Here is a 56,377-nt window from a genome sequence, read left to right as displayed (position 1 = left end):
GGAGCGGATTCCGGCTATGTGAATGCCGAAGATTTGGAAGAACTGTTCCCAACCGCCCAGCTAGAATACTTGGCTGACGCAGGGCATTGGCTACACGTCCAACAACCCGCCGCTTTTTACCAGCGGGTGATGGGGTTTTTGCTGGGGTAATGGATTATTAACCTCATCAATCCTGTTAGTTTTGCCCATAAGCTTAATAGTTTGGTTGGTAGCATTTGCTCCCCATACATCACGATCACCCTAATTTTTTGGGCGTGAATGGTTTTTTCTATAAATATTTTTCCAGCACCGCCTGTTTTTTTGCGGCGGTTTTTATGGAAATTTCTTGTAAAAATCTTCCCGCCGTCCAACTCTGAGAAATTGCATAACGTCATTCTCAACATAAACGCCAATACGGTAGCGATAATCAAACTTTATTCGATAAAACCCTGGATAACCCGCCATCGCTTCCAGTTCTGGAATTTCGGTTAAAACGCTTACCGTTTGCGCTTGCTCCAGAGCACTTCTGATTTTCGCCAAAATGCGGGAGTCATGAATGCTGGCAACATCCTTACTAAATCGTTTACTGATTTGGACATTCATTGTGGCAGGCTATTAATAAATGCTTGGGTTTCTGCTTCGGATAAAAACTCATTTTCGTCTTTGGCGGCTTTGCAAGCCAAATAAAAAGCCAAATCTTCCAGTTGCTTGGGTTGCTTTTGCAGAAGCTCAGTTAAAAACGCTTGCTGAGTGTCGGTTGGCAAGGTTTCGTAAAGCGCGTAAAAATGTTGTGCGGTTTCGGTGGGGTTGGTTTGCATGGCGTTCTCCTATAGATACTTTTTTAGCACCGCCTGTTTTTTGGCGGCGGCTTCGGTGATGAGGGTTTTGTGGTGGTGACGGTTCGATTGAATTGTGAACAAAAGAGCATTACCGAGCCTTAAATACAAATAATCGGATTTAACGATATAAATCCAATTCTTGGCCTTCCAGAATAGTTCCTTTAAGGTTGGCGCCTGTAAAGTTAGTTCCTCCACGGTTTACCCCTTCAAGATTTGCATTTTCAAGATTTGCCCATTTAAGGTTTGCATTTTCAAGGCTTGCCCCTGCAAGGTTCGCACCCGTAAGAATTGCTCTTTCTAGGTTTGCCTTTTCCAGGTCCGCCTCTATAAGATTTGCCTCTGTAAGGTTTGCCCTTTCAAGATTTACTCCACGAAGAATAGCCCTTTCAAGGTTTGCTCTTTGTAAGTTAGCGTCTTCAAGAATTGAAAAACCCAAACCTGCACCTTCGGCATCGATATTCTCGAGTATAGCCTCTGTAAGAACAATTCTGAATGCGTCTATTTGTTTTAACCTCGCATAAGATAAATCGGCACCAAATAAATCTTGCCAACCTATATAGTTATACGATAAATCAAGAAAAGCTAAATATTCTGATGGTGCTCCATTTTCGCTACTACGCAGACGATGCATACAATTACTGAAAGAGTATTCACCAGGCCATTCAATTTCTAAAACTGTTTGGCTGTTTTTAGCACAAGCAGAGTGCATCGCAAACAAAGCATTTTCTGCGTTGCAGGATTGCCTAAACATTTCCTGAAAGCTGTACAAATTCAATTTTTCCATTGGCAAACCATGAGCCATTGCCGATTCGATCAGCCGACATAACAAGTGTTGCCATTGGATAGTTTTTTCTGGTTTTGCTAAAGCTACTTGGTTTTGAAGAAATGGGTAAAGATAATGATCTATTGTGGTTGGCCCAAATATCTCCGCCCAATGAATTAATATCTTGCGTAAATCCATCCCTAAATCTGGATCGTCTTCATGGCGTTGCCATTCAGATTGAACCACATCCAACATACGCACCAAACGGCAGGCGATGAGATATTCGCCAAAACTTTTATGCGTAAATTCAAAGGTTTTGTCGCCTTTCACTTCGCCACTTTGCCGAAAATAAAAAGCCGTCAATAAACGCGTCACGCCTTTTTCTGCGCCTTCCTGAAACTCATCCAGATAACGGTGTAAGCTGCTTTTTTCACATCGGGATTGGATATATTCGACGGTGGTTGTGCGCCCATCGCCATGCCATACCGCCAAGGCTATTTCTTCCAGAATGCGGCAAAAGTCTTTAAACGCTAAATTGCCTGCACCCTGATGTTTGCGGTTTTTACCTTCGTATTGGCGTTCATACACAGCTTCCAACAAGTCGCTATACACTTGGTTTAGTGTCGTTGCCGCATCAAAATCCAGTTGTTGGCGATCAAAACTTAAGGCCACCAAATAATTCAACAAAGGCCAACGGGTAATCTCGGTAAGGTTTTCACTAGCTAAAGCAGCTGGCATCTCAGTGTAAATTTTACCACTGGCCTTACCGTAGTTATGCCACCATTGTTGGCGTTGGTCTTCATCAAGCAGCTTTTGCTGGTCTTGGTAGCTTTTCCTTTCATGCCTATCAACAAAATACGGCAAGATATGCAGTATTTGTTTCGGATTACGGAATTTATTGGCATTGGCTTGCACCACCAAATCCCGACCGCTGATGATAAATTGGCGTTGCAAAGATGGTCTGTTGAGTACAGGCAGTCTACGTAAAACTTCATCAATAAAATCCTGTGCGACTTGGGCGGCGGCTTTGCCTTGCATAGAAATTTCATCTAAACCATCAAAAATAACCAATAAACGCGCTTCCCCATCTTTGGCATCTAAGGGGCTACCTACCAAAAAAGGGTCCTGGGCTATAAAGCGTTCTACTGAGTTGATTAAATCCGCTGATAAATCAAACAAATGCAAAGGCACAAACAGCACTTTAACAGCGGAATGTTCGGCAATGTGTGCAGCAAACATTTTGCAGAAGGAAGATTTACCGCAACCTGGGCCGCCGCTTAGCAAACGGATGGCATCATCGGGATTGAATCGGTTTACCCAATCTGCCAATTCCGTCTGTAAATTCACCACATTTTTTTTAGCCTCATGATCGGTATCGGCTACTGAACGGTTTTGCGGTTCTTTGGTTTTTTCTTCGTAATAAGCCCGTAGCGGCACATAAACGCTTTGCAAGCTGAACGCTTCGGCAAACATACGTTGATTGACTTGTTCGCGTAACCATGCATGGTATTGCAGCCAGCGGCGTTGCTGTTGGGCGGCTTGGGTAAACGGGGTTTCCACTGCGGCGGTAATGCTTTCATAGCGGACTGGTTCTTTGAGCCATTCGCTATGCAATTCCAGTGCAAACCTATCCGGTAAACGTTGGGCGAGAGCTTGCGCTTGGCTGGTAGTTAACCCTAAACCAATCAGCCATTGTTGTAAGGATTTGCCAAATTCCTGCAATAACGGCAGTTGTTGAGGGCGTTGGAAAAACCCGGCAGTAATACCCACTTCAAGCTTATCAAAATGATCGGTCAGTATTGCGCTTAATTCATGTTGTTTGGATTCATCAGGCGTATCAACTAGCTCGAATATGTCCTGACAATCCAACAACACCCCGGAAAGGGCGTTGGTTAAGGCGTTGTAGATCAGCAACCAAGCGATTTGTCCGGCTTTATCCTCAGATGAAAGATCTACAAAGGCATCAGCGAGATTTTCTGTCGCATCTTCAAATTCACCCTGCGTACCTTTAAAAACAGCTTTGGCTAAATTAAGGAAAAAGTTCTTCGGTTCAATTTTTAGCGGTTTATTCCAAACCGAAACGGGTTTGGTTATGGACAAATCGTATTGTGATTTCATGTGAAGCTGCACCGGACATACTATTGGATAGGAAATATGTGGGTTAGATTCTACTTTGTCCTTGGTTTGCCAGCCTAGAACTCATTGAAGCATTTTGCTTTTTTGGGACAATAAAAAACCCGCTAAGCCAAGTCAGCTTGCGGGTTTCTGTACTTCATCGGATGCTATTGCATCGGTGTTTGGCGTCCCAAGGCGGATTCGAACCGCCGGCCTGTCCCTTAGGAGGGGACCGCTCTATCCTGCTGAGCTATCGGGACTTGTTTCTGTGAATTTTATCACACCGTTGGCGCTTAGGCTTGGGCGTGATGTGTTTTGTTAAGGGTAGATGACTTTAGGTTGGTAGTACGCAGCTGGGTATTTGGGGTCGGTTTCGTCTTTGCTGGCTTCGGCTGCGCTGCTGGTTTCAGTGGCTGTGGTTTCTGCGCCTTGCTCTGGGTAGATGACTTTGGGTTGGAAGCTGGCGGCGGGGTATTTGGCGTCGAATTCGCTTTGTGGTTCGGCGGCGCTGGGGCTGGCTTCTTTGTCTACGTAGATCACGCTAGGTTCGAAGTTGGCTGCGGGGTATTTGGCGTCAACGGCGGCAAGTGCGTTAAAGCTGATGGCGGTTGTGGCAATAGCCAGTCCGATAAGCAGCGTTTTTTTCATAATGGTGTTCTCCTGTTGTTATGGGTCGGCCTTTTGGGTGCAGGCCTAAGAGGCAAAGTATCGAATATTTTGCCTGATTTAGCAATCGCCTTGATTGCCCAATCAGGGGCTTTTTGGGCTTAGAGCAGGCTTTTTATGGCGGTGTGCTGGGTCAGCAGTTGTTGCCGGAATTGTTCAATTTTTTCATCGAGATGGCGTTGTTCCCTGGGTAAGGTGACGGCGATGTCGGCGGCAATTTGCATGGGTTTGGCGGATAAGAAGATGAGCCGGTCGGCGAGGGCGATGGCTTCGCGCAGGTCGTGGGTGACAAACAGGACGGTGTGTGGACGTTGTTGCCACAGGCTTAGCAGCAGTTCGCGGACTTGGCGGGCGGTGGGCGCGTCCAGCGATACGAACGGTTCGTCCATCAGCAGCAAGTCGGGGTTGATGGCGAAGGCGCGGATGATGGCGACGCGGCGGCTCATGCCGAGCGACAGGCGTTCGGGGTAGCTGTGTTGCGCGTCGGTCAGCTGCATGGCGGCAAGCAGGTGGTCGATGCTTTGCGGGTCGGGTGCGGGCAAGGCCAGTTCGATGTTTTCCCGCACGGTGCGCCAAGGCAGTAGCCGTGGGTTTTGGAAGACGTAGCCGGTGTTGCCCAGTGCGTGTTGTTTGCCGATGCGGATTTGCCCTTGGTAAGCGCGGTCCAGCCCCGCCAAGATGTTCAGCAAAGTGGTTTTGCCGCAGCCGGATGGGCCGACCAAGCAGACGAATTCGCCAGGGTTTAACTGCAAGTCCAGATTGCTGATGATGCCTTGCGGGTTGTTTTTGCCGCCGGTGGCATAGCTTTTGTGGTCGATGCGGATGTGGATGCCGTTCATCGCCGCCACCGTTGTGCTTGTTTGTCCAAGGGTTTCAGCACCAACCATTCAATCAGCTGGATGACCAGTACGAAGGCAATGGTGTAGGCGAGGATGCTGGCGACGTCAAACAGCTGGAAATACAAGTGCAGTTGGTAGCCCATGCCGTTGCTGCGGCCTAGCAGTTCGACGACGAGGATGATTTTCCAGATTAATGCCAGCCCTGAACGGGTTGCGCCCATCACAAACGGATGCAGTTGCGGCCAGATGACGTGCCGCACGGTTTTGCGCAGGCCAAACCGATAGCAGCGGGCCATTTCCAGCAAGTCTTTGTCGAGCGCGCGGGTGCCTTCGCGGATGCTGACGATCACATTGGGCAGTTTGTTGATAACCACGGCAAGAATCGCCGCCCATTCAACCAAACCAAACCAAACATAGCAAAGAATGATGGTGACCAAGGCAGGGATGTTGAGGAAGATGACCAGCCAGTTGTCAAAAAAAGCATCCAATTGAGGGTTGCGCCCAAGGGCGATGCCAAGGGTGCAGCCGAGCAGCATGGCAATGCTAAAGCTGGATGCCAGGCGCAGCAGGGTCACGCCTAAATGATAGGGTAGCTGACCGGATTGCAATTCACGCCAAAGAACTATGGCGACTTGTAGCGGGCCGGGCAGGTTGGGGCTGACCAATAGTTGCGCCAACACATGCCATAAGCCCAGCAAGGCCAAGAGGGATAGGGCGGGTAAATGTTGTTTTAAGCGTTCCACTACAACAGGTCAATCATTGGGCTGGTACGGGAAGTGGCAGGTTTTGTCCAAGTTAGCTTGGACAAGGTTTGTCTGGCTATGTTGGCGATAGGGCATGGCTTATGGGTTTGTCCAAACTAAGTCGGTGGGCAAGTGGCTGGCAGTGCCGGTCAGTTGTTGTTGGCTAAGCTGTCCAAGCAGTTGGTAAAGCTGGCTGGCGGCCTGTTGTTCATTGGCACCCCAAGTGCCGGTTCGGCCTTCGCAATAGCGAATCTGTAAGGTTTTGACAATTGCCGGATCGGTTTCTTGGTGGGCAGCTTGGGTCTGTTGCCAGGCGGCAGCATCGTTGCACAGGTGGTCTTTGGTGTTTTTGCTGGTCAGGAAGAATTTGTTGAGAGCGGCTTGGTGCGCGCTTGCCCAGCTTTTTCTAAACACAAACCCCAGTGTGGGCAGGTTTTCTGGGATGCCGATGGCTTTTAACAGGTCTTTGCCGCCGAGGATCTGGCGATAGCCCTGGGCTTCAAGTTTGGCGGCAAAATGCCAATAGTTGAGTGCCGCGTCGACACGGCCTTGTTTGAGCTGCTCATTGATTAATGGCGGTGCGCCAAAGGTTTTTTCATTGCCTGATAAATCAATATGTTGCTGTTGCGCGGCTGCTTTTAGTAGAAGCCAGTTTTTGTCCAGCTCACCACCGGCAATGCCTAAACGTTTGCCTTGTAAATCGGCAATGCTGTGGATAGGGCTATCGCCAGCCACCATTAATGCACCAGAGGTGCTTGAGTAAGGATAAAACACATAATCCGTACCTTTGTCGCGCATCGCGGCAACCCATAGCCAATCGGCAATAATCATATCGACTGCGCCCGATTGCAGGGCTATTTTGCCGGCTTCGGCATTCGCTAGCGTTTGTGCTTGTATTTGAAACGTATCGTTGTCGGCTGGAAAGTTGGACAGCTCCCACGCCAATGTGCCAGAGGCTTGTGCGCCTATCCGCAGGGTGGTTTTTTCGCCAGCCCAATTATTCGTGGCGGTTAGCGATAAGGCTATGAAAAAAAACAAGATACGCGTCATTTGTTATCCAAGCGGTTGCAGGTGGGGAGGTATTCTATCTGTACAAGCCTAGGCAGTGGAAGTGTTTCCGGTTTTTCGTCGGAAAAGGCAGTGCTTGCCGGACGGTTTTGTTGGTTTAAAGCCAGTAAATACTGGGCTTGCGATGATTTATTAGTAGAAAAGTTCAGGTAGTATTTTTATATTTCTGAGTGTTGATGTACACTTTGTTCAGGTTTTGTATAGTTATACCTTGACACCATTGATGTCGATTGTTACACTGAACCGAAATAATGAATACATAGATTATTGATAAAAGATAAATGGTGTTTAGTAAAAACTATTTATATTCAGTTTTGTCTCACTGCTTTGATGATGTGTTGCATAAAGCTAAATAATGTTTTGTGTAAGGAAGTGAAGGCTTAACGTTTTGGGTGCTTTCTAGCTGCGAGGAGATGGTCATGGCTTATCTAACAGAATTTTTTACAAAACAAGATGTTGGTGTCGTTGAAGCGGGTTCGTTAGGCGAGGTATTGGTAACGGAAGACGTGATTGAACCGCTGCCAAGCAAAGTTGATGCGGCTGAAAGCCCCGAACACAGTAACTTCCAGATAGCAAGGCAATTAAAAGAAGAAAAAACCAAGCTTGTTCATGGTTTGTGCCAATTCCCGATGACGGCTTTATGGCTGCTGAGCCAATATGACAAAAGCAATGCCGCCACTGATGGTGACGAAGATTTGGAGTTGACATCCGAGCAAGCCGCCATCATGGGCAATATCAAAAGAAGCTATTTGTTGGCAAGCCAAGAATTGGCAAACAACGCCGCCAATGACCCTGCTTATTTGGCGGCAAAGCATAATTTGAGCATTGCCTTGCAACAATTTGCCTTTAGCTTTGATGATTTGACCCGATTAGTGGGTGTGATGGTTTATGCCTATAAATACAGAGGCTTGTCACTTCAAGTCGCTCAGTTGGGGTCCTTAAAACAACGCGATTTAATCATGCGTCGATTGGAAGGTTTAGACAGGCGCAACCGTGTGGCAGGCACCAATATTTCTGAATTGTTCAAGTCTTTGGAAATTGACAGCTATGACGAACAGTTTTTGTTTTTGTCGGGCTTAGAAATGCAAAAACTTTTTACCGATATGGTGTTAGCTGAACACGGCTGGTTGCAGTTGCGCCAAGAATTGGCTGCCGCCAACTCACGATTGGTCTTGTTTATTGCAAACCAATATAAAGCGGGTTTTTTGGATTTTGAAGATTTGGTGCAAGAAGGCCAAACCGGTTTGTTAAAAGCCGTTGACCGTTTTGACTACCGATTGGGTTTCCAATTCTCAACCTATGCAGGCTATTGGATTAGGCAAGCGATTTCCAGAGCGTTGTCGCGTTGCGAACGGGTTGTACGCGTTCCTTGCGGTCAAGTCGCCAATATTAATAAGTTGTATCGCTTAAGGGATCAGTTCATTACTGAAAAAGGTACGGAGCCTAATATTAAAGAGTTGGCTGAATATGCAAGCTTAAGCAGCGCCGAAGTAGATACGATCCTGTCAATTTCACAATCGTCATTGTCGATGGATGGTGCGGACGAAGATGGCGAAAATGCCTTTGCACCGATTGATTTTTTGGAGCAGCAAACCTTTACGCATGCCCTTCAGTCCATGGCGCAAACCGATTTGCACCGGTTGCTCGGTGATGCTATCGAGACACTAAACCTACGCGAGGCTCGAGTGATCTGTTGCCATTTTGGTATGGCTAACGAGAATGAAATGACCTTGCAGGAGATTGGTTCGGAACTGAATTTAACCAGAGAGCGGGTTAGACAAATACAAGTAATGGCTCTCAATAAAATAAAGCAAAACTTCGGTCAACAACTAGCCAGCTTTTTATGAACACATTATAAATATTAAAGCAGTATTAAGATGTTGTTGTGATTAACTAAATATCTGCTATTTTGGACAATAGTTACCATGACATCATTAAAGGCGGTGGAGGCGTCAATTGGCTAGCAAAAATCGTTCTAAAAAAACCGCAACGCTTAACAGATGACCGTGAAAAGAGGTCAGGAGATAAAACCATGAAAAAATTTATATTAAACACATTGCTTTGGAGCGTTGTGTTGACGGGGGCGTTCTTGATTTACAACAGGGTGAATATGGCTCCGCCTATGCAGGACTCGTTAGCCTACTCTGATTTTATTGCCAAAGTTAAAACCGGTCAGATTTCTCGTGTGGAAATGACAGGTCAACTTATCAAAATCCGAACCACAGAAGGCTTGAATTACGAAACATTCAACCCTGGCGACCCGCATTTGATTGATGATTTGTTAAGCGCAAACGTGCAGATCAGAACGGTTCCGCCGATGCAGCAATCGTTATTCATGCAGGTGTTTATCTCTTGGTTCCCCATGTTGCTGATGATTGCTGTTTGGATTATCTACATGCGCCGTATGCAACAAAATGGCGGGGCGGGCGGTAACAATTTTGGCAAAAGCAAAGCCAAGATGTTGGAAGAAGACAAAATGACCGTCAAGTTCGCCGACGTTGCGGGCTGTGAAGAAGCTAAGGAAGAGGTTGAAGAGCTGGTCGACTTTTTGTCTGATCCGCAAAAATTCCAACGCTTGGGCGGCAAAATCCCACGTGGCATTTTAATGGTAGGCCCTCCTGGAACCGGTAAAACCTTGTTGGCAAGAGCCATTGCCGGTGAAGCGGGTGTCAAGTTCTTCACTATCTCAGGTTCCGATTTTGTTGAAATGTTCGTCGGTGTCGGTGCTTCTAGGGTGCGCGATATGTTTACCCAAGCCAAGGAGCATGCGCCTTGCATCATCTTTATTGATGAGATCGACGCAGTCGGTCGCCAACGTGGTGGCCCAAACTTTGGTGGCGGCAACGACGAACGTGAACAAACCTTAAACCAATTATTGGTTGAAATGGATGGCTTTAACGGTAACGAAGGCGTGATTGTGATTGCGGCAACCAACCGTGCTGATGTCTTGGATAAAGCGTTGTTAAGACCTGGTCGTTTTGACCGTCAAGTGAATGTCGGCTTGCCTGATGTTCGTGGTCGCGAGCAAATCCTTAACGTTCATATCAAAAAAGTACCCGTTGCTGCTGATGTGGAATTGAAATATATCGCTAGAGGTACACCGGGTTTCTCAGGTGCGGAATTGGCCAATGTTATCAACGAAGCAGCTTTGTTTGCTGCCCGTGCTAACAAAAAAGAAGTGACCATGAGAGACCTTGAAAAAGCCAAGGACAAAATCTTGATGGGTGCTGAAAAACACACCATGGTCATGAGCGAAGACGACAAATTGTTGACGGCTTATCACGAAGCGGGCCACTGCATTGTCGGTCAGTTATCGCCAGACCATGATCCTGTCTACAAAGTCAGCATTATGCCAAGGGGCCGTGCATTAGGTATCACCATGTTCTTGCCAGAGCAAGACCAGTACAGCGCCAGCAAACGCAAATTAGAAAGCCAAATTGCCAGCTTATTTGGCGGACGTATCGCCGAATTGATGATTTACGGTGGCGATATGGTGACAACCGGTGCATCCAATGACATTGAGCGTGCTACCGAATTGGCCCGCAAAATGGTTACCCGCTGGGGTTTTTCAGACAAGCTGGGTCCATTGGTTTACGGTGAGGAAGGTGGTCAACCGATGATGGGTTATCCAGGTTCACAAGGTGCGAAAGTATCAAGCAATGTGGCTCATCTGATTGATGAAGAAATCCGTTCGGTGATTGACCGTAACTATCAACGTGCAGAAAACTTGTTGCAAGAAAATATCAGTATCTTGCACAAAATGGCGGATGCCTTGATGAAATGGGAAACCATCGACAAAGACCAGATTGACGATTTAATGGCGGGACGCGATCCAAAACCGCCAAAAGATGACAGCGGTTTGCCAGCCAAGCCGGTGTATGCAAAGCAGGAAAAAGTTGAGACTAAAGAAATCCAAACTAACATCAACAAAAATAGACCTGCCGGACAAGTTTGAGGTGCGCTCATTCAGGGGGGAAGCACGGGAAACCGTGCTTCCCCTTTTTTTTATCTGAAGATTTGCGGAATTGCTGAAAGCGAATTAACGGATGTCTTCATTTAATTGCTTTTTGAGGATTGGTTTTGGCGCTGCCCGTGTAAGGGCAAAGCCTTCTGGATTTTTAGAATAGGCTGATATTTATGATAACAGCCTGTGTTTTTTAAAGGGTCAGATGCTCCCTTTAAATTAATAGTTGAACTGTAGTTGGGTGCGGATCATATCCCCACTTGCTTGTTTGAGATAATCCGATTTTGTTGTATCGGCAATGTTCGTACGGTTCATGGTTGCGTAGGCCAAGACGATTTCTAGGGCTTTGTTGATTTGATATTCAATGCCCGCTTCGACTTCTTCTACGCTAACCAATGGTGAGTTTGCAGCCCCTTTCCAAGCGCCATTGTAGGTTTGCCACTTGGCATAAGGGAAGATGGTGCCATTGGTGCCGAAAACGTTATCGATTTTATACATGGCTTGTACATAACCGCCATTCAAAGACTTTCTTTCAATCGCATTCGTTGTTGTGTTGAGGGTGGGGCCCTTACCCCAGTTCCATTCTGCCTGTAAGCCCAAAGGCTGTGGGAACAGGATGGCATGTACAGCGACACGGTCTTCACTGTTTCCGTCAATCGAAGCCGTTGGGATTGATTTTGACACCCCATTCAAAAGATAAGACGAGGTGGTGGTGTTAAATTGTCCTGAAATAGCATCTGCGCCCACTTCTAAAATTTGTCCCCGCAGCCCCATAAAGGCCAAGTCAAAAGGATAGGTGGTATGCGCCACTATGTACATGTCGTCATTTCTTTCCACTTTGTTGGTGCCTTGCCCGTTGTAAACCCCTACGCCCACAATGCCGTAGTCGCCGGAGGTTTTTAAGCCTTTTTTGGACATGCTTTTCCAAAGTTTTTGTACATCAGTGGGGGTCCAATAAGCAAAAAGACCTAAATCGCGCTCGCTGGGTACGGCGCTATTGAGTGCATCATCGCGATCTAGTGCGATGCGGTTTTGTGAAGATTGTAGATTTTCCCAACCAAAAGGTACTTTTGATTGGCCTGCCCGTATGCGGTACTCATGCGGTTTGTCGAAAGCAAGGTCTGCGTAAGCGTCACGTAATTGAGCAAAGTTCAGGTCGCCGGATGTGGAGGCGAAATCAGGCTGGAGGTAAATGTAAACATAATCGGTGACATCCCCTGAAAACACTAAACGAACTCGGCGGAAGGTAAAGTTACTGTTATCTTTAATGCCGCTGTCGCCAGGGGATCTTAGTTCTGGGTCGCCTGCCACCCGGTCGCCGGTGAGGCTTTGGTTGTAGCGCATCTGGGTATAGCCGCGCACATTGATTTTGTTAAACCATTTCTCATCATTTTTTGCTTTATCTTCACGATTGGCAACAATGTGTTCCTCAATCGCTTTCAGTTCATTGGTTTTTAATTCCAAATCTTGTTTGATGGAGTCTAGTTCGGCAGTGCTGGCAGGCGTTACCGTGGCTGCTTGCGGCGTGCTTTTGCTGTCATCGACTTGTTCAAAAGTACCTAGTTTTTGCCGGCCTTTTCCTGGTTCTGCAAAAATTTGTTTGGTTTTGGTGTCAACATAAAGGTCAATAGCAAAAGCACCTGAAGAGGCTCCTACGCTCAAAAGGGTGGCGATTGCCAAGGTAAGTTTAGAGAATTTCATGGACTACTCTTGATTGTGATTAAAACAGCGTGCAGAGTAGGGGAGAAATGTTACCGTTTTATGACAAAATTATTACTTTAATGTGACATTGTAAAAACGCCCGATAATATTTTTATGGCTTAGGGTTGGGTGGCTAACTGTATTCAAAAATTGAATAATGCTGTGCATTTACGGGTTAATTTTTCTAAAAAGCGCAGTCGGAAATCGGGATGGTAGAAAAATGAATAAAGAGTTGTGGTTACTTAGGCATGGCAAGGCATGGGCCGATGCGGACAATGATTTTGCAAGGGGATTGGAAAGGCAGGGTCAAGAAGAGAATCGATTGATTGGGGAGTGGATGCTGAAAGAGGGGTTGATGCCCGATCGGGTAATAAGTTCGCCTGCAAATAGGGCGATTTCGACAGCAGTAATGGTTTGTGATGTTTTAGGTATTGGTCAGGATTCTATTGTTCAAGACGGACGCCTTTATTTTCAAGGAATTGGAATCCTAAAGCAGGTTGTGTCAGAAAATCTTCGGTCGTTTGAGCAGCTTATGTTGGTCGGACACAACCCTGACTTTGAGGATTTGTTGGCAGATCTATTGGGGGCCAATGGGCATCATTTGTCGTTATCGATGCCGACATCTGCTTTGGCAAGGATTGATTTACAGCGCCTAGATTTTGGTTTAGATGCAGGATGCGGTGATTTGATTGGTCTGACCTATTTTTCGTGGCATCCAAAAGACGCGAATGGCATCTATTTATAGCGTGGTTAATGTGCTTGAGAGGTAAATGTTTTGATATTTGTATGTATCTGTGTGGCAAAATAATCGGTTGTCACAATTCTGTCATATAAAATTAATAAGCTTGTTATTTGTTTTGTGTACAGTATTGAAAAATAAATTTGAGGATTGATGATGAAATTAACTTTTAAGGTAAAGAAGCTGGCGGCTGCGACGGCTTTGTTGGCTGCAGGCTTGGTAAGTGGAACGGCTGCGGCGGCGGTTGTGCAAAGCGTTGAAGCAGGTGTGCCTGACTATCAAAAGGCCAGTGGCATTTCCGGCAACCTGTCCAGCGTAGGATCTGATACCTTGGCCAACTTAATGACGTTGTGGGCAGAGGAATTTAACCGGCTCTATCCAAATGTCAATATCCAGATTCAAGCAGCGGGTTCATCCACTGCGCCACCTGCTTTGACTGAAGGCACATCAAACCTTGGTCCGATGAGCCGAGAAATGAAAGATGATGAACTCGAGGCTTTTGAAGATAAATACGGTTATAAGCCTACCGCCATTCCTGTTGCCATTGACGCTTTGGCAGTAATGGTCAATAAAGACAATCCAGTCAAAGGGTTATCGTTGCCACAAGTTGATGCGATCTTCTCTTCCACGCTTAAATGTGGCGGCAATGCCGACATCACCACTTGGGGTGAGGCCGGAGTTGCTGCGTGGGGATCAAAAAGCATCCAGTTGTACGGACGTAACTCGGTTTCTGGCACCTACGGTTATTTTAAAGAGCATGGGCTTTGCAAAGGCGACTTTAAAAATAATGTGAATGAGCAACCCGGTTCGGCTTCAGTAGTTCAGTCGGTCACCACTTCTGTCAATGGTATTGGCTATTCGGGCATGGGCTACAGCACTTCTGGCGTCAGAATGGTGCCATTGTCTAAAAAAGATGGAGAAGCGTTTGTTGATGCAACACCAGAAAACGCCATTAACGGTTCTTACCCGTTAAGCCGTTATTTGTTTGTCTATGTCAACAAAAAACCAAACCAACCTTTGCCCCCGTTAGAACTTGAATTTATTAAGATGGTGCTGTCAAAAACAGGCCAGCAAGTTGTGATTAAAGACGGATACATCCCATTGCCGGCAAAAGTCGTTGAGAAAATTTACTCAAGACTGAAATAACCGTCCGAAGGACAGTGGTCAACAAGGATGTTATAAAAAAGTTTTTGAAAGCGTAATTTTATAAAAAACATAAGCTTTTACTTCTAAATCAAAAATGGCTGGGGCTTTGGTAGAAAGCCCCGGTTATTTTTGTCAATTTGTACTTCAACTAAAACCTCTTACATGCCAGAAATAAGCGCCCAATCAAAGAAAACCTTATCTGCTTATGAGCTTCATCAAAAATGGCGGATGTTAAAGGATAAAATAGCGGGTTATGCGGTAGTTGCCGGCGGCCTAGCTGTGATTGTTGCTGTGGTAATGATCTTTTTTTATCTGCTTTATGTCGTTTTTCCGTTATTTGTGCCGGCGGAATCAAAATTGGTCAGCCAATATTCAACGCCAGAAAGCCAGCTTGGCAAAACATTGCTGTTAGAAGTTGAAGAGCAGAACGAAGTAGGGGCAAGATTTACCTCAACAGGCCAGATTGTATTTTTTCAGGTGGCAAGCGGCAAAGCCGTATTAACTAAAACGGTTCCTGTGCCTGCGAATGTGCAGATCACCAGTTTTGCCCAAGGCAGCCCAATTAACGAAGGCGTGGTTGTTTATGGGCTTTCCAATGGCACGGCCTTGGTCGTCCGCCATCAGTATAAAGTTTCTTATCCCAATAATAAGCGCGAAATAAAACCCTCTATCGAATACCCGCTCGGTGAACAAGCTTTGGTGTTGGATGATTCGGGCGCGGCTATCGAAAAAATCGCGATTAAATACGCAGAGAACGGCACTACTATTGCATCTCTGTCAGCAGGTAAGATACGCGTGGCTAGCTTTGAGAAGGAGCAATCTTTATTTGCGGATGAGGCATCTTTAACCCGCTCCGACGGCCTGCTCAAGTTGTCTGCAATCGAAATTGACCAATTGCTGATAGACAGTGAAGCTCGTAATTTGTATGTGGTGAGTCAGGATGAGCGGCTAAGCCTCTTTGATATTAGCGATAAAACCAATCCCATGTTGATGCATGCCCAAAGTGTGGTGCAGGCAGGTCAAAAAATAAGCAGTGTTACCTTTTTAAACGGTGATTTGTCGATAATCATTGGCGACACTTCTGGCGAAGTTTCCCAGTGGACAAAAGTTAAAGGGGCTGGAAACCGGCCTTTCATGACGAAAATCAGGTCTTTTGATGTTTCGGATAAGGCTATTGTTAAGATTACTGCCGAACAACGGCGCAAAGGTTTTGCCACCATAGATGCTGATGGTGTGCTGGGTATCTATAACTCCACCTCAGAAAGGGAGTTGATAAAGAAACCATTGGACTTAGTTTCGGGTATTGCCAATATTGCTTTGTCGCCAAGAGCCAATGCTTTTATCGCGGAATCGGCTGATGGCAAGATGGAGTTTTTGACCATCGATAATGAACATCCCGAAGTGTCGATGAGTTCGCTTTGGCAACAAGTTTGGTACGAAAGCTATCCGAAACCCGATTTTATTTGGCAGTCTTCTTCTGCTAGCAATGATTTTGAACCTAAATACAGTCTGGTGCCTTTGGTGTTTGGCACCTTGAAAGCGGCTTTTTACGCCATGTTGGTGGGAATGCCGTTGGCCTTAATGGGGGCAATATACACTGCCTACTTTATGGCGCCTTCTATGCGCCAATACGTGAAACCAACCGTTGAATTAATGGGGGCGTTGCCTACCGTTATTTTAGGTTTTTTGGCGGGCTTATGGTTGGCACCCTTTGTTGAAGAACGTTTGGCGGGTCTGTTTTTGATGATGCTGATGATGCCCTTAAGCGTCGTAGGTTTCGCTTTTGCTTGGCAGTTCGTACCCAAAAATATTTTGCAGAAAATACCCGATGGTTCCGACGCCGCCCTTTTGATCCCTATTATGTTGTTTACTGGTTGGTTGGCATTAACCATCAGTTTGCCGTTGGAAAGTTGGTTGTTCCATGGCAGCTTGCGTGATTGGTTCAAAAATGAGTTTGGTATCGGCTATGACCAGCGCAACTCGTTAGTTGTCGGTTTGGCAATGGGCTTTGCGGTGATACCGACCATCTTCTCCATTGCCGAAGACGCCATCTTTAGCGTACCCAAGCATTTGACGGTGGGTTCATTAGCTTTAGGTGCGACACCTTGGCAGACCATGACAAGGGTGGTATTGCTGACTGCCAGCCCCGGTATTTTTTCAGCCGTGATGATCGGTTTGGGTCGTGCGGTCGGTGAAACCATGATTGTGTTGATGGCAACAGGCAACACGCCGGTTATGGACATCAGTATATTCCAAGGCTTAAGAACGCTTGCCGCCAATATTGCCGTAGAAATGCCAGAGTCTGAAGTCGATAGCAGCCATTATCGGGTGCTATTCTTGGCTGCACTGGTGTTGTTTATGTTTACTTTTATTTTCAATACGTTGGCTGAGATTATTAGGCAGCGTTTACGCGAGAGATATAGCTCACTATGATTAAGCTATGGTTTAAAAGCGGTTCGCCTTGGATATGGCTAAATGCCGCAGCGGTTAGTGCCTCACTTATTATGGTGATTGGCGTGCTGGCCTTGATTACCTTGCGTGGGCTTGGGCATTTTTGGCCTTCCGATGTGGCGCAGTTCAGTTATCAGGAAGAAGGTCGTCCTGTGCAGACCATTATTGGCGAAATTGTCGATAAAAGTACCACGCTTGCCGCGATGGCAAAGTCTACGGGTATCAAAATGGCTGGTAATGAAAGCGTTTTGGTGCAATATCAATTAAAAACCGGAAACCGTGACCTTTCCGGCGCTGATTTCCGTTGGATACAAGAGCGCAACATTAAACAACAGTCGCTCCCTGACGAGTTGATTGTTGTCGAGCGTCGTGAGTGGGGTAACTTCTACGGCAGATTGGTTGGGGTTAAGGAAAACGGCAGCTTGATTGCCAGTGGTGGCAACGTATGGACTACGGTCAATACAAAGCTTGAAGATGCCTTGGAAGTCTATAAAGAGATCAATCATCTCGAAAAAAAGGATATTGGTGCCATCAACTACGGATTGGAACGTTTACGGTTAAAAGAGAAAAAACTTCAGCTATCCAATAGCTTAGATGCTGAAGCCAAAAAAGAAATTCAGGCAAGCAAGGCCGAGTTTGATGCGCAATACAAAAGCTACCAAAGCCAATTGACGGGACTGTATCAAAAAATTAGGGCGAATAGTTTGCGGGTGAAAACGGAAAGCGGGGTTGAGTTGGATATTCCCTTAGCAAAAGTTGTGCGCGTCTTCCAGCCCAATGCCATGAATGTTTTTGACAAAATCAAACATTATTTCATTAAGTTGGGTGAGTTTTTAAGTGATGATCCAAGGGAAGCCAATACCGAAGGCGGTATTTTCCCAGCTATTTTTGGCACCATCATGATGGTGACGATGATGTCTGTGATGGTGACGCCTTTTGGGGTTATTGCGGCGGTTTATCTTCGCGAATACGCCAAACAAGGCCTGATAACCAAAATAATACGCATTGCCGTCAATAACTTGGCGGGCGTACCGTCGGTTGTTTACGGCGTATTCGGTTTAGGTTTCTTTGTTTATATATTAGGCGGTAATATAGACAAATTATTTTTCCCTGAAGCCGCGCCTGCGCCTGTTTTTGGTACGCCAGGCTTGCTATGGGCTTCAATCACCTTGGCTTTGCTGACATTGCCGGTTGTGATTGTTTCAACAGAAGAAGGCTTGGCGCGAATCCCATCTTCAATTAGAGAAGGCAGCTTGGCTTTGGGTGCCACCAAATTTGAAACATTATGGTTGACGGTATTGCCAATGGCGAGTCCTGCTATGATGACAGGTTTGATTTTGGCGGTGGCACGCGCTGCAGGCGAGGTTGCGCCGCTAATGCTGGTAGGGGTTGTCAAATTGGCGCCTTCGTTACCACTGGATGGTAACGCGCCATTTTTGCATTTAGATAGAAAATTTATGCACTTAGGTTTTCATATCTATGACGTTGGGTTTCAAAGCCCTAATGTGGAGGCTGCACGCCCCCTCGTCTACGCCACCTCATTGCTGCTGGTTTTAGTCATTGTCGGCTTGAACCTGTCGGCAATCGTTATCAGAAATAATCTGCGTGAAAAATACCGGGCATTGGAAGGTTAAAAATGACAGTACATGAAAGTCGTACCCATGCAATTGATATGAATTCAATTGTTGGAAGTAAGCAAAAAAATGACTATAAAGTGGAAACCTGTATAAAGGTTGAAGACTTAAAGCTGTTTTATGGTGAGAAGCAGGCATTGTATGGCATCAATATGGAAATGCCAAAAAAGAAAGTGACGGCTTATATCGGTCCGAGCGGATGCGGTAAATCCACTTTATTGCGCTGTATTAACCGTATGAACGATTTGGTCGATAGTGCGCGGATTGAAGGCAAAATCTTGCTCGACAACGAAAATATCTACGATAAAAGCGTCAATGTTGCGGCGTTGCGGCGACGGGTGGGCATGGTTTTCCAAAAACCCAATCCTTTCCCTAAGTCTATTTTCGAAAACGTTGCCTACGGCCTTCGTATCCAAGGTATCAATGACAAACGCATTTTGGAAGAAACCGTCGAAAACGCTTTGCGCGGGGCGGCACTTTGGGATGAGATGAAAGACCGCCTTAATGACAACGCTTTGGGAATGTCGGGTGGTCAGCAACAAAGGTTGGTTATCGCCCGTGCGATTGCAATTGAACCGGAAGTTTTGTTGCTGGATGAACCGGCTTCGGCACTTGACCCTATTTCCACGTTAAAAATTGAAGAATTGATTAACGAGCTGAAGGAAAAATATACGATTGTTATTGTCACACACAACATGCAGCAAGCTGCCCGTGTGTCTGATTACACGGCGTTTATGTATATGGGGGAGCTTATTGAAATGGGTACAACCAGCGAGCTGTTTACAAACCCTAAGAAAAAGCAAACCGAAGATTATATTACGGGCCGTTACGGTTAATAAAGGAATTGATAATGGACAATAACAAAATAGGCCATCATATTTCGGGTCAGTTCAATAAAGAGCTTGAAGATATACGCAACAAAGTATTGACCATGGGCGGTTTGGTTGAACAGCAAATCGAATTGGCTATCCAAGCCTTTACCCAAAGCGACTTGGAAATGGCGGAACTGGTTATCAAGCAGGATAACTTGGTTGACGATTTGGAAATGGAAATTGATTTGGAATGCACCCAAATCTTGGCGTTGCGCCAGCCAACTGCCTTTGATTTAAGGTTGCTGTTGACGGTAACAAAAATTATCAACGAATTGGAAATTGTTGGCGATTTGGCGGAGCGTATCGCGAAAATGGCGATTCAGCTGGCGGATACGGATGGCAAAAACGATCAATACCATGAATTGCAGCATATGTCGGAATTGGTAAAAGACATGCTGCATGGCGCGTTGGACGCTTTTGCACGCATGAATGTCGACAACATTACCGTTATTACTGGCAAAGATGCCAATGTTGACCGCGAATATGACAGCATTGTGCGGCAGCTGATTACGCATATGATGGAAGACCCAAGAAATATCACCCGTATGCTGAATATGCTTTGGACGGTTCGCGCCATGGAACGTATTGGCGACCATGCATGCTATATTTGCGAGCATCTCATCTTCATGGTGAAAGGCCAGGCCGTGCGGCATTTGTCGCAGGCTGAACTCGAGAAAAAAATGCAAGTTCAGTAATGAAATGAATAGGCATTAACTGAATAAAGCATAAAAAAGGGAGCCCATGAAAATGCGGCTCCCTTTTTTATGTGCTGAAGTTTTTACGGAAGGCTTATTTGTCGAAACCAATAATATCCCAAACCCGATTCGAGAATGTCGCCGTTGCTTGGTCGGGAACGGGCGGGCCATCAGGATAGTTTAAGTCGTAGATGCGTTTGCTATTGCTAGCCAGTTCTTTCATGCCCAAATTTTCATAGGCTTCTTGCATCACTTGCAGAGCAAAAGGAACGGCAGGTGTTCTTTGGTATTTTTCCACAACGCCTGATGCGCGGTTAGCGGCAGCGATATAAGCGTGGCGCTTTAAATAATATCGGGCGATATGCACTTCATGCATGGCGATATTGTTATTTAGTGCAACCATCCTTTGTTTGGCGTCTGCGCGGTAACGGCTGCTTGGGTAGCGGCGCAGCAGTTCTTCAAAGTTTTTCAAGGCCGTGTTTGCGCTAGAGGTATCGCGTTGCGCAGTGTCAGTCGGCAGGAAGCGGTCAACAAAGCCAATGTCACGGTTGTAATTGACCAGCCCTTTTAAGTAATAAGCGTAGTCAACATTGGCGTTACGGGGATTGGTTTTGATAAAGCGGTCGGCGGCGGCAATGGCGGCTTCGCTGTCGCCATTTTTGTAATAGGCATAGGCAATGTCGATTTGGGTTTGCGCGGCATATTGCCCGTAAGGGTAGCGCGACTCTAAGGCTTCATAGAGTTCTATGGCTTTTTCATAGCTGCCGTCATCGACAGCTTTTTTGGCTTCATCACGGAATTTTTGAGAATTCCAGCCAGCATACTTCTCTTCACTTTTCTCGTCCGAATCACCAGAAAATAGATCGCCCAACGAAGAGCAACCGGAAGCCATTAGGCCAAAACAGCAAATAAATAAAATTTTTACGAAAATTAATCGCATAGTACCAACGACACGTTGTAAGATTACCAGTTTTCCCGCAGCATTGGCTGCGATAAGTGAAGAAATTAACAACCATTGAGTATAACTTAACTATGGGTTCTTCAGAAGAATTTGTTATGACAAGATTAACGGCAGAAGTGCCTTATGAAATGGCGGGCATGCGTTTGGACCAGGTATTGGCTGAACTGTTCGCCGATTATTCGCGTAGTAAGCTGCAAATTTGGGTAAAACTTGGACGTGTGCAAGTCAATGGCCTGATCTTAAAACCTAGGGACAAGCTGGAAGGGGGTGAAGAAATTACCTTGGATGCCGAAGCTGAAGTGGTAATAACTTCCGAACCCGAAGCCATTCCGTTGGACATCATTTTTGAAGATGAAAGCTTGTTGATCGTCAATAAACCGGCGGGCTTGGTGGTGCATCCTGCCGTGGGCAATTGGCATGGTACGATGCTAAACGCATTACTTAACCACGACAGCAACCTTGAAACTTTGCCAAGGGCGGGCATTGTCCATCGCATCGACAAAGACACCAGCGGTTTGCTGATGGTGGCGAAAACCTTGCAGGCGCACAATTCTTTAACCCAGCAGTTGCAAGATAGGGCTATCAACCGCGAATATTTGGCTATCAGCAAAGGCAGGATGACCGCTGGCGGCACCGTTGATGAGCCGATTGCCCGCCATCCGACTGACCGCAAACGCTATGCCGTCAGCCGTCGCGGCAAAGAAGCCATCACCCATTATCGTGTTGAACAGCGCTTCCGTTTGCATACGTTAATCCGCGTCAAATTGGAAACAGGGCGTACCCACCAAATTCGTGTGCATATGGCGCATGTACGTTTTCCTTTATTGGGCGATCAGGTCTACGGCGGACGCTTTCAAATGTCGCCCGGCTGTAACGAACGTTTGGCAAATGCTTTGCGCAACTTTAAGCGCCAAGCTTTGCATGCTGCCAAATTGGGCTTGGTGCATCCGGTAACGGAAGAATACTGCGAATGGCAGCAACCCTTGCCGGAAGATATGACTGACATGCTTGAGGCTTTAGCGGAAAATGACTGACGACACGCTTTTTTTGCGTCCTGACTGGCCTGTGCCGGAAGGCATCCATGCGGCGACCAGCTTAAGGCGCGGCGGCTTTAGCAAGCCGCCGTTTGCAAGCTTAAACCCCGCTATGCATGTCGGCGACCAGCCCGAGCATGTTTTGCAAAACCGGCAAATAATCGCCAATGGATTGAATTTGCCGTCCGAACCTTGCTGGTTGACACAAACTCACAGCAATATCGCTGTTGAGGCCGGTGGCGGGCCTTTGTTGCCGCAGGCTGATGCCAGCTTCACCTGCCAATCTGGCGTGGTTTGCGCCGTACTGACGGCTGATTGTTTGCCGGTATTGGTCTGTGCCAAAAACGGCAGCGCCATTGCTGCCATTCATGCCGGATGGCGGGGCTTGCATGAGGGAATTGTCAGCAACACCTTGACTGCAATGCCTAAGCAAGATTATTGGGTTTGGTTGGGGCCCGCTATTGGTCGTACTTGTTTTGAAGTGGGCGATGATGTTCGGGAAGCTTTTCTGGACAAATCTGCTATCAATGCCAACGCTTTTCAAAGCACTACGGCAGGAAAATGGTTGGCTGATATTTATCAGTTGGCGCGTAATGAGCTGCACGACCTCGGTATTGGGCAAGTTTTTGGTGGCGGGTTATGCACTGTGACCGATGCCGAACGTTTTTATTCTTATCGCCGTGATAAGGAAACCGGACGCATGGCTACACTGATATGGAGTACGCAATAACGTGGGCTTGTTAGGATTGATTTTAATTTTTACCGCGCTGGGTGGCTTGCTGAGCGTCTTGGCGGCGGGTGTGTTTTTGTTGTTGCCGGATCGGCAGCGTAATGCCTTGATGCCGCATGGTATCAGTTTTGCGATAGGTGCTTTGCTTGCCGTGGCTTTTTGGGGTTTGATCCCCGAGGCTTTTTCGGCGGTTAAGCCGGAAAAGCTGCAAGCCTTGTCCGGTACGGTCTTGGCGGGCATCTTAATTTTCTTTGTTTTGGAAAAAATGCTGATTTGGCGGCATTGCCATCATGGCGAGTGCGAGGTGCATAGTGACGAGGCAGATCACGACCATAGCCATCACGAAGCCCACGGACATGCTCATGGACATGGCTTAGCCAAGTCGGCGGGATCATTAATTATTTTAGGCGATGCCATCCACAATTTTGTCGATGGCGTGTTGATTGCGGCGGCTTTTATGACGGACGTGAAGCTGGGCATTGTCACCAGCTTGGCTGTTGCCGCCCACGAGATACCACAGGAAGTGGGTGACTTTGCCATTTTGCTGCACAGCGGCTACTCAAAAAAGAAAGCCATCATTTATAACATGTTGGCTAGCTTGACAACGGTGCTGGGCGGTACGGCGGCGTATTTTTCTTTGGAAAATGTACGCGATAGCTTGCCGTATTTTTTGGCGTTGGCGGCATCCAGCTTTATTTATATTGCTGTTGCTGACCTAATCCCATCCTTACACAAAAAGACCGACTTAAAAGCCTCGGTTGAGCAGGTGGTTTTGATTGCGGCTGGGGTCTTGGTGATAGGTGTTTTGCATGCCATTGCCCACCAGTTCGGGTAGCTTGTTTGGCGGGGCAAGTCTCTTTCAAACTTGCCCCGCCTTATGCCGATTATGTGATAACGTCAGGGGCAGTTCTGCCAGTCAGTTTTTTTACTTCACATAATTGCTCTGCCAAGTCAATCAAGAACGCCAATGCGATTTGGGCGTCTTGGTTGTGCAGGCTGGCGTCGGGTTCGTATTTTTCCAGATAGATCCTCAGTGTTGCGCCTACTGTGCCTGTGCCGGATAGGCGGAAGACAATGCGTGAGCCATTTTCAAAGCCAATGCGGATGCCTTGGTTTTTGCTGATGCTGCCGTCAACGGAGTCTTCGTAACAGAATTCATCTGCAAATTTGACGGTATAGTCACCAAATACTTGACCGGGCAGTTCAGGCAATTGTTTGCGCAGATTATCGACAATACTGTTGGCAATCGGTGTTTCCACAGCTTCGTAATCGTGGCGGCAGTAAATGTCCCTGCCAAATTTTTGCCAATGTTCGTGGACAATGTCGGCAACCGATTGGCGTCTTTGGGCAATCAGGTTAAGCCAAAACAGTACCGCCCATAAGCCGTCTTTTTCGCGGACATGGTTGGAGCCTGTGCCGAAGCTTTCTTCGCCGCATAAGGTGATTTTGCCGGCATCCAGTAAGTTGCCGAAGAATTTCCAGCCGGTTGGCGTTTCGTAGCAAGGGATTTTGTAGCTGGCGGCAACGCGGTCAACCGCTTGGCTGGTCGGCATCGAGCGGGCTACACCGCTCAAGCCTTTGGCGTAGGCAGGGATCAAGTGCGCGTTGGCTGCCATAATGGCTAGGCTGTCGCTGGGTGTGACGAAAATTTGGCTGCCGGTAATCATGTTACGGTCGCCGTCGCCGTCAGAGGCTGCGCCAAAAACCGGTGCGCTGTCGCTGAACATTTTTTCTGCCAATTCGTGGGCGTGGGCAAGGTTCGGGTCGGGGTGGTGGCCTCCAAAATCTTCCAGCGGAGTGCCGTTAATGACGGAGTCGGCGGGTGCGCCAAGCATATCAATCAGAATTCGTTTAGCATAAGGGCCGGTGATGGCGCTCATGGCATCAAACATAAGGGTGATGTAGCCTGAGCTAATGCTTTGTTTAAGAAGATTAAAGTCGAAAATGCTTTGCATCAGTTCGGCGTAATCGTTGACCGGGTCGATGATGGTGATTTTTAAGCCGTCAATTTCTTGGCTGCCTATGCAGTCCAGGTCGACATCATCCATGACGGCTGTTTTGTAGTTGTCGATGACCAAGCTGCGTTGGTAAAATGCGCCCGTGTCTTTCTCGGGTGCTGGTCCGCCATTGCTGACGTTGTATTTGATGCCGAAATCTTCGTTCGGGCCGCCAGGATTGTGGCTGGCTGACAGTATTAGGCCGCCAAAAGCGCCATATTTTCTAATGACATGCGATGCGGCTGGGGTGGATAACAAGCCACCTTGACCTATAATAAGTTCACCAAAGCCATTGGCTGCGGCTATCTTAATGATGGTTTGGATAGCGACACGGTTAAAATATCGGCCATCTCCCCCTAACACTAAGCTTTTGCCAGTGTAGCCTTCTAAAGAATCAAAAATGGCTTGGACAAAATTTTCCAAATAACCTTTTTGTTGGAATACTTTAACTTTTTTACGAAGTCCCGATGTGCCGGGGTTTTGGTCATTGTAGGGTTGCGTTGTGATGGTTTGTATTTGCATGTTTGATCCTTGCATGGACAAGTGGGTCATGTGGGTCTGATAAAGTACACCAAAACCTTTTTCTAGTGTAGATGATATTTAATATGATGCGGATTTGTTCAATAGTGTGTTGTATGTTTCTTGCGTTTTCTGCTGTGGCGGACGACGATCTTTGGCTGTTAGTGGATACTAAAGCCCGTAAAATTGAAGTTAAAAAAGGTGATAAGACAGTAGAGACGATTGACAAAATTGCCATAGGGCGCGGCGGGGCGGGCGTTAAAAACCATCGGGGCGACAATATTACGCCATTTGGCGACTACCGGATTGGATGGGTGGGTGAAAAGAGCATGTTCAAACGCTTTTTTGGTCTTAACTACCCTTCCGTTCAAGATGCAGAAAATGCCTTGCGTCGAAAAGTGATAGACGAATACACTTATAACCGTATTGTTTATGCGCATCAGTTTCATCAAATCCCTCCCCAAAACACCCCTTTGGGCGGGCAAATCGGCATTCATGGCTTGGGCAGCGCCGACAAACGGGTCCATGAAGTGTTTGATTGGACACATGGCTGTATCGCTTTAACCAATACTCAGATAGACCATTTAAGCCAATTGGTCAGCCCTGGCACGTTGGTGAAAATAAAATAAAGCTGGAAAATATGACAAACGGTGATAAAATTAACCGTAGCTATAATGTTTTTTGTAGTAATAACTCTTTAAAAGGAAAAAAGTATGAAAAAAGTAATGAAATTAACAATGATCGCTGCTGTTGCTGCGATGGCTGTTGGTTGTGCAAGCACTTCTGATATCGACAACCTGCAATCACAAATTGACGGTTTGAAAACTTCAGTTGCACAAGCATCTTCTGACGCTGCTAGTGCACAAAGCGCTGCTGCTGACGCTGCTTCTAAAGCTGCTTCTGCTGAAGCTGCTGCAAACCGTGCTGCTCAATACGCACAAGACACAAACGCTAAATTGGACAGCATGTTCAAAAAATCAATGATGAAATAATCATCACTGACTTTAGTGTAAAAAAGCCCGCTGGTAAAACAGCGGGCTTTTTTTATGCCCTAAGTTTTACGCCAAGTTTTCGCCGCCAAATACTTCCAGTATTCTGGGCAACAAATTGGCAATTTCTTGTGACATGATGGCAAAGTCAGCATCGAAACGCGATGCTTCATCCTCTGCATTCATGTCTGCCAGCTGGTCATTGACCAAGTCCAAAAAGCGTAGGCGTTTGATTGCTAGGCTTTCATCCAAAATAAACGCGATGCGGTCAGCCCAATTGACGGCCAGCTTAATCACTTGCTTGCCTGAATCGAGATGGTTTTTGATTTCCGGTAAAGCCAAATCATGGCGCTTGCAACGGATAATTCCGCCGGCTTCTTCTGGCGAGCGTAGTTCGCATTCATCTTCTATCGTAATATCCGCAGGTGCTGCCTGGTCGGTTAGCCATTGCGTCATGATAAGGCTGGGCTTTTCTATTGTATTCAGTGGTTGCGCAGGTAGTGATCCTAAGCACTTGCGTAAGTGGCTGAGCAGGTCTTCTGAGCTTTTGCTGGATGCGCTATCGACAACAATAAAACCGTTAAGCGTATCGATGTAGGCGTAAGTTTTACGGCTGAAGGCAAATGCTTTGGGCAGTAATTCAAAAATCAACTCATCTTTAACGGCGGTACGTTCTTTTTTGGATAATTTACGGCCTTGTTTTTCTTCCGCATCAAGAATTTTCTCTTGGGTCATTTCGTTGATAACGGCCGAAGGCAAAACTTTCTCTTCTTTTTTGCCACAAAGCATCATAAATCCGTTGCTGCTATGGACTAATTGTCCTGATGAGCTAATAGGCGCAGTCCAGCCAAAAGCAGATTCTTCATGTGCGGTGCAGTGGCGGAAAGCCATTCCAGCCAGTTTTTGCTCAAGCTCTGTTGGTGAGAGTGTAAAGGCTTCGGTGAGACGAAAAATGCTCAGATTTTTAAACCACATACTAAAATTGTTATCCTGTAAGACGAAGGGTCGGCTATTATCGCAAATTTGACAGATTTGAATGGCAGATAATTTTTTCTATGAATGGCATGCAGGCAAATAAGCAAGGTTTTCCGCCTATCGTTTCGGCGAATGTAAATGTGGTTATTTTAGGGACGATGCCGGGGGAGAGATCTTTACAGCAGCAACAGTATTATGCTCACCGCAGAAACGCTTTTTGGCCTATCATGGCTTCGTTATTGGGCTTTGATGAAGGTGCTGGCTACGAAGAGCGCAGGTCTGCTTTGCTACAGGGAGGCGTTGCTGTTTGGGATGTTTTGCACCGCTGTTGCCGTGAGGGTAGCTTGGATAGCAATATTGCAGTGAATACAATACAGCCTAATGACTTTGTTGATTTTTTTGCGAAATACCCTGCCATAAAACACGTGTATTTCAATGGCGGTGTGGCGGAAAAGCTTTTTAAGAAGTATGTGTTGCCCAATTTGGAGGCCACAAGTTCCCTGCTTTACCTGAGGTTGCCATCAACAAGTCCAGCTTATGCCGCGATGAGTTTGCTTGAAAAGCAACACGTATGGCGGGCAGCTCTGCCGATTATGGTAAAGTAGCCGCCTTTTCCTTTTATTTAACCCGATTAAAGCCGTTTCCTTTCACATTACGTACATTATGATTGAAGAATACCCCTACGATGACGAAGAAGAGTTTGATGATGAAGTCGAATACTACGCTGTAAGGCCCAATAAGACCAAAATAAAAAAAGACATTACTGCGCTTTTTAATATGGGTATTGAAATGTCCGCCTTATCGCAAAGTAATTTAAGGCAGCTGGGTTTGCCGGAAGAATTGCACGAGGCAATCTCGCAAGTAGGGGGGATGGGTCAAAATAGCGCCAGGAAGCGATTGTTAAAATTTATTGCAGCCAGAATGCATAAGCTGGATGCTGAGATTTTAGAGGTTATCACTGAAAAACTGGCCCGGATAAAAAACAAAAGTGCCCATGCGGTAAGGGAGCATCATATTGCCGAGCGTTGGCGTGACCGTTTGATTGCTGAAGACAACGATGCTTTAACAGATTTTCTATATGAATATCCTGAAGCAGATAGGCAGCATTTAAGGCAGTTGCTGAGAAATATCCAAAAAGAAAGCCAAAATGGCAATCCGCCCAAATCGGCGCGGTTGCTATACCGTTATCTAAAAGAATTGCTTAATCAAGAAGAGGATGACGAGGAAACGCTGCTTGATGATGGGCAGGATGTTGGCGAGGATGAAGACGAATAAGGTACCTGGAGGTGCTCAAGCCCATGTAAATGGGCTTGCAGCAATGATGCCTTAGTCTGCTTTGCGGATAGTGGTATTGCTTTCCGGTACTTGTAAGTCGGCAGTTAAATTCCAATCTGAAAACGGGAACGGCAAGGTTTCGGTGTTGAACGTCATGAACAACAAAATATGGTAGGTGTAAACCGATAGGCTGCGGGCAAAATTAAGGATGTTTTCGTTAGGTTTGCCGGTTACCAATGCCGATGCGACTTGAATAAAGATCACCGCCCATAGCAGCATTCTTACCAATCCGCCAATTGCTGAAAATATCAGCATAAAGAAAATACGTTTCCATGTGCTGACTTGCGTCAGGTTAAAATTAATTTGTTCATCCATTCGCTATTAGCCTCTGTTCATGATGTCGCGCAAGTCAAGCGCGGCGGCGTTGGCACGGGCAATATAGTTAGCCATTGTCAACGAATAGTTAGCAAAAATGCCGTAACCATCGCCGTTTAAGATCATCGGGCTGGTAATCGGTTGTAAAGCGTTTTCCATTGCTTTAATCATGATGTCAACGGTGCGCATGGCGCGTTTGTCGAGCAGGATGTCTTCGAAGTCATATTTGATGGCGCGAAGGATATGCAATAAAGCCCAGCTGGCACCACGCGCTTCGTAGAATACGTCGTCAATTTCCAGCCAAGATATTTTTGGCAAAGGCGTGCCTTGTTTTTCCGCCAATTCACGCTCCACTTCCGTAAGGCCAGGGCCTAAGTTGGAGCCTGAGCTGTTGGCTGCCAAACGGGTAGACAAACCGCCTAGCCGCTTAATGACAACTTCCGTGTATTGCCATAGATTGTCGGCGCGTGAATAAAACTGCGCACGTTTGACTTCGCCGCCATAGTTTTGCAGCCGCGACATGTATTTGTGCAGGGCTTCAACACCCTTTTGGTATTCGGCTTCGGTAGAAGGCAATGCCCAAGAATCGTTCTCGAAGTAGAAATAAGGTTCGGCAATCGCCAAGTCGGGGTCTTCTGCCGATTGTGATTGGTCTCTGGCGAAATGGTTTCTGAGCGCAGATGTGGCATCACGCAACATGACCAATGCGCCGTATTCCCAATTGGGTACGTTGTCCAAGAAAACGCCTGGAGGGCCTACGTCGTTGGTGATGTAGCCACCGGGCTTGTGCAAGAGGGTTTCGGCGATATGTGCCAGCGTGTTGGTGTAAACATAGCCAACGGGGATGTTGTCGGAGGAGTGGGTTTCTTTGGCGCGTATCTGCGCTTCATCGACAATGTTAAATTGGCCGGGTTCGCTACCCCACCATGCACCTAAAACGATCAGGATAACCATTACGATGGTAATAAAGACACCAAAGACCCAGAGGATGCCTTTAGATTTTACGTCGTCCAGGGATTCGTTTGCCGCCATTTCCGGTATCCTTTATTTGTTTGCAAAAAACAGGTAACTTTTATTTTTTTGAATATAAAACATAGTAGCAGGTTTTGCAGTTTTTTGCCCATTTTGGGGCAAGGCTTAAAGCGATTTTTTTTTGGCTCTGGGATGGGCCTTATCGTAGACCGCAGCCAAGTGGTTAAAATCCAAATGGGTGTAAATTTGAGTCGTGCCAATGTTGCTATGCCCAAGCAATTCTTGCACCGCGCGCAAATCTTGGCTGGATTCCAGCAAATGGCTGGCAAACGAATGCCTGAGCATATGCGGGTGGATATGTTCAGGAATGCCCTTTTTTTTACACCATAAATCCAGGCGCAATTGGATGCTGCGTTGGCCCAGGCGCTTGCCCTGTTTAGAGACAAATACTGCCGGCTCATCTGGTTGCGCTACGGTTTGCCGGTAAGGCAGCCATTTTTCAAGCGCGGCGATTGCCTTTTTTCCTATTGGCAAAATTCTTGATTTGCCGCCTTTGCCGTTAACGACCCGCAACGACTGGTCGCGTATGTCCAGTTCCGTCAAATCCAAGCCCGCCAGCTCGCTTAAGCGCAAGCCTGAGGAATAGAACAGCTCAAACATGCATAAGTCACGGATTTCTAAAACCGAATCGGTTGCCGCATCGAGCAGGCCGTTGATCTGGTCGACATCCAAGGTATTGGGCAGTTTTCGTGCTTGCTTGGGGGCTTTGACGTGTTGGGCGGGATTTAGTGTGACGAGGCCGTTTTTTAACAGATAGTTGTAGAAACTGCGCGTTGCCGATAATTCCCGTTGCAGGCTTTTGCTGCTGAGGCCGTTACGGTGGCGTAAGGCGATATGGCTGCGTAGGTCATGATTTTGTAGCTCATGCCAATCTTGCAGATTTTTATGCTGGCAATAGCCGCGTAGCTGATTAAGGTCGCGGCGGTAATTGCTGACTGTGTGTGCCGAAGCCCGTTTTTGGCTGCTGAGCTGTTCTAAAAAATCGGCAAGTTGGGCTTCGGCCTTGGGAGACATGGGTTTATTTTAAAAAGGACACCAAGCGTGTGGCGATAATTTCTGCCATTTGCGTCAAAAACAGATTGCCCATGCTGTAGTGGAAGCGTTCTGCTTCGCGGCTGCCAATTCCTAAAATTCCTTCAAATTCAGTAAATGACATGGGGACGATGGCGCAAGACCGGACGGCCAAAGCGGCATCGCCAAACAATTCCCGCGCTTGTTCTAAAGTAGGTTTGCCGCAGCTGGGTTGGTTGCTGGCCATTTCTTTTAGGAAAGGTCTCAGCTGTTCGCTGCCGGGTTTGATGAACACGTTGGGTAGGTTATCGTCAACAGCGTCGCGGACAATGCGGATGGCGACAAAATCGGTCAAAAAGTAATCCGCCAAGACAATTTCAATGTGGGCAATGGCCTGTTCCAAACTATCGGCATCCAATAAAGCCAAGGTGAGTTTGTGCATGCGGTTAAACGAGGCATCGTTGTCTTTGGCGATGTCGATCAGCGATGTCAGTTGGTTTTCCAATTCGTGATGTCGGCTGCGGAAAATCTCCAATTGTTTGGCGATTAACGAGACGGCATTGCCGCTCGGATGCGGAATGCTGATTTTTTCCAATAGGCTTAAATGGCTGTTGAAAAACTCAGGGTTTTGCAGCAAATAATCTTCTACATCGGCTTCGTCCAATCCAGCGGCAGATGGCTCGCCATCGACATGGATACGGCCTTCAAATACTGATACCGCAGGGCCGGTCATCAGAACGGGTTCGCCCCGACCTTGCCAAGTAATGTGTAGGTGTCCGCCCGGCAATTCCACATCGACCGTGTTGTCCAGCAGGTTTTGTTCGATGCCGATGACGACCGCTGCACAAGCACCGCTGCCGCAGGCTAAGGTTTCGGCTGCGCCGCGTTCGTAAACGCGCAGTTTGATGTGGTTGCGGTCAATCACTTGCATAAAGCCGATGTTGGCGCGTTCAGGGAAGAGCGGGTGGCTTTCCAAGGCTTTGCCCAAATCGGCGACATGCGCGGTTTTGATGTCGTGTACTTGGATGACCGCGTGCGGGTTGCCCATTGAAACGGCACCAAACGCACGTTCAGTGTCATTGACGTTGACGGTGTAAAAGCGCGATTCCTGTTCGGCAAGCAGTGGGATTTCGGTGGGTTTATGGCGTGGAATGCCCATGTTGACGGTGACTAAATTGTCATCGGTAAAGCTGAGCAGTAATTGCCCGGAATCGGTATCAACACGGATTTTGTTTTTGCCAGTCAGTTGCTTGTCCCGCACGAAGCGGGCAAAGCAGCGCGCGCCATTGCCGCATTGCGCGACTTCGCTGCCATCGGCGTTAAAGATGCGGTATTTAAAATCGGCATTTTCGCTTTGCGGTGGCTCCACCATGAGCAGCTGGTCAAAACCGATGCCAAAGTTGCGGTTGGCGAGCTGGCGGATTTGTTCGGGGCTGAGTGTGATCGTTTGCTGGGTGGCATCAATGACCATGAAGTCATTGCCAAGGCCGTGCATTTTGGTGAAGTTAATCATTGGCGGTCGGTTTAGGGCGGCAGGTGGCAAAAAGATGTGTAGGGCAAGTTTAATCTAATCTGGAGAATATGTGCAGGCTTGCCGCTTTTTTTGGCACAAAAATCGCTTTTTATGTGCTGCCCGCCCTTATTCGTGCAAGTTTTTGCTGACTTGCACCGCATCGGCGTTGTTGGCTGGTGTGCCTATGCTGAAGCCGAGTTTTTCCAGGAGCGCCAACATGCAGTGGTTGGCGGTCAGCACTTCGCCTTCCAGTCGGCTTAGGCCTTTGTCTTTGGCGGTTTGCAGGAGCGTTGCCATTAATCGCGTGCCAATGCCTAAGCCTTGGCAGTCGTCCGCCACCACCAAAGCAAAATCTGCCGAACGTCCGTCGGGATTTATCATGTAGCGTCCGACGCCCAATTCCTTGGGGAGATGTTGGTCTTCGCTGACGGCGACGAACGCCATTTCACGGTCATAATCAATTTGTGTGAAACGCACCAGCATATCCGGCGTTAAGGCTTGCAAGGCTTGGCGGAAACGGAAAAATTTGCTGCGTTCCGATAAGCGGCTGATAAATTCGTTTTCCATGACCGCATCTTCAGGACGGATCGGGCGGATGGTGATGTTCTTGCCATTGGGCAGTTGCAGTTGACGGCACAGTTCATGCGGATAGGGGTGGATCGCCATGTGGGTGTAGCGGCTCAGCTGGCGTGGCGTTTGCACTTTGATGCGGGCGTCGACTGCGATGACGCTGTGTTCATCAACAATCAGCGGGTTGATGTCCAGCTCCAGCACTTCGGGCAATTCGCTGACCAATGCCGATACTTTAAGAAGCGTATCAACCACGGCGCTAAGGTTGGCAGGCGGCAAATTGCGGAATGCGCCCAAGTATTTTGCCGCCTTGGTTTTGGCGATCATCTGTTCCGCCATGTAAGCGTTCAGCGGCGGAATGGCTATCGCCGTATCTTTTAGGATTTCCACCAACGTGCCGCCTAGGCCAACGCTGATCGCCGGCCCAAAGACGGGGTCCCTGACCACGCCAATCATCAGCTCCCGTCCGCTGGCGGGTTTCACCATCGCTTCCACCGTCATGCCCACTTCGTGGATGTCGGGGTGTTTGTTTTTGATGGCGTTTTCCAGTTCGGTAAAGTGCCTTGAAACCTCTTGTACGCTTGGGATGTTCAGGCGCACGCCACCGATGTCGGATTTGTGGCTGAACTCCGGCATGTTGATTTTTAGCACGACCGGAAACCCCAAGGTTTCGGCGGCGATCATGGCGTCTTTGGCGTTGGCGACTTTAACGGTGGCATTCACCGGAATATGGAAAGCGGCAAGGATGGCTTTGGCTTCTTGCGCGGTTAGCACGTCGCGGCCTTCTGACAAAATGCGTTCGATAATCAGCCGTGCGCCGCTGGTGTCGGGCGCGGCGGGCGCATCGGCAGGTGAGGGGATTTGTTTCAGCAAGATTTGGTTGCGGGCATAGCTTGCCAAAAAAGCAAAGGCATCGACTGCCGTTTCCGGCGTGTTGAAATGGGCAACACGGCTATCGGCAAACAGCAGGCGGCCTTCCTGCACTTTGGCGCCGCCCGTCCAGGCTGCCAATACCGGTTTCTGGCTGGTTTTGGCACCGTCTATCATAAATTGCGCCACTTCGGTGGGATTGGTCATGGCTTGCGGCGTCAAAATCACCAGTACGCCATCAATGTTGTCATCTGCCAAACACACGGATAAGGCTTGTTGGTAGCGTTCGGAGGTGGCATCACCCAGGATGTCAATCGGGTTGGCGTGCGACCAATGGGGCGGCAGTACGGCGTTAAGTGCTGCGAGGCTGGTGGCGCTAATATCCGCCATTTTTATGCCAACATCTTCGGCGCGGTCGGTACACATGACGCCGGGGCCGCCGGCATTGGTAATGATCGCCAAGCGGTCTTCGCTGAGCGTGTAGTTGTTGGCGAGTACCCGCGCGGCGGCGAACAGTTCGGCTATGCTGTAAACCCTGACCACGCCCGCGCGTTCTATCGCCGCGTTAAAGACAGAGTCGCCGCCGACCATTGCGCCGGTATGTGACATGGCGGCTTTGCTGCCCGCTTCGTGGCGGCCCGATTTGATGAGGATGACCGGTTTCAGACGCGCTGCCGCTTTTAAGCCGCTTAAGAAACGGCGGGCGTCGCGAATACCTTCCACATACATCAAAATGCCGGTGGTGTGGGTGTCGGTCGCGAGATAATCCAAGACTTCACCGAAATCAATGTCTGCCGCGCCGCCCATTGATACGACGGTGGAAAAGCCAATGTCCTGCGCTTTCGCCCAATCCAAAATTGCCGTGCAGACCGCGCCTGATTGCGATAACAAGGCTAAGTTTCCGTCTTTGATGATGCCATCGCCAAACGTGGCGTTCAGCAAACCGCTAGGTCGGGCGACACCCAAACAATTGGGGCCGATGACGCGGATGCTGTAGCGGTGGGCAATATCCAGCACGTCTTGCAACAGGCGTTTGCCCGGCTCACCCAGTTCGGCAAAGCCCGCGCTGATGACAATCACCGCCTGGACGCCTTTGTCGCCGCATTGGCGCATAATGCCCGGCACCGTCGGGGCGGGTGTGGCAATCACCACCAAATCCAGGTCTTCAGGTACGGAGAGTACATCAGGGTAGGCTTTTAAGCCCAGCAACTGCTCGCGTTTGTGATTGATGGGGAACAGGTTGCCCGCAAACCCCGCTTCTTGCATGTTCAGCAATAAGCGATAACCGACGCTGTCAATGCGTTCGGATGCGCCAACAATAGCAACGCTGCGTGGGGTGAAAAAGCGGCTTAAATAATGTGGGCCCATGGCTGCTCCTTAATAAAAACAATTTTAATAAGGTTAGCATTATTAGGGTAATTAAGACGTTAAATTATGGCGACAGGCTAGGTTTTGGGGGGCTGTCCGGTTGGCAGGGAAAATTTAGCCAATAAAAAAGCTCAGGCGTTAAAGCGCCTAAGCTTCGTTTGTTTCAGCCTTGCAAAATAGTTTGGCAAGGCTGGATTGTCTAGCTGTTAGCGATTAACAACGGTATGGCCGCGCTGGCGCATACAGTTTTTGAAGGCTCGTTTAAAGTCTTCGTTGGCTTGATAGCCTTCCCACAATCCCGCTGGGATAGCCAAGATAGAGCCTACCGCCGCGCCTGTTGCCGCACTGCCTGCAACGGCTCCTACTGCTGCGCCACCTGCCGCACCGGTAACCGCGCCCACGCCTGCACCCATGGCGACTTCTTTGGTAAGGTCAGATGCTTGTTCCGCCAAAGATTTACATTCAACCATATCGCGTTGGGCTGTTTCTGGGTGTTGATCCATACGCGGGTCGATAATCGGATGCCAGCCGCTCATAGAGGCGCAACCGGTTGCCAATGTGGAAACCAACAACAGGGTTGATAACGTATCCTTTTTCATAGTGTTCTCCAAAAACGTAATATTTTAATCGTGATAAACACGTCCTTCTAGCAGATTCTTTATCAAACAAAAACTTGGCTGCAATTGCTGAAGGATTTTGTGTTCAAGTGAATTGATTTTTGTGATGCTGCCATTTCAGTAGACCAGAATGGCAGCGTAAAGGTTTTAACCTTAAGTTAGCCCAACGGAACACGTCGGGCGTAAAGATTACTAACCGATGCGGGTCAAACCGCCCATATAAGGCAGCAAAGCCTCAGGAATGCGGATGCTTCCGTCAGCCTCTTGGTAGTTTTCCATAATGGCAATCAGCGTGCGGCCTACCGCCAGGCCAGAACCGTTGAGGGTATGTGCCAATTCCGGTTTGCCCGTTTCAGGGTTGCGCCAGCGCGCTTGCAAGCGGCGGGCTTGGAAATCTTTGAAATTACTGCACGAAGAAATTTCCCGATAAGTATTTTGGCTAGGCAGCCAGACTTCCAAATCGTAAGTTTTGTTAGATGAAAAGCCGGTGTCGCCCGCGCACAGCAACATGCGGCGGTAGGGGAGGTTAAGTTTTTCTAAAATAATTTCCGCGTGACGGGTCAATTCTTCGTGCGCTTGTTCGGAATCTTCCGGCTTGACGATTTGCACGATTTCGACTTTTTCAAACTGATGTTGGCGGATCATGCCGCGCACGTCGCGTCCGTAAGCGCCGGCTTCACTACGGAAACATGGGCTATGGCAAGCGAATTTCAGCGGCAAGTCTTTGGCGTCGATAATCACATCCCTGACGATGTTGGTAACCGGCACTTCGGCAGTTGGGATTAAATACAATGCTGGATCGAAATTGGTTTTGAACAAATCCGCTTCAAATTTTGGCAATTGCCCGGTGCCGCGCAAGCTGTCGGCGTTGACCAAAAACGGCACATAGGTTTCGTTGTAGCCGTGTTCGGCAGTATGCGTGTCCAACATCAGTTGGATCAACGCACGCTGCATTTTTGCCAAAGCCCCTGTCAGCACCACAAAACGGCTGCCAGCGATTTTTGCACCGAGTTCAAAATCCATGCCTTTGAGCTTTTCGCCTAATTCAACGTGATCTTTCGGATCAAAAGCAAAGCTTGGCGCATCGCCCCAGCGGCTGATTTCCACGTTGAATTCTTCGCTTTTGCCATCCGGCACGGAAGCATCGAGAATATTAGGGATGCCCGCCATGATCGCATCCATCGCCGTTTGGATGTCCGTCAATTCGGTTTCGGCGGCTTTTAACGCATCGCCCAAATGCTGCACTTGGTCGAGCAACGGTTGCACATCTTCGCCTTTGGCTTTGGCTTGACCAATGGCTTTGGAACGGCTGTTGCGCTCGTTTTGCAGCTCTTGGGTTTTAACTTGGATGTCTTTACGGCGTGATTCCAAGGCGGAATAAGCGTCAGCATCGAAAGCAAAATTGCGGCGGTCCAGTTGTTGTTTGACGAACTCAAGTTCGGTTCTGAATAAGCGGGGGTCTAGCATGGTGGTGGTTTACCTTGGTTTGTAGCCTTAGGGGTTTGATAAATGTTTGTGTTAAAGGTTTGTCTGCCAATCAAAAGCTGCCAACTGTTTGCCCGTCAAATAGCCAAGCCATAAAACCAACAGGCAAATCACGGTATTGCCTGCCAATGCCAGCAGAATGGCATTGCTTAAGCTAGCATCCGGTGTCTGTTCCAACGCATGTAAGACCATGTACAAGCCCGATAGCGTCAAAAAACTGCCGCATAAAATCAAGGCCAGTGTCAGTTGGTGGGCTAGCGAGAGCTGTGTTTTTTGCAAGAGCAGTGTCATTACCACGGCCATCAGGAATGCGCCAATGGCGTTCATCAGCCACAAACTGTAGGGCAGAGCATCGCTGCTGGTTGGCGTAGCATTTGCCAAGCCTTTGCCGGACAACAAGCCCAGCCAAACGGCCAACAGGCAAACGCCGACGCTGACCAAGATGTTCAGCAGTGCTTTGCCGGTGTTGCCTTGTTGCAGCAAATAAACCGTATCTAACGAGAAGGTCGAAAACGTGGTGAATGCGCCAATAAAACCGACCAAAATGGCGGCACGGTATTCCATGCTAAAAGCCACGCGGTTCAGGATTAAGGCTTCGGTCAGCAAGCCCAGCAAAAACGAGCCGATGATGTTGACAGTTAATGTGCCGTAAGGAAAACCTTTGCCCAGCCATTGGTTGATGCCGTTGGCGACTAAAAAGCGCAATACCGCGCCACATGAGCCGCCTAAGGCAACGGCAAACACTTGGTTCATGGCAGTTTGAGGAAATGTTCCCGGTAATAACGCAATTCTTCGATGGACTCGATAATGTCGTCCAAGGCCTGATGTTTGGCTTGTTTGCTAAAACCGTCTTTGATGGCAGGCGCCCAACGCGCTGCCAGTTCTTTCAACGTGGAAACATCCAAATTGCGGTAATGGAAAAAGGCTTCCAGTTCAGGCATGTAACGGTTTAGAAAGCGGCGGTCTTGACCAATGCTGTTGCCGCACATGGGCGAAGCCCTTTCGGGCAGCCATTGCTTTAGGAATTCAAGGGTCAGGCGTTCGCCTTCGGCTTCGCTGATGGTGGAAGCTTTGACGCGCTCGATCAGGCCGGATTGCCCGTGGTGTTTTTGGTTCCAATCATCCATGCCCGCCAATAATGCGTCGGATTGGTGGATGGCAAACACCGGGCCTTGGGCAAGGATGTTTAAGTCCTTGTCGGTAACAATGGTTGCCATTTCGATGATGCGGTCGGTTTCGGGGTTAAGTCCGGTCATTTCCAAATCAACCCAGATCAGATGCTGAACGCCTTGTGACATTGCTTTATTCCGTTATATTAATGAGATGTCGATTAGTGTAGCATTGGCTAATTGCTAAGACTAACCCTTAAAATCTGGCTATTCTAACTTATGATGAACACCTTTACTTTTATCTTTTTAATTGCTTTAACTGTTTCTACTTCCGTGCATTATTGGTTGGCCAAACGCCAAGGCGATTATGTCGCCAAACACCGGAATGCAGTGCCTGACGCCTTTAAAAGCAAAGTGTCATTAGAGGCGCACCAAAAAGCCGCCGATTACACTTTAGCCAAAGGCAAATTGGGTCATATTGACGATATTGTCAGCTTGGTGATGTTGTTGCTGTTAACGTTGGGCGGCGTTATCAATGCCACTTTTGAGTTTTGGGCAGCGGCAGTCTCTTCGCCATTGTGGGCGGGCGTATTGGCAACAGCCAGCATCTTTCTGATCTTAACGGTGGTGGAATTGCCTAGCAGCTATTACCAAACTTTTGTCATCGAAGAAAAATTTGGCTTTAACAAAAGTTCGGTCAACCAATTTATTAAAGACCATTTAATGCAAACAGCTTTAGGCGCGGTGGTGGGTTTACCGTTATTGGCCTTGATTTTATGGGTGATGGACAGCGTCGGCAGCTTTTGGTGGCTGTGGGCGTGGGCGATTTTGATGGGCTTCTCGTTGCTGATGAGCTGGTTGTACCCGACCGTCATCGCGCCGTTGTTCAATAAATTTACCCCGATGGAAGAAGGTTCGTTAAAAAGCCGTATCCAAGGTTTGCTGGAACGTTGTGGCTTTAGTAGCCAAGGCATTTTCATCATGGACGGTTCCAAACGTTCCGGTCATGGCAACGCCTATTTCACAGGCCTTGGCAACAACAAGCGCATCGTGTTTTTCGACAACTTGGTCAACTCCTTGGATGAAGAAGAATTGGAAGCGGTGTTGGCGCACGAACTCGGCCACTTTAAGCGCAAACACGTGATTAAAATGTTGATCGCCACTTCCATCACCAGCTTAATCAGCTTGGCGGTGTTAGGTTGGTTGATTAATCAGCCTTGGTTCTTTACCGGCTTGGGCGTGGCGCAGCCTTCCAACGCGGCGGCCTTGTTGCTATTTACCTTGGTGTCATCGTCGTTCACGTTCTTTATGCAACCGATCACCGCCTACTTCCAGCGCAAATTTGAGTTTGAGGCCGACGATTTCGCCGCCAATAACGCCCAAGCCAGCAAAATGATTAGCGGTTTGGTGAAGTTGTATGAAGAAAACGCCAGCACCTTAACGCCAGACCCGCTGTATTCCGCCTTCCATTACAGCCACCCACCCGCTGCGGTCAGGATTGCCCATCTGGAAACCAAGTTGCAAAGTGCCTGATGGCTGCTTTGCTGGAAGGCTTGGTGGTCGCCCACTTGGGGCAAGGGATTGCCGTCGAGGCGGGCGATAAAACTATTCTCTGCCAAACGCTACGTAAACTCGACACGGTAGCGGTTGGCGATAAGGTGCTTTGGTCGCAATCTTCGCCCGACCAAGGCCGCATTGAACAAATCCTGCCGCGCCGCTCGCTGTTGTCGCGCCCGTCCAGAAACGAAAAAACCCGACCGGTTGCCGCCAATATCGATACGGTGTTTGTGGTGTTTGCAGTCGAGCCTTTTTGTGACTTTCTGCTGATGGATCAGTACTTGGCGGTCTGCGAAAACCGCGACATCAACGCCGCTTTGGTACTTAATAAAACCGACTTGCCCCCCTCGGACAGCATCGAACAAGAATTGCTCGGCTACCAACAATTGGGTTATCCGCTCTACCGTGTTAGCGCCACTGCTGCCGCTGGTTTGGATACCCTAAAAGCGGCGCTGAAAGATCAGGTCAGCATTTTTTCCGGTCAATCCGGTGTCGGCAAATCTTCATTGACCAACGCGCTCATCCCCGATAAAGACTTAAAAACCAACGCCATTTCCGCTACCACCAAACTGGGCAGGCACACCACCACTGCCGCCACTTTGTACCATCTGGCAGAAGGCGGGGATTTGATCGACAGCCCTGGCGTGGCTATTTTTGGCTTGGCAGGTTTGACGGAAGCGCAGCTGGCCTACGGCTACCGCGAGTTCCAGCCTTTGCTGGACGAATGCCAATTCAATAATTGCCGCCATGTGCTGGACAAAGGTTGCGCGGTGCGGGCGGCGGCGGAAACCGGTGCGATTGCCATGAGCCGCTATCAGCGATTTTTAAAGCTGAGGGAAAAAATGCCGCTGGCGAATCCGTAAGCGGTTTTTCTGCCCTGTGATTTTTATACGAGACATTTATGCAAGGACAACTCACCAAAATGCGCGCGACACTGGGCAATCCCGTCCAGTACGAATTATTGCTCGGCGAGCAAAGCATTGCCCTTAACCCTCTGGTCGGTCAGCCCATCCAGTTTAAATTTACCGGTAAGCTAACTTGCGTTCATTGCCAACGGGTGATGAAAAAAAGCTTTAACCAAGGCTATTGCTACCCGTGCTTCATTTCCTTGGCGCAATGCGATATGTGCATTATGAAGCCGGAAACTTGTCATTACGAGGCTGGCACTTGCCGGGAACCTGCGTGGGGAGAAGCATTTTGTTATCAACCGCATATTGTCTATTTGGCGAATTCCAGCGGCATTAAAGTGGGCATCACCCGGCAAACCCAAGTGCCGACGCGTTGGCTGGATCAAGGCGCGGTGCAGGCCTTGCCGATTTTAAAAGTGTTGTCGCGGCATGTGTCGGGGTTGGCGGAGGTGGCGTTTGCCAAGCATGTCAGCGATAAGACCAGCTGGCAGCAGATGTTGAAAGCACAAGCTGCTCTCGTCGATTTGTTGGCAACGCGTGATGCGTTGTTTAAGTTGTGCGAAAGCGAGTTGGCGGTCATCCGCGAGCGTTTTGGTGCCGATGCCATGCAGTTATTGCCTGATGAACAGCCGTTGGCTATAAGCTACCCAGTGGATAATTACCCGCTGAAAGTGAAGTCGTTTAACTTGGATAAGTCGCCGGAAGTGGCGGGGGTGTTGCACGGCATTAAAGGCCAATATTTGCTATTGGATACCGGCGTCATCAATATCCGCAAATACAGCGGTTATGAGTTGGTGTGGGGCGGTTGATTTTTAAGCAAAAAACGGGCGGATAAATCCGCCCGTTGCTGTTTTTAAAGCCTGTTTTCTTTATTTATTAGCAGCTTTTAAATGTTCAACCGCTTCTTCAGCGGGTTTGGTCGCCATCTCGGCATGGCCTAAAGTGCCGTGGTCGATGGCTTCTTGCAAGGATTTGGAAGCCGCTTCCACATGGGTTTTCACTTGGCCTTTGGTGGTGATGGCGGCGGCTAAAGTATCTTCCAAGGCGGCTTTGGCATGCTCGACTAAAATAGGCGCATGCCCCATTTTGCCGTGTACGACGGCTTCTTTTGCGTGTTCTAAAGCAGATTTGACGCTTTCGTCGGCAAATGCGCCTGCGCTAAAGCTGAGTGCCAAAGCGGTGATAAGGATTGCTAATTTGTTCATCGTTCTCTCCAAATAAAACGTTTTGTTTTAGGGGTCGAAACCAAAATTCATTGCTTATTTAAGTTTGCCAAACTGTGCTTGGCTTTGTCTGGGATCGACATCGGTGTTCTTGATTCGCCATCCTGTTTTTGTGGAGGCGGCTTATATCATGTTGAAATTTAAAATAATTCAACCGCTTCTTAGGCTTGCCTAAGCCAAGCATAAGCAAGCCTGAGTATATCCGCAAAAACAAACTTGGCAACGTCCCCCAATAAAAATGTCGGCACGATAGGATTAGTGGTTGCCAATAATCCGGTAAGCTTCTAAAAATGCTTTGCCAGTCGATGGCGTTACCGAAGCAATGTAAACGGTGTTGCTGTAGAACAAAGGCCTGGATTGTTGCCGTCCTGTGCCTTGCAGGGTTTGTTTGATCTGTAACTGCCCGTCTTTAACGCGAACCCCATACAGCGTGCCTTGCTGACCAATATCGACAATCCATATCGTGGCATCGCCTTCGGCGTTTTGTGTCAGCGTGGGAGTGGACGGGTGGCTTCTAAAGGTGGTTAAAGCTTCGGGACTCTTGGCATCAGGGAATTGCCAAAAGCGTTTGAATTTAGGCACGCCATTTTCTTCGGTGATTTTTAGTGCAACTAAACCCGCAGGGTGGCTTTTGTCGGGCATAAAGGTTGACACGATAACCACCGCTTCGCCGTCAATCATGGTGTGTTGTGGTTCGGTGACAATCATGCCCATCCAGGTTCTGGAGCAGCCATCGGTTTTGGTGCCGCACAGTTCGGCAATTTGCAGGCGGTCGTACTGTTTGCCCAAATGGTTGGCGTCGATCAGATAAACGCCACCGTCCTTACCGGCTTGTACCAACAAGTCTTTGCCATTCGCTAAAGTGATTTTGACCGGCGTGTTGGCACCTAAGTCAAAGTCCAGCCAAGCAATACATTCCCAAAAATCTTTATCATCACATTCGCCGTCAGCCGGTTTGATGGGGGCATTGCCTTGCGCCAAGCGCGGGATGAACAGGTTGCTGCAAGAGCTGATGCATGCTTCATCGGGTTGCTTGGGATTGAAGTTTTTGCATAAATCAAGGTCGCAGCCATCGGTAAATTGCAGCCCTGGCTTAACTTTTAGCACCGAGTTGGCGTAATCGTGGCGGGCAATGTCCACTTGTCCGTTACCGGTGGGTATAAAAATTTCGGCGTCGTTTTTACCCGACGGCACAACGGCAATACCTGTGGGTGACCAGATGCCACCGCCGCAAATCATCTCTTGCGTGCCGTATTCCATTTTAGAAGGGCAATCGGCTTCTGGCGTGACTAATAAAATATTGCTGATGGCTTGTTTAACGCCATGTTGCTGCCAAGCATCCAAGTCGACCTCAAACAGCCAGCCGTGAAACGGTTGTACGTCACCCGAACTGCCAAAGCCCGCATACACTTTACCTAAGTTGGCGCCCGCGGGTTTAAAGTGCTTAAGTTCGGCATGGGAAAACGCCGTTTTAGTATTGAAAGTCACTTTGCCTTTGCCATCGGAAGCCGTTTGTTCGGCATTAATTTCCAACATTGGCAGGCCTGGATCAAGCTGGTGGCGGTTAAGGTCAATCACTGCCATACGGTGGCTGGTACGGACAGCTTGTTCTAAGCATTGATAAAGCACGACCAGTTTGTCGCCGATCATGACGGGGGTGGAAATCAATTGCACTTCTCCACCTTGCGGAGCGGGCAACATTAATTGCCAATCGGTTTGCCCTGTATTGGCATCCAGTGCGGCAATTAGGCCATTGGCAACGGACACAATCACCCGCGCCTTATCCTTACCGACATGGATAAGCGACGATGCGATAATGCTGGTAGGGAAGCTGCTGGCGGGTTGTTGTGGCGTGGGGAAGAGTTTAAGCGTCTGCAACGGCTCAGTTGTTGTTTTGTGGTTTAACGATGGGCTGCAAGCGGATAGGCCAAAAGATAAGCTGGCGATAACAACAAAAGTACGGGCAAAAAGGTTCATTGAATGTGGAAAAACGGGTTGGTTTAAGACCGCATAGGGTTCTATGCGGTCATGACAAGCTGCGAAGAGGTTGCGCTAGCACGAGAAACTGTCAACAAGAGTGTGGATGTTTGACAAAAGTTCAGCTAGAGATTTTTCGCCAATTGTTCAGCGTAGCCCGTGTAGTTGCGTGGCGACAGCGCCAACAATGCGGCTTTGGCTTCGGCAGGGATGTCCAGATTGTTGATAAACACCTGCATTTGCTCAGGCGTGATGCGATGCCCGCGTGTCAGTTCTTTCAGTTTTTCATAGGGTTTTTCAATACCATAACGGCGCATGACCGTTTGAATCGGTTCAGCCAGCACTTCCCAGTTGGCGTTCAAATCCGCTTCCAAAGCATCGGCATTCAACTGCAATTTCGAAATGCCTTTCAACGACGCTTGAATGGCGATGCTGGTATGGGCAATGCCGACACCGATATTGCGTAACACAGTCGAATCGGTCAAATCGCGTTGCCAACGGGAAACAGGTAATTTTTCCGCCAAAAAGCCGAACAGTGCGTTCGCCAAGCCCAAATTGCCTTCGGAGTTTTCAAAATCAATCGGATTGACTTTATGCGGCATGGTCGATGATCCGACTTCGCCAACGATGGTTTTTTGTTTGAAATAGCCCAAGGAAATGTAGCCCCAGACATCGCGGTCAAAATCCAACAAAATGGTGTTGAAGCGCGACAAAGCATGGAAAAATTCGGCGATGTAATCGTGCGGTTCGATTTGGATGGTGTAAGGGTTAAACGTCAAACCCAACGATTCCACAAAATTTTGTGCAAATGCCGCCCAATCAACATCGGGATAAGCCACGCTATGGGCATTGTAATTGCCGACCGCGCCATTGATTTTTCCCAACAGCTCAACCGCTTGTAATTGCTTTAATTGGCGTTGCATACGAGCAGCGACATTCGCAAACTCTTTGCCGACGGTAGTCGGTGTGGCGGATTGCCCGTGAGTACGCGCCAGCATCGGTTGGTCAGCCGTATCGGTAGCTATGGTTTTGATCGCGCTAATGCAGTCAGAGATTTGCGCGGCGATAATCTCGCGACCTGCTTTCAGCATCAGCGCATAAGACAAGTTGTTGATGTCTTCAGATGTGCAAGCAAAATGGATAAATTCACTGACTTGCTCCAATTCGGCGCAACCAGCGATTTTTTCTTTCAACAAATATTCCACGGCTTTGACATCGTGGTTGGTGGTGCGCTCGATGTCTTTGACGCGTTGGGCATCGGCTTCGGAAAAATTGTCGATGATGCCGTCGAGCAAGGCATTGGCGGCTTCGCTAAATGGTGCGACTTCGCTAATCAGCGGCTGTTTTGCCAGGGCTTGCAGCCAGCGCACTTCCACTTCAACGCGGTAACGGATCAAACCGTATTCGCTAAACACGGGGCGTAACAGGTTGACTTTGTCGGCATAGCGACCGTCGATGGGGGAAATGGCGGTGAGGGAAAAATGACTCATTGTTGATCCAAGGCTAAGTTTTTATCGTGTTATAAACGGATATCCCAAGTGGATACCTCGGCTATTAATCGGCGAATTATACGTGTTTTGTTGCCGTATTTACCGCTTGCTTTTAAAGAAGTTGGCAAAAAATTTCCGCTGCCGGTTTAAACCTCGGCATAACTTCCCCCTGAACCTAGCCAGCGTTCGGTGAGAGCCTCCACCGCTTCGGGGTGTGCGCGTACAATTTGGTCGCCAATGGCGTGGACGCTGTCCAACAGTTCGGCATCGCGTTGCAAATCGGCGATTTTAAATTGCAATTGCCCGGTTTGCCGGGTTCCCATCACTTCGCCCGGGCCGCGCAGTGCCAAGTCTTTTTCGGCGATCACAAAGCCGTCGTTGCTGTCGCGCAAAATGCCCAGCCGTTGTTTGGCGTTTTCGGATAAGGGTGCTTGGTAGAGCAACAGGCAATAACTGTCGCCCACGCCGCGACCAACCCGTCCGCGCAATTGGTGCAATTGCGACAGCCCAAGGCGTTCGGGGTTTTCAATAATCATCAGCCCTGCGTTGGGTACGTCTACGCCCACTTCGATGACGGTGGTGGCGACCAGCAAGTCGGTGTGGTGGTGTTTGAATGCCTGCATGGCGGCCTCTTTATCAGCTGCTTTCATCCGTCCGTGGATAAGGCCGATGCGGATGTTGGGCAAAGCCAATTGCAAGTTTTCGGCGGTTTGTTCGGCGGCTTCGCATTGCAAGGTTTCCGACTCCTCAATCAATGTGCAAACCCAGTAGGCTTGGCGGCCTTTGCCAACCCAGCCGTTAATGCGGGCAATCACATCATCGCGGCGTTCGGCGGGGATCACGCTGGTGACGACCGGTGTCCGCCCTGGAGGCAGTTCGTCGATAATGGACACATCCAAATCGGCGTATTGCAGCATGGCAAGGGTGCGCGGAATGGGGGTGGCGGTCATCACCAATTGGTGGGGCTTGAGGCCGGGCAGGGCTTTCTCGCGCAATGCCAAACGCTGGTGGACGCCGAAGCGGTGCTGTTCGTCGATGATGACCAAGCCAAGTTTATGGAAGCTTACGCTGTCTTGGAACAAGGCATGGGTGCCAATGATGATGCCTGCCGATCCGTCCGCCAGCGCTTGCAAAAGCGATTGTCTGGCTTTGCCTTTCGATTGCCCGGTAAGAAACGCGATTTGCACAGCAAAACCGGCAAACCAAGCGCTGAAATTACGCAAATGTTGCTCCGCCAGCAATTCGGTCGGCGCCATGATGGCGACTTGGTAGCCCGCCTGCAACGCCAGCAAGGCGGCAAAGGCGGCGACCACGGTCTTGCCGGAGCCAACATCGCCCTGTACCAAGCGCAGCATGGGTTGCGGTTGGGCGCAATCGGCGGCGATTTCGTCCATTACCCGCTGTTGTGCGTCGGTCAGTTGAAAAGGCAGGCTACGCAAGAAATGCTGGCTGGCACTGGGGTCGTTGCTAAAAACAGGTGCTTGCCAAGCTTTGGCTTGCCGCTTGGCTTGGCTGAGTTTGAGGTGATGGGCGAGCAGCTCTTCCAATGCCAAGCGTTTTAAAGCAGGCAAGTCGCCATTTTCCAAACTGGCTAAGGCGATGCTGGCGTCGGGCGCATGTAAAGTTTGCAAGGCATCATACAAGCTGGGGTAGCGATGCTGGTTGCGTACGCTGTCGGGTAGCCAATCGGTCAAGTCTTGTTGGCATAAAGGCAAGGCTTGTTGCAGGGCTTTGCGCAACAGGTTTTGGCTGACGCCCTCGGTGAGCGGGTAGACAGGCGTTAAGCGCGTTTCAGGATTGAAATGGTCAGGATTGGTGATGACATGGTATTCAGGATGCGCCATTTCCAGTTCGGCATAACCATAACGGACTTCGGCAAAACAGGCGATCCACGTGCCGGGTTTCAGCTGGTTAAGTTGGTGCGCGCTAAAGTGGAAGAACCGTAACGAGATGGCACCGCTATTGTCGCGGATGCGGCAAATCAGGCTGCTGCGGTTACGTGGCAAGACATCGACAAATTCCACTTGCCCAAGCACTAAGGCCGACATACCGGCAGCCAATGCGCCGATAGGATAGGTGCGGGTGCGGTCTTGGTAGCGGTTGGGCAGGTGGAACAATAAATCTTGAATGCGGCGGATGCCTAGCTTTTCCAACCGGTTGGCGGTTTGTGCGCCGATGCCTTTCAGATGGGCGACCGGTTGGTTTAAAGGGTTCATGGCTTAAGTCCGGCAATCGGCCTTTGTTAATGCCAAGCTGCTTAGGCTGGGTAAGGCTGTGGCGGCAATTGCATAATGGCATCCATTTCTACGGCTGCGCCTTTGGGCAATGCTGCTACGCCAATCGCGGCACGGGCAGGGTAGGGTTCTGTAAAATATTGCCCCATAATTTCGTTAACCACCGGAAAATGCACTAAATCGGTCAGGAACACGTTGAGTTTCACTACATCCGACAAATCGCCACCAGCGGCTTGCGCCACCGCTTTTAAATTGTCGAACACTTGGGTGATTTGTGCGGCAATATCGCCTTCCACTAGCGTCATGGTGGCGGGTACAAGCGGGATTTGTCCGGACAGATAAACGGTTTGCCCGACTTTAACGGCTTGTGAATACGTGCCAATCGCTTGGGGTGCGTTGGGGGTTTGGATAATTTCTTTTGACATTGGTAAGCCTTTTGATAGGGATGTGACGGAAGCGGGTTTCAGCTAGGCCGGTACAGTACGGGCAGTGGCACAAAATACGGTATAATCGCACCTATTGACAACCTTAGCCCCGGTTTGGATACCGGGATTGAACCATTATACATGATGCCCATAATCGCAATTTATCCAGGTACGTTTGATCCGGTGACTAATGGTCATTTGGATTTGATCGCGCGCGCGTCCAAATTGTACGACCAAGTGATCGTCGCAGTGGCGGTTAACCGAGGGAAAAACCCTTTGTTTACGCTCCATGAGCGAGTCGAATTGGCAAAAGCCGTCACCCAAGGCTTTCAAAACGTGCAAGTTATCGGTTTTGACAACTTATTGGTCGATTGTGCCAAGCAATGGGGCGCACACGTGATTTTGCGTGGCTTGCGGGCGGTTTCCGATTTTGAATACGAATTTCAATTGGCGGGTATGAACCGCCGTTTGGCACCGGAGTTGGAGACAGTGTTTTTAACGCCTGCCGAACAATATGAATTTATCTCTTCGAGCATGATCCGCGAAATAGCCCAGCTCAATGGCGATGTCTCCAGTTTTGTGCCGGATTTGGTTCGGCAGCGTTTGCTTGACAAATTTAAGTAGGTGAAAAATGTCCCTTGTTATTTATGACGAATGTATCAATTGTGATGTCTGCGAGCCGGAATGCCCCAATGGCGCCATTTCGCAAGGCGAAGACATTTATGTGATAGACCCCGCCTTGTGTACCGAATGCATAGGCCATCACGATACCCCGCAATGTGTGGAGGTGTGTCCGGTGGAATGTATAGAAAAAGACCCCAAGCACCCTGAAGATCATGAAACCTTGTATCAGAAATATTTGCGCTTAACGCAATAATACGTCCTTGCTTGTCGGTACACGATTTGTCTGGTACAAATCCTGTTTTCCCGAACACCAGCCTAACATTTCACTTTAACCTTCATGAACACACATAAAATTGGATTTATTGGCGGCGGCAATATGGCGCGTAGTCTATTGAGCGGCCTGATTGCCAGCGGTCACGCGCCGGATTTGTTATGGGTATCGGATGTGAATGCCGATGCGTTGGCAGCTTTGGCGGATGAGCTTAAGGTCAACGTCAGTACCGACAATGAAGCGGTGGTTAGTGCGGTCGATGTCGTGGTGCTGGCGGTAAAGCCACAAATGATGGATAGCGTCGCCCAACAAGTTGCAGCGGTGGTTGCCCAGCGCCAGCCTTTGGTCGTCTCTATCGCTGCCGGCATCAGCCAAAACAGTCTTCGCCTATGGCTAGGCGAGCAAACTGCCATCGTCCGTTGTATGCCCAATACGCCTGCTTTGGTGTTGACCGGGGCGACCGCCTTGCATGCCAACTCTCAGGTGAACGCTGCCCAACGCGATTTGGCGGAAAATATCCTGCGTTCGGTAGGGATTGCTTTATGGGTGGAGGATGAAAGCCAATTGGATGCCGTTACCGCCGTTTCCGGCAGTGGTCCAGCATACTTTTTCTTGCTGATGGAAGCGATGGAAAAAACGGCTGTCGATTTGGGATTACAGGCCGATACGGCCCGTTTATTGGTGTTGCAGACGGCCTTAGGCGCTGCCAAGATTGCTTTCGAATCGCCCGAATCGCCTGGGCAATTGCGGCAACGCGTCACCTCGCCAGGTGGCACCACCCAGCAAGCGATCAGCACTTTCCAACAAGGCGGTTTTGCCGAATTGGTGGATAAGGCGTTACATGCGGCAAGAGACCGATCCATCGAAATGTCCAAACCAAAGGAAACCCATTAATGAATGCCAATTATTTGACCGATCCGATCATCCTTATCATCGATACAGTCGCGTCACTGTATATTTTGGCGGTACTGCTGCGTTTTTTGCTGCAATGGTGCGGTGCGCCTTATAACAATCCTATTTCGCAGTTTTTGGTGAAAATTACCCATCCTCCTCTGCGTTTATTACGCCGGTTTGTACCCTCGGTTGGCAAAATCGACACATCATCGTTAGTGTTGATGATGATTTTGCAAATGTTCGCCAACTTTTGTATTTTGTTGCTGAAGGGCTATAGCTTAAATGTTGGCGCGCTTACCTTATTATCAATGGCGGATTTGGTCACATTACTCATCAACGTGTTCATTTTCGCGGTGTTTGCCAGGGCTTTGCTGACGTGGATAAATCCTGGTTCCTATGATGCCGCCAGCTCTATTTTGGCAAGCCTGACCGAACCTTTGCTGGATTTGTGCCGCCGCATGATTCCTGATCTTGGCGGCTTTGATTTGTCGCCGATGCTGGCCTTGTTGTTTTTGCAATTGGCAAAAATGTTGCTTTTGCCACCGCTGCATGAATTGGCTAACTTGCTGGGATTCTGATAGCTTACCTATCTGGCGATTTTATATGGCGTTACCAGAAGCTATTGATAGGATTGCAAGCTTTATCTTTGTGACGATTCACCTATAATTGCCTATAAACGTCATACTTATTTAATAAAATATGTTTAAACCATCATCAAAAGCCGCGTTGCCAATCACTTTTTTGCTATGCCTAACGGCAAGCCAGTCAGTTTTGTCCAATAAAGTTTACCGATTGGAAGACGACACCGGTAATACTGTTTTTTCTGACCAAGTAAGGCCAGAACAGGCTAAATACAAAAGGGAGTTATTAAATAATTCGGCGCGGGTGCTGGAAGTGACGGAAAGGGCTAAATCTAAGGAACAGCAAGCTTTGGAAAGGCGTTTGGATGCTTTGCGTAAGCAACAGGACAAATTAATTGCCGAGCAAAAGTTGCGCGACAATGCATTACTAAGCACCTACCACACCAAAGAAGAAATTTTCGCAGCCCTAAAAATCAAAATGGATTCTTTCGCCAACCAGCTGGCTTCAATGGAAGGCAATCTGCGGCATGTTGATGAACAACTTCGTTCGCAGCAAAAAATTGCCGCCAATTTGGAGCGTGACGAACAGAAAGTCCCTAAGAAATTGTTGGATGATATTGAGTCATCACACAAACAAATTAAGCAGATAAGAGATAATTTGGTATTGATAATGGACAGGCAGCGCCTGACCAAAAGCGAGTTGATGGCGGATGTGGACCGTTATTTGTTCCTGACCCAAACGCATAAGAAACCAGAAAATGGCGGGGTCAACATCCCAAGTATTAAAGAGGCCAATGCCTTGGGTTTGTTTTATTGCGAAAATGACCACCAATGCAACAAGGCTTGGGAGATTGCCCGTAGCTTTGTCAACCAGCACTCCACCACTAAGCCGGACGTTTTTAACGAAAAGTTGATTATGAACCGTCCGCCCGCTACCGATACCGACATTAGCTTGTCATTATCAAGAATCCCCATCACTGAGAACGAATTCCAGCTGTTTCTTGATATCCACTGCCACGAGTCGGTTGTTGGTCAAGAATTGTGCGAGAGTGATAAGGTGCGGAAAATCCGCACCTCGTTCCGCTCTTTTGTAAACGAAAGCTTATCCGTGCTGCCGGAGTGATGTTTTGTTGTGCAGCAATGTACCGACGCCTTGGTCGGTGAACAGCTCCAGCAAGACCGCATGAGGCACGCGACCATCAATAATATGGACGCTGTTTACCCCGCCTTTTAAGGCATCGGTGGCGCAAGTAGTTTTGGGTATCATGCCGCCCGAAATAGTGCCATCAGCAATCAGGTCATCAATGTCTTTGACGGTTAACCCTGTTAGCAGTTGTTTGTCCTTATCTAAAATACCGGCGGTATTGGTCAGTAAAATAAGTTTTTCCGCCCGCAACACTTCCGCCAATTTACCGGCTACCAAGTCAGCATTAATGTTGTATGAAAAGCCGTCTTCGCCAACACCAATAGGTGCTATGACGGGAATAAAATCGCTTTCGCCCAGCATGGTGATGACTGCCGGATCAATACTGCTGACTTCACCGACATGACCCAAATCAATAATTTCGGAGGCTTCGTCATCCAAGGCCGATTTCTTCAAGTTGATTTTTCTCGCACGGATAAAATCGCCATCTTTACCGGTAAGCCCTAAGGCTTTGCCGCCATTTCGGTTAATCAGGTTGACAATTTCTTTGTTGACCAAGCCGCCCAAAACCATTTCCACAACATCCATCGTTTCACTGTCGGTAATGCGCATACCATCGACAAAACCGGTGGTTTTGCCCAATTTCTCCAAAAGCTGACCAATTTGCGGGCCGCCGCCATGAACGACAATAGGGTTCAAGCCAACCAGCTTCATCAGCACGATGTCCCTGGCGAAGCTGTGTTTTAAAGCTTCGTCGACCATGGCATTGCCACCGAACTTGACGATGACGGTTTTGTTTTTAAAACGTTGGATATAGGGCAGGGCTTCGATTAAGACATCGGCAATTTGATGGGCGGTTTTTGTTTGCATGGTGCTTTCCATTTCTTTTTGTTTTTTTGTTTATCGTAAAGGCTTGTGATTAGAGTTTGAAATCGTCACTATTATTGAAGAAATCATCCAGTTCATAGTCGGCGTCGTCACTGACGACTAAGTTGCTGATGGTGTTGATGGCGGCGTTGCGCTGGTTTTCATTGTCAAGAACCCGTTTGAACTGCGCCAATGTTGAAATGATATTGCTCATTTCAGTGAGTTCAACCGGATAGTTACCTTGCATTTTTGAGGACATCATGTCTTTGAAGGCTTTCATGACGCTGCGCAAGTCTTCTGTTAAGACATCAGAAAGTTTTCGGTAGGTGATGAATACCGTTAGCAAAATGATTAAAACACTGAGCAACAGTATGCTGGAGACCAGCAACAGCTCATTGTAATTGCCGTTGATGTTGGCTTGGTAATTGATTGACCAATTGCTGTTTGGAATGTCGATCACAATCGGCTCATCATCGGGCGATGCCTCGCCGTTTGAGGCCAAGACCAGCTTGCCTTGTTTCAGGGCAATATAGCTGTTTTCCACAACAGCCTTTTGGATGGCATGGTTAATGATTTCAGGATTCATGCTAGCCAGTAATACCGCAATCACTTTGCCGTTATGGACAACTTGTCTGGCGACTGCCAAATGCCGGTCGGGGCCTTTATCGCCTTGTATGGCGGGCGGTTGGTTTTTACTGAAAGTTTCAGACACCATGTCCAAGTCGGCGTAGCCCATGCGGGGGATGGCTTTTTTATCGGGTTCGCTGATACCTGGCTGCAATAATCGGATTTTTAAGGTATCAGGTATGTGATGTTCCAGTTTGCTGGCAGCAGCATCAATGGTTGCTGTGTTGTTGCTGTAGATGGCGGCTAAGACTTCGGGGTCTTTGCTCATTTTGTCCAAGGTTTTTTGCAATAATTCCATTTGCGAACTGACGCCTAAGGCAAAACCTTTGGCGGCCATTTCGGCGGCTTCCCTTTTGGTTTGTTGGGTCTCAATTTTAGATAGTCCATAAATCCCCAAGCCTACAAAAAGCACCACAGAGACCACAATAATGGAGATCAATGTAAAAAATTTGATCATAAAATACTCCTTGAAATAACGATTTAGTGGCGGCCTGTATGACCAAATCCACCTTCGCCGCGATGGCTGCCGGTAAATTCGGACACTTGCTCAAAACTGACTTGGACAATAGGGACGATGACCAGCTGGGCAATGCGTTCGCCGACTTGCACGGTAAAGGCTTGGTTGCTGCGGTTCCAGCAAGACACCATGAGTTGGCCTTGGTAGTCAGAATCAATCAAGCCCACCAAATTTCCCAAGACAATGCCGTGCTTATGGCCTAAGCCTGATCTTGGCAAGATCATTGCTGCCAAATGGGGGTCGTCAATATGTATAGCCAACCCCGTGGGTATGAGTACGGTTTCGCCCGGTTTGATTTCCGTTGCCGCGTCTAAGCAGGCACGTAAGTCCAGCCCTGCCGATCCGGTGGTGGCGTATTCCGGCAAAGCGATGTCATTGCCTAAACGGGCATCCAGTATTTTAAGCTGTATTTTTTTCATGCAATCTCTTTGCGATCAGTTTAAGTAATTGTTCTGCCAGCTGTGTTTTTTCAGTCATAGGCAAATGCTGTTGCCCACCTTGCCAGTAAACGTGTAAGGCGTTGCGTTCGCTATCAAAACCGCCTTCCGCTTGCCCAACCCAATTGGCGGCGATCATGTCCGCGTTTTTACGGCTGAGCTTGTCTAACGCGTAAGTTTCCAAATCTTGGGTTTCGGCAGCAAAACCAACGGTGAACGGGCGCGGTTTGGCGGCAGCAACGGCAGCGAGAATGTCTTGGGTTTTTTGCAAGACCAGGACGCTATCATCGGCGTGTTTTTTGATTTTCTCGGTTTGTACCGTCGCGGGCGTATAGTCGGCAACGGCGGCGGCACCAATATAAAGTGCGCATTCGCTTATGTTTTCCATGACGGCTTGGTACATTTGTGCGGCGCTTTCCACGTTAACCCGTTTGATCCCTTCAGGGGTGGGCAGGCTGACAGGGCCACTGACCAAGGTGACTTGTGCACCCGCATTGGCAGCGGCTTGCGCTAAGGCGTAACCCATTTTGCCCGAGCTGCGGTTGGTAATGTAGCGTACCGGATCAAGCGGCTCGCGCGTTGGCCCAGCGGTCATTAAGACTTTTAATCCTTGCAGATACAGGTCGGGTTTGTTATCTGTGCCACACAATTGTAGACAAATTTCGGTGGGTTCTAACATTCTTCCGAAACCTGTTTCGCCGCAGGCTTGGTCGCCCTGGGCAGGGCCGAGGATTTTTACCCCTTGTTGTTTAAGCCGCGCGATATTTTCCTGCACCACGGGTTTGTGCCACATGGCTTGGTTCATGGCCGGAACAACGTAGACGGGACATAAGGCGGCAAGGTATAGCGTTGATAACAGGTCATCCGCCAAGCCGTGGCTAAATTTGCCGATGGCATTGGCGGTTGCGGGTGCTACTACCAATAGGTCAGCCCAGCGCGCCAAATTGATATGACCCATGGCATTTTCTTGCTCGGCATCCAGCAAGGAGGTGTGTACGGCATGTCCGGACAAAGCTTGGAAGGTCAGCTGATTGACAAATTGCTGTGCCGATGCGGTCATCACTACGCGCACTTCTGCACCTTGTTTTCGGAAGAGTCTGACCAGTTCAGCGGCTTTATAAGCGGCGATGCCGCCACAAACGCCTAGCAGGATGCGTTTTGTTGTCATGCTTTCGGTAATTGTTAACGTTTTCGCTAGTATAGCCCAATTAAAAGACGCCGCGCTAAAATAGCGGCCTTTAAGTAACCCCTTGGCAACAATCACTATGTTAACAAAACAACCCCTCTTAGGATTTATCGGCATTGGCTTAATGGGTAAGCCAATGGTTTTACGTTTGCTTGGCGCGGGTTTTGCCGTCCACGTTTGGAACCGCAGCGCTGACAAGCTTGATGGGGTTGTCCAAGCAGGGGCAATTGCCCATGCCGATGTTGCTGGATTGGTAAAAGCTGCCGACGTGATTTTGCTGTGCTTGTCGGATAGTGCGGCAGTCGAAACGGTGGTGACCGAACATATCTTACCCGCAGGCTCTGCGGGTAAATTGCTGATTGATCTATCCAGTATCCATCCCGAAACCACCCAGCAGTTGGCGGATATTTTATATAAACGCTGTGGCATGGGTTGGGTTGATGCGCCGGTTTCAGGAGGTGTGGCGGGTGCCGAGCAGGGTAAGTTGGCGATCATGGCTGGCGGCAGCGAGGCCGATATTGCCGTAGCGCGTTTAGTGCTGGCGCCTTTGTACCAACAGTTGACGCATATGGGGGCGGTCGGATGTGGGCAAGTCAGCAAAATTTGCAACCAAATGATTGTCAGCTGCAATGTGCTGGTCATTGCCGAAATGATGGCACTGGCAAAGCAAGCGGGCGTGGATGCCGCGCAAATCCCCCTCGCTTTGGCAGGTGGTTTTGCCGACTCCAAACCGTTGCAAATTGTGGCCCCGCAAATGGCAGCAGAAAGTTT

Annotated in this window: 54 protein-coding genes, 1 tRNA gene and 1 pseudogene (2 of these 56 cut by a window edge); 25 read left to right on the top strand and 31 right to left on the bottom strand. The window is 48.5% G+C overall.

Going from position 1 to position 56,377, the window contains the following annotated elements:
* Positions 1-150 carry the final stretch of an alpha/beta fold hydrolase gene (locus ACYQ1O_RS01460; RefSeq protein WP_459989764.1) on the top strand. 624 nt of this gene lie to the left of the window's left edge, so the window shows 150 of its 774 coding nt (coding positions 625-774); its start codon lies beyond the left edge, outside the window; its stop codon occupies positions 148-150.
* Between the two features lie 162 nt (positions 151-312).
* Here ACYQ1O_RS01460 and ACYQ1O_RS01455 read toward each other — a convergent pair whose 3' ends face one another.
* The 8 genes from ACYQ1O_RS01455 to ACYQ1O_RS01420 form a co-directional block, all read right to left on the bottom strand.
* Positions 313-582 (bottom strand): type II toxin-antitoxin system RelE family toxin, encoded by a 270-nt coding sequence (locus tag ACYQ1O_RS01455; RefSeq protein ID WP_459989763.1) that lies wholly within the window; start codon positions 580-582, stop codon positions 313-315.
* Positions 579-797, bottom strand: coding sequence for a hypothetical protein (locus tag ACYQ1O_RS01450; RefSeq protein ID WP_459989762.1), 219 nt, complete (start codon positions 795-797; stop codon positions 579-581). Before ACYQ1O_RS01450 ends, ACYQ1O_RS01455 begins: the two co-directional genes overlap by 4 nt.
* A 139-nt stretch (positions 798-936) precedes the next feature.
* Positions 937-3,699: a pentapeptide repeat-containing protein gene (locus ACYQ1O_RS01445; protein ID WP_459989761.1), complete on the bottom strand. Its 2,763-nt coding sequence runs from the start codon at positions 3,697-3,699 to the stop codon at positions 937-939.
* Between the two features lie 180 nt (positions 3,700-3,879).
* Positions 3,880-3,956 (bottom strand) — tRNA-Arg (locus ACYQ1O_RS01440).
* 58 nt (positions 3,957-4,014) lie between these two features.
* Positions 4,015-4,344, bottom strand: a complete 330-nt coding sequence (locus ACYQ1O_RS01435) for a hypothetical protein (protein ID WP_459989760.1) — start codon at positions 4,342-4,344, stop codon at positions 4,015-4,017.
* 119 nt (positions 4,345-4,463) lie between these two features.
* Positions 4,464-5,201: an ABC transporter ATP-binding protein gene (locus ACYQ1O_RS01430; RefSeq protein ID WP_459990624.1), complete on the bottom strand. Its 738-nt coding sequence runs from the start codon at positions 5,199-5,201 to the stop codon at positions 4,464-4,466.
* Positions 5,198-5,944, bottom strand: coding sequence for an ABC transporter permease (locus ACYQ1O_RS01425; protein WP_459989759.1), 747 nt, complete (start codon positions 5,942-5,944; stop codon positions 5,198-5,200). Before ACYQ1O_RS01425 ends, ACYQ1O_RS01430 begins: the two co-directional genes overlap by 4 nt.
* Positions 5,945-6,043: 99 nt before the next feature.
* Complete coding sequence (locus ACYQ1O_RS01420; RefSeq protein WP_459989758.1) at positions 6,044-6,994, bottom strand: ABC transporter substrate-binding protein; 951 nt, start codon at positions 6,992-6,994, stop codon at positions 6,044-6,046.
* A gap of 437 nt (positions 6,995-7,431) precedes the next feature.
* Here ACYQ1O_RS01420 and ACYQ1O_RS01415 point away from each other — a divergent pair, with 437 nt between their 5' ends.
* Together ACYQ1O_RS01415 and ftsH are read left to right on the top strand one after the other, a co-directional pair.
* Positions 7,432-8,859, top strand: coding sequence for a sigma-70 family RNA polymerase sigma factor (locus ACYQ1O_RS01415; protein WP_459989757.1), 1,428 nt, complete (start codon positions 7,432-7,434; stop codon positions 8,857-8,859).
* A 185-nt stretch (positions 8,860-9,044) separates the two neighbouring features.
* Positions 9,045-10,967, top strand: a complete 1,923-nt coding sequence (ftsH, locus tag ACYQ1O_RS01410) for an ATP-dependent zinc metalloprotease FtsH (protein WP_459989755.1) — start codon at positions 9,045-9,047, stop codon at positions 10,965-10,967.
* Between the two features lie 228 nt (positions 10,968-11,195).
* On the opposite strand, the gene ACYQ1O_RS01405 is transcribed toward ftsH, so the two are convergent.
* A complete protein-coding gene (locus tag ACYQ1O_RS01405; protein ID WP_459989754.1) occupies positions 11,196-12,677 on the bottom strand; it encodes a porin in 1,482 nt (493 codons plus the stop codon).
* 220 nt (positions 12,678-12,897) lie between these two features.
* Here ACYQ1O_RS01405 and ACYQ1O_RS01400 point away from each other — a divergent pair, with 220 nt between their 5' ends.
* The 6 genes from ACYQ1O_RS01400 to phoU all read left to right on the top strand — a co-directional run bounded on the left by ACYQ1O_RS01400 (position 12,898) and on the right by phoU (position 20,214).
* Positions 12,898-13,422 (top strand): SixA phosphatase family protein, encoded by a 525-nt coding sequence (locus ACYQ1O_RS01400; protein ID WP_459989753.1) that lies wholly within the window; start codon positions 12,898-12,900, stop codon positions 13,420-13,422.
* 150 nt (positions 13,423-13,572) lie between these two features.
* Positions 13,573-14,562 carry a PstS family phosphate ABC transporter substrate-binding protein gene (locus tag ACYQ1O_RS01395; RefSeq protein WP_459990623.1) on the top strand — a complete coding sequence of 330 codons (990 nt, stop codon included), beginning with the start codon at positions 13,573-13,575 and terminating at the stop codon, positions 14,560-14,562.
* A gap of 162 nt (positions 14,563-14,724) precedes the next feature.
* A complete protein-coding gene (locus ACYQ1O_RS01390; RefSeq protein ID WP_459989752.1) occupies positions 14,725-16,995 on the top strand; it encodes an ABC transporter permease subunit in 2,271 nt (756 codons plus the stop codon).
* A complete protein-coding gene (gene pstA / locus ACYQ1O_RS01385) occupies positions 16,992-18,647 on the top strand; it encodes a phosphate ABC transporter permease PstA (RefSeq protein ID WP_459989751.1) in 1,656 nt (551 codons plus the stop codon). The genes ACYQ1O_RS01390 and pstA overlap by 4 nt, the downstream gene beginning before the upstream one ends.
* A gap of 2 nt (positions 18,648-18,649) precedes the next feature.
* Positions 18,650-19,483, top strand: a complete 834-nt coding sequence (gene pstB / locus ACYQ1O_RS01380; protein WP_459989750.1) for a phosphate ABC transporter ATP-binding protein PstB — start codon at positions 18,650-18,652, stop codon at positions 19,481-19,483.
* Between the two features lie 14 nt (positions 19,484-19,497).
* Positions 19,498-20,214, top strand: coding sequence for a phosphate signaling complex protein PhoU (phoU, locus tag ACYQ1O_RS01375; RefSeq protein ID WP_459989749.1), 717 nt, complete (start codon positions 19,498-19,500; stop codon positions 20,212-20,214).
* A 94-nt stretch (positions 20,215-20,308) separates the two neighbouring features.
* Here phoU and ACYQ1O_RS01370 read toward each other — a convergent pair whose 3' ends face one another.
* Complete coding sequence (locus ACYQ1O_RS01370; RefSeq protein WP_459989747.1) at positions 20,309-21,154, bottom strand: outer membrane protein assembly factor BamD; 846 nt, start codon at positions 21,152-21,154, stop codon at positions 20,309-20,311.
* Positions 21,155-21,270: 116 nt separating this feature from the next.
* Here ACYQ1O_RS01370 and rluD point away from each other — a divergent pair, with 116 nt between their 5' ends.
* The 3 genes from rluD to ACYQ1O_RS01355 are packed head-to-tail and all read left to right on the top strand — an operon-like array spanning position 21,271 to position 23,774.
* On the top strand, positions 21,271-22,209 hold the full coding sequence (gene rluD / locus ACYQ1O_RS01365) for a 23S rRNA pseudouridine(1911/1915/1917) synthase RluD (RefSeq protein ID WP_459989746.1): 939 nt from the start codon (positions 21,271-21,273) through the stop codon (positions 22,207-22,209).
* Positions 22,202-22,939, top strand: coding sequence for a peptidoglycan editing factor PgeF (gene pgeF, locus ACYQ1O_RS01360; RefSeq protein WP_459989745.1), 738 nt, complete (start codon positions 22,202-22,204; stop codon positions 22,937-22,939). Before rluD ends, pgeF begins: the two co-directional genes overlap by 8 nt.
* Position 22,940: 1 nt before the next feature.
* Positions 22,941-23,774 carry a ZIP family metal transporter gene (locus tag ACYQ1O_RS01355; RefSeq protein ID WP_459989744.1) on the top strand — a complete coding sequence of 278 codons (834 nt, stop codon included), beginning with the start codon at positions 22,941-22,943 and terminating at the stop codon, positions 23,772-23,774.
* Positions 23,775-23,823: 49 nt separating this feature from the next.
* On the opposite strand, the gene ACYQ1O_RS01350 is transcribed toward ACYQ1O_RS01355, so the two are convergent.
* Complete coding sequence (locus ACYQ1O_RS01350) at positions 23,824-25,458, bottom strand: alpha-D-glucose phosphate-specific phosphoglucomutase (protein WP_459989742.1); 1,635 nt, start codon at positions 25,456-25,458, stop codon at positions 23,824-23,826.
* 83 nt (positions 25,459-25,541) lie between these two features.
* Here ACYQ1O_RS01350 and ACYQ1O_RS01345 point away from each other — a divergent pair, with 83 nt between their 5' ends.
* Both ACYQ1O_RS01345 and ACYQ1O_RS01340 read left to right on the top strand, forming a co-directional pair.
* A complete protein-coding gene (locus ACYQ1O_RS01345; RefSeq protein WP_459989740.1) occupies positions 25,542-26,084 on the top strand; it encodes a L,D-transpeptidase family protein in 543 nt (180 codons plus the stop codon).
* A gap of 84 nt (positions 26,085-26,168) precedes the next feature.
* On the top strand, positions 26,169-26,447 hold the full coding sequence (locus ACYQ1O_RS01340; protein ID WP_459989738.1) for an Lpp/OprI family alanine-zipper lipoprotein: 279 nt from the start codon (positions 26,169-26,171) through the stop codon (positions 26,445-26,447).
* 66 nt (positions 26,448-26,513) lie between these two features.
* On the opposite strand, the gene rdgC is transcribed toward ACYQ1O_RS01340, so the two are convergent.
* The gene (gene rdgC / locus ACYQ1O_RS01335; protein ID WP_459989736.1) at positions 26,514-27,419 is read right to left on the bottom strand and encodes a recombination-associated protein RdgC; all 906 of its coding nucleotides are present in this window, start codon (positions 27,417-27,419) and stop codon (positions 26,514-26,516) included.
* 80 nt (positions 27,420-27,499) lie between these two features.
* On the opposite strand from rdgC, the gene ACYQ1O_RS01330 reads away from it, so the two are divergent.
* Both ACYQ1O_RS01330 and yjgA read left to right on the top strand, forming a co-directional pair.
* On the top strand, positions 27,500-28,024 hold the full coding sequence (locus ACYQ1O_RS01330; protein ID WP_459989734.1) for a DNA-deoxyinosine glycosylase: 525 nt from the start codon (positions 27,500-27,502) through the stop codon (positions 28,022-28,024).
* Between the two features lie 58 nt (positions 28,025-28,082).
* Positions 28,083-28,694, top strand: coding sequence for a ribosome biogenesis factor YjgA (gene yjgA, locus ACYQ1O_RS01325; protein WP_459989732.1), 612 nt, complete (start codon positions 28,083-28,085; stop codon positions 28,692-28,694).
* Positions 28,695-28,745: 51 nt separating this feature from the next.
* On the opposite strand, the gene ACYQ1O_RS01320 is transcribed toward yjgA, so the two are convergent.
* The 10 genes and pseudogenes from ACYQ1O_RS01320 to orn all read right to left on the bottom strand — a co-directional run bounded on the left by ACYQ1O_RS01320 (position 28,746) and on the right by orn (position 38,833).
* Positions 28,746-29,069 (bottom strand): DUF4389 domain-containing protein, encoded by a 324-nt coding sequence (locus ACYQ1O_RS01320; protein ID WP_459989730.1) that lies wholly within the window; start codon positions 29,067-29,069, stop codon positions 28,746-28,748.
* Between the two features lie 6 nt (positions 29,070-29,075).
* Positions 29,076-30,101 carry a DUF2333 family protein gene (locus ACYQ1O_RS01315; protein WP_459989728.1) on the bottom strand — a complete coding sequence of 342 codons (1,026 nt, stop codon included), beginning with the start codon at positions 30,099-30,101 and terminating at the stop codon, positions 29,076-29,078.
* Between the two features lie 105 nt (positions 30,102-30,206).
* Entirely contained in the window at positions 30,207-31,115 is a 909-nt protein-coding gene (xerC, locus tag ACYQ1O_RS01310; protein WP_459989726.1) for a tyrosine recombinase XerC, read from the bottom strand.
* Between the two features lie 4 nt (positions 31,116-31,119).
* On the bottom strand, positions 31,120-31,749 hold the full coding sequence (locus tag ACYQ1O_RS01305; RefSeq protein WP_459990622.1) for a DUF484 family protein: 630 nt from the start codon (positions 31,747-31,749) through the stop codon (positions 31,120-31,122).
* A gap of 57 nt (positions 31,750-31,806) precedes the next feature.
* Positions 31,807-32,625, bottom strand: a pseudogene (gene dapF, locus ACYQ1O_RS01300) (diaminopimelate epimerase); the annotation flags it as partial.
* Between the two features lie 126 nt (positions 32,626-32,751).
* Entirely contained in the window at positions 32,752-35,433 is a 2,682-nt protein-coding gene (locus ACYQ1O_RS01295; protein WP_459989724.1) for a bifunctional acetate--CoA ligase family protein/GNAT family N-acetyltransferase, read from the bottom strand.
* A 206-nt stretch (positions 35,434-35,639) separates the two neighbouring features.
* Complete coding sequence (locus ACYQ1O_RS01290; RefSeq protein WP_459989722.1) at positions 35,640-36,032, bottom strand: glycine zipper family protein; 393 nt, start codon at positions 36,030-36,032, stop codon at positions 35,640-35,642.
* Between the two features lie 210 nt (positions 36,033-36,242).
* Entirely contained in the window at positions 36,243-37,517 is a 1,275-nt protein-coding gene (gene serS, locus ACYQ1O_RS01285; protein WP_459989721.1) for a serine--tRNA ligase, read from the bottom strand.
* A gap of 51 nt (positions 37,518-37,568) precedes the next feature.
* The gene (gene crcB / locus ACYQ1O_RS01280) at positions 37,569-38,288 is read right to left on the bottom strand and encodes a fluoride efflux transporter CrcB (RefSeq protein ID WP_459989719.1); all 720 of its coding nucleotides are present in this window, start codon (positions 38,286-38,288) and stop codon (positions 37,569-37,571) included.
* The gene (gene orn / locus ACYQ1O_RS01275; RefSeq protein ID WP_459989718.1) at positions 38,285-38,833 is read right to left on the bottom strand and encodes an oligoribonuclease; all 549 of its coding nucleotides are present in this window, start codon (positions 38,831-38,833) and stop codon (positions 38,285-38,287) included. The genes crcB and orn overlap by 4 nt, the downstream gene beginning before the upstream one ends.
* A gap of 93 nt (positions 38,834-38,926) precedes the next feature.
* Between orn and ACYQ1O_RS01270 the strand changes: the two genes are divergently transcribed.
* From ACYQ1O_RS01270 to ACYQ1O_RS01260, 3 genes are read left to right on the top strand one after another with little or no spacing between them, the layout of a single operon-like run.
* The gene (locus ACYQ1O_RS01270) at positions 38,927-40,177 is read left to right on the top strand and encodes a M48 family metallopeptidase (protein WP_459990621.1); all 1,251 of its coding nucleotides are present in this window, start codon (positions 38,927-38,929) and stop codon (positions 40,175-40,177) included.
* Entirely contained in the window at positions 40,177-41,064 is an 888-nt protein-coding gene (gene rsgA / locus ACYQ1O_RS01265; protein ID WP_459989717.1) for a ribosome small subunit-dependent GTPase A, read from the top strand. Before ACYQ1O_RS01270 ends, rsgA begins: the two co-directional genes overlap by 1 nt.
* 38 nt (positions 41,065-41,102) lie before the next feature.
* Positions 41,103-41,918 carry a DUF2797 domain-containing protein gene (locus ACYQ1O_RS01260; protein WP_459989714.1) on the top strand — a complete coding sequence of 272 codons (816 nt, stop codon included), beginning with the start codon at positions 41,103-41,105 and terminating at the stop codon, positions 41,916-41,918.
* 60 nt (positions 41,919-41,978) lie between these two features.
* On the opposite strand, the gene smbP is transcribed toward ACYQ1O_RS01260, so the two are convergent.
* The 5 genes from smbP to ACYQ1O_RS01235 all read right to left on the bottom strand — a co-directional run bounded on the left by smbP (position 41,979) and on the right by ACYQ1O_RS01235 (position 48,458).
* Entirely contained in the window at positions 41,979-42,314 is a 336-nt protein-coding gene (smbP, locus tag ACYQ1O_RS01255; RefSeq protein ID WP_459989713.1) for a small metal-binding protein SmbP, read from the bottom strand.
* Positions 42,315-42,587: 273 nt separating this feature from the next.
* Positions 42,588-44,309 carry a hypothetical protein gene (locus ACYQ1O_RS01250; RefSeq protein ID WP_459989711.1) on the bottom strand — a complete coding sequence of 574 codons (1,722 nt, stop codon included), beginning with the start codon at positions 44,307-44,309 and terminating at the stop codon, positions 42,588-42,590.
* A gap of 125 nt (positions 44,310-44,434) precedes the next feature.
* On the bottom strand, positions 44,435-45,799 hold the full coding sequence (gene purB / locus ACYQ1O_RS01245; RefSeq protein ID WP_459989710.1) for an adenylosuccinate lyase: 1,365 nt from the start codon (positions 45,797-45,799) through the stop codon (positions 44,435-44,437).
* A gap of 146 nt (positions 45,800-45,945) precedes the next feature.
* Entirely contained in the window at positions 45,946-48,015 is a 2,070-nt protein-coding gene (gene recG, locus ACYQ1O_RS01240; protein WP_459989708.1) for an ATP-dependent DNA helicase RecG, read from the bottom strand.
* Positions 48,016-48,056: 41 nt separating this feature from the next.
* Entirely contained in the window at positions 48,057-48,458 is a 402-nt protein-coding gene (locus ACYQ1O_RS01235; protein WP_459989707.1) for a RidA family protein, read from the bottom strand.
* 144 nt (positions 48,459-48,602) lie between these two features.
* Between ACYQ1O_RS01235 and coaD the strand changes: the two genes are divergently transcribed.
* The 5 genes from coaD (at position 48,603) to ACYQ1O_RS01210 (ending at position 51,951) form a co-directional block, all read left to right on the top strand.
* Positions 48,603-49,082 carry a pantetheine-phosphate adenylyltransferase gene (gene coaD, locus ACYQ1O_RS01230; RefSeq protein ID WP_459990620.1) on the top strand — a complete coding sequence of 160 codons (480 nt, stop codon included), beginning with the start codon at positions 48,603-48,605 and terminating at the stop codon, positions 49,080-49,082.
* 7 nt (positions 49,083-49,089) lie between these two features.
* The gene (locus ACYQ1O_RS01225) at positions 49,090-49,335 is read left to right on the top strand and encodes a YfhL family 4Fe-4S dicluster ferredoxin (protein ID WP_459989705.1); all 246 of its coding nucleotides are present in this window, start codon (positions 49,090-49,092) and stop codon (positions 49,333-49,335) included.
* 84 nt (positions 49,336-49,419) lie between these two features.
* Entirely contained in the window at positions 49,420-50,247 is an 828-nt protein-coding gene (proC, locus tag ACYQ1O_RS01220) for a pyrroline-5-carboxylate reductase (RefSeq protein ID WP_459989703.1), read from the top strand.
* Positions 50,247-50,825 carry a YggT family protein gene (locus ACYQ1O_RS01215; protein ID WP_459989701.1) on the top strand — a complete coding sequence of 193 codons (579 nt, stop codon included), beginning with the start codon at positions 50,247-50,249 and terminating at the stop codon, positions 50,823-50,825. Before proC ends, ACYQ1O_RS01215 begins: the two co-directional genes overlap by 1 nt.
* 193 nt (positions 50,826-51,018) lie before the next feature.
* Positions 51,019-51,951: a hypothetical protein gene (locus ACYQ1O_RS01210; RefSeq protein WP_459989699.1), complete on the top strand. Its 933-nt coding sequence runs from the start codon at positions 51,019-51,021 to the stop codon at positions 51,949-51,951.
* On the opposite strand, the gene argB is transcribed toward ACYQ1O_RS01210, so the two are convergent.
* From argB to coaBC, 4 genes are read right to left on the bottom strand one after another with little or no spacing between them, the layout of a single operon-like run.
* Positions 51,931-52,842 (bottom strand): acetylglutamate kinase, encoded by a 912-nt coding sequence (argB, locus tag ACYQ1O_RS01205; protein WP_459989697.1) that lies wholly within the window; start codon positions 52,840-52,842, stop codon positions 51,931-51,933. The genes ACYQ1O_RS01210 and argB overlap by 21 nt on opposite strands.
* 49 nt (positions 52,843-52,891) lie before the next feature.
* A complete protein-coding gene (locus ACYQ1O_RS01200) occupies positions 52,892-53,923 on the bottom strand; it encodes a hypothetical protein (RefSeq protein WP_459989695.1) in 1,032 nt (343 codons plus the stop codon).
* A gap of 23 nt (positions 53,924-53,946) precedes the next feature.
* Positions 53,947-54,402, bottom strand: coding sequence for a dUTP diphosphatase (dut, locus tag ACYQ1O_RS01195; protein WP_459989694.1), 456 nt, complete (start codon positions 54,400-54,402; stop codon positions 53,947-53,949).
* Positions 54,383-55,588, bottom strand: coding sequence for a bifunctional phosphopantothenoylcysteine decarboxylase/phosphopantothenate--cysteine ligase CoaBC (gene coaBC, locus ACYQ1O_RS01190; protein WP_459989693.1), 1,206 nt, complete (start codon positions 55,586-55,588; stop codon positions 54,383-54,385). Before coaBC ends, dut begins: the two co-directional genes overlap by 20 nt.
* Positions 55,589-55,685: 97 nt before the next feature.
* On the opposite strand from coaBC, the gene ACYQ1O_RS01185 reads away from it, so the two are divergent.
* A protein-coding gene (locus tag ACYQ1O_RS01185) for an NAD(P)-dependent oxidoreductase (protein ID WP_459989691.1) crosses the window boundary here: on the top strand, positions 55,686-56,377 show its 5' portion. Its footprint extends 193 nt past the window's final position; the window shows 692 of its 885 coding nt (coding positions 1-692); its start codon is at positions 55,686-55,688; the stop codon falls past the right edge of the window.

This window comes from Methylosoma difficile (assembly GCF_054657615.1).
This window is presented reverse-complemented; position numbering and strand designations above follow the sequence as displayed.

Excerpts from the sequence above, each read along its gene's own strand:
- rdgC (WP_459989736.1), bottom strand. The coding sequence starts at position 27,419 with ATGTGGTTTAAAAATCTGAGCATTTTTCGTCTCACCGAAGCCTTTACA.
- ACYQ1O_RS01395 (WP_459990623.1), top strand. The coding sequence starts at position 13,573 with ATGAAATTAACTTTTAAGGTAAAGAAGCTGGCGGCTGCGACGGCTTTG.
- crcB (WP_459989719.1), bottom strand. The coding sequence starts at position 38,288 with ATGAACCAAGTGTTTGCCGTTGCCTTAGGCGGCTCATGTGGCGCGGTA.
- ACYQ1O_RS01295 (WP_459989724.1), bottom strand. The coding sequence starts at position 35,433 with ATGGGCCCACATTATTTAAGCCGCTTTTTCACCCCACGCAGCGTTGCT.
- ACYQ1O_RS01225 (WP_459989705.1), top strand. The coding sequence starts at position 49,090 with ATGTCCCTTGTTATTTATGACGAATGTATCAATTGTGATGTCTGCGAG.
- ACYQ1O_RS01400 (WP_459989753.1), top strand. The coding sequence starts at position 12,898 with ATGAATAAAGAGTTGTGGTTACTTAGGCATGGCAAGGCATGGGCCGAT.
- ACYQ1O_RS01315 (WP_459989728.1), bottom strand. The coding sequence starts at position 30,101 with ATGGCGGCAAACGAATCCCTGGACGACGTAAAATCTAAAGGCATCCTC.
- coaD (WP_459990620.1), top strand. The coding sequence starts at position 48,603 with ATGCCCATAATCGCAATTTATCCAGGTACGTTTGATCCGGTGACTAAT.
- phoU (WP_459989749.1), top strand. The coding sequence starts at position 19,498 with ATGGACAATAACAAAATAGGCCATCATATTTCGGGTCAGTTCAATAAA.
- rluD (WP_459989746.1), top strand. The coding sequence starts at position 21,271 with ATGACAAGATTAACGGCAGAAGTGCCTTATGAAATGGCGGGCATGCGT.
- proC (WP_459989703.1), top strand. The coding sequence starts at position 49,420 with ATGAACACACATAAAATTGGATTTATTGGCGGCGGCAATATGGCGCGT.
- orn (WP_459989718.1), bottom strand. The coding sequence starts at position 38,833 with ATGTCACAAGGCGTTCAGCATCTGATCTGGGTTGATTTGGAAATGACC.
- ACYQ1O_RS01350 (WP_459989742.1), bottom strand. The coding sequence starts at position 25,458 with ATGCAAATACAAACCATCACAACGCAACCCTACAATGACCAAAACCCC.
- ACYQ1O_RS01320 (WP_459989730.1), bottom strand. The coding sequence starts at position 29,069 with ATGGATGAACAAATTAATTTTAACCTGACGCAAGTCAGCACATGGAAA.
- pgeF (WP_459989745.1), top strand. The coding sequence starts at position 22,202 with ATGACTGACGACACGCTTTTTTTGCGTCCTGACTGGCCTGTGCCGGAA.
- ACYQ1O_RS01235 (WP_459989707.1), bottom strand. The coding sequence starts at position 48,458 with ATGTCAAAAGAAATTATCCAAACCCCCAACGCACCCCAAGCGATTGGC.
- ACYQ1O_RS01430 (WP_459990624.1), bottom strand. The coding sequence starts at position 5,201 with ATGAACGGCATCCACATCCGCATCGACCACAAAAGCTATGCCACCGGC.
- ACYQ1O_RS01330 (WP_459989734.1), top strand. The coding sequence starts at position 27,500 with ATGAATGGCATGCAGGCAAATAAGCAAGGTTTTCCGCCTATCGTTTCG.
- ACYQ1O_RS01370 (WP_459989747.1), bottom strand. The coding sequence starts at position 21,154 with ATGCGATTAATTTTCGTAAAAATTTTATTTATTTGCTGTTTTGGCCTA.
- ACYQ1O_RS01290 (WP_459989722.1), bottom strand. The coding sequence starts at position 36,032 with ATGAAAAAGGATACGTTATCAACCCTGTTGTTGGTTTCCACATTGGCA.
- ACYQ1O_RS01250 (WP_459989711.1), bottom strand. The coding sequence starts at position 44,309 with ATGAACCTTTTTGCCCGTACTTTTGTTGTTATCGCCAGCTTATCTTTT.
- ACYQ1O_RS01415 (WP_459989757.1), top strand. The coding sequence starts at position 7,432 with ATGGCTTATCTAACAGAATTTTTTACAAAACAAGATGTTGGTGTCGTT.
- yjgA (WP_459989732.1), top strand. The coding sequence starts at position 28,083 with ATGATTGAAGAATACCCCTACGATGACGAAGAAGAGTTTGATGATGAA.
- dut (WP_459989694.1), bottom strand. The coding sequence starts at position 54,402 with ATGAAAAAAATACAGCTTAAAATACTGGATGCCCGTTTAGGCAATGAC.
- recG (WP_459989708.1), bottom strand. The coding sequence starts at position 48,015 with ATGAACCCTTTAAACCAACCGGTCGCCCATCTGAAAGGCATCGGCGCA.
- rsgA (WP_459989717.1), top strand. The coding sequence starts at position 40,177 with ATGGCTGCTTTGCTGGAAGGCTTGGTGGTCGCCCACTTGGGGCAAGGG.
- serS (WP_459989721.1), bottom strand. The coding sequence starts at position 37,517 with ATGCTAGACCCCCGCTTATTCAGAACCGAACTTGAGTTCGTCAAACAA.
- ACYQ1O_RS01435 (WP_459989760.1), bottom strand. The coding sequence starts at position 4,344 with ATGAAAAAAACGCTGCTTATCGGACTGGCTATTGCCACAACCGCCATC.
- argB (WP_459989697.1), bottom strand. The coding sequence starts at position 52,842 with ATGCAAACAAAAACCGCCCATCAAATTGCCGATGTCTTAATCGAAGCC.
- pstA (WP_459989751.1), top strand. The coding sequence starts at position 16,992 with ATGATTAAGCTATGGTTTAAAAGCGGTTCGCCTTGGATATGGCTAAAT.
- xerC (WP_459989726.1), bottom strand. The coding sequence starts at position 31,115 with ATGTCTCCCAAGGCCGAAGCCCAACTTGCCGATTTTTTAGAACAGCTC.
- ACYQ1O_RS01345 (WP_459989740.1), top strand. The coding sequence starts at position 25,542 with ATGATGCGGATTTGTTCAATAGTGTGTTGTATGTTTCTTGCGTTTTCT.
- ACYQ1O_RS01340 (WP_459989738.1), top strand. The coding sequence starts at position 26,169 with ATGAAAAAAGTAATGAAATTAACAATGATCGCTGCTGTTGCTGCGATG.
- ACYQ1O_RS01420 (WP_459989758.1), bottom strand. The coding sequence starts at position 6,994 with ATGACGCGTATCTTGTTTTTTTTCATAGCCTTATCGCTAACCGCCACG.
- pstB (WP_459989750.1), top strand. The coding sequence starts at position 18,650 with ATGACAGTACATGAAAGTCGTACCCATGCAATTGATATGAATTCAATT.
- ACYQ1O_RS01270 (WP_459990621.1), top strand. The coding sequence starts at position 38,927 with ATGAACACCTTTACTTTTATCTTTTTAATTGCTTTAACTGTTTCTACT.
- ACYQ1O_RS01200 (WP_459989695.1), bottom strand. The coding sequence starts at position 53,923 with ATGATCAAATTTTTTACATTGATCTCCATTATTGTGGTCTCTGTGGTG.
- ACYQ1O_RS01260 (WP_459989714.1), top strand. The coding sequence starts at position 41,103 with ATGCAAGGACAACTCACCAAAATGCGCGCGACACTGGGCAATCCCGTC.
- ftsH (WP_459989755.1), top strand. The coding sequence starts at position 9,045 with ATGAAAAAATTTATATTAAACACATTGCTTTGGAGCGTTGTGTTGACG.
- ACYQ1O_RS01390 (WP_459989752.1), top strand. The coding sequence starts at position 14,725 with ATGCCAGAAATAAGCGCCCAATCAAAGAAAACCTTATCTGCTTATGAG.
- ACYQ1O_RS01455 (WP_459989763.1), bottom strand. The coding sequence starts at position 582 with ATGAATGTCCAAATCAGTAAACGATTTAGTAAGGATGTTGCCAGCATT.
- ACYQ1O_RS01405 (WP_459989754.1), bottom strand. The coding sequence starts at position 12,677 with ATGAAATTCTCTAAACTTACCTTGGCAATCGCCACCCTTTTGAGCGTA.
- smbP (WP_459989713.1), bottom strand. The coding sequence starts at position 42,314 with ATGAACAAATTAGCAATCCTTATCACCGCTTTGGCACTCAGCTTTAGC.
- ACYQ1O_RS01450 (WP_459989762.1), bottom strand. The coding sequence starts at position 797 with ATGCAAACCAACCCCACCGAAACCGCACAACATTTTTACGCGCTTTAC.
- purB (WP_459989710.1), bottom strand. The coding sequence starts at position 45,799 with ATGAGTCATTTTTCCCTCACCGCCATTTCCCCCATCGACGGTCGCTAT.
- ACYQ1O_RS01215 (WP_459989701.1), top strand. The coding sequence starts at position 50,247 with ATGAATGCCAATTATTTGACCGATCCGATCATCCTTATCATCGATACA.
- ACYQ1O_RS01445 (WP_459989761.1), bottom strand. The coding sequence starts at position 3,699 with ATGAAATCACAATACGATTTGTCCATAACCAAACCCGTTTCGGTTTGG.
- coaBC (WP_459989693.1), bottom strand. The coding sequence starts at position 55,588 with ATGACAACAAAACGCATCCTGCTAGGCGTTTGTGGCGGCATCGCCGCT.